Raw genomic sequence first — 40,851 nt, 5'->3', positions numbered from 1 at the left:
CCGCACCGACAACCCCGACACCGCCTTCGTACCCGACGAGATCGTCGACCGCTTCTGCCTGCTCGGCCCGCCCCAGGCCCACATCGAGAAGCTGAAGGCACTGCGCGACCTCGGCGTCGACCAGTTCGCCCTGTACGCCATGCACGACGCCCGCGAGGAAGTCATCGACGCCTACGGACAGCAGGTCATCCCCGCCCTGCACTGACGTACCGTCAATTCCCTTACCTGCACGGCCCGTTCGCCCCTCACCGCCTTCCCCGAACGAATGGCCTGCCCATGACCGACACCACCGCCATATCCACCACGGCCGGCCCCCGGGACGGCCGGTTCGTCAACGAGGACCTGCGGCCGGTGCCGCCCGAGGGGCGCACCTGGACGACGTACAACTTCGCCGCCCTGTGGGTCGGCATGGCTCACAACATCCCCTCCTGGACGCTTGCTTCCGGTCTGGTCGCGCTCGGCATGGACTGGAAGCAGGCGGTGTTCACCATCGCCCTCGCCAACCTGATCGTGCTGGTCCCGATGCTCCTGACCGGGCACGCGGGCCCCAAATACGGCATACCGTTCCCGGTCCTGGCCCGCGCCTCCTTCGGGCTGCGTGGCGCCAACCTCCCGGCGATGATCCGCGCGGCCGTCGCCTGCTGCTGGTTCGGCATCCAGACCTGGATCGGCGGCCAGGGCATCTTCGTCCTGCTCGGCAAGATCTTCGGCGGCTGGGCGGATGTGGCGTCGATCGGCGGCCAGCCCTGGACCCTCTGGCTCTGCTTCGTGTTCTTCTGGGCACTCGAACTCGCCATCATCCACCGGGGGATGGACACCCTGCGCCGCTTCGAGAACTGGGCGGCGCCCTTCGTCATCGTCGGCGCCCTGGTCCTGCTGGCCTGGATCGCCCACAAGGCGGGCGGCTTCGGCCCGCTCCTCGACCAGCCCTCGAAACACGGCTGGGGCCCCGACTTCTGGCCCGTCTTCTTCCCGTCCCTCATGGGCATGATCGGCTTCTGGGCGACGCTGTCGCTGAACATCCCGGACTTCACCCGCTTCGGCAAGGGCCAGCGAGCCCAGGTCTGGGGGCAGACACTCGGGCTGCCCACGACCATGACCGCGTTCGCGCTCCTGTCGGTCCTGGTGACCTCCGGCTCCCAGGCGGTGTACGGGGTGCCGATCTGGAGCCCGGTCGACCTGGTCGCCAAGACGGACAACGTCTTCGGCCTGCTGTTCGCGCTGCTGACCGTCCTGGTCGCGACGATTTCCGTGAACATCGCGGCAAACGTGGTGTCCCCGGCCTACGACCTGGCGAATCTCGCCCCCAAACTCATCAACTTCCGTCGGGGAGCGCTCATTACGGGCATCGTCGGCGTCCTGATGTTCCCGTGGAAGCTGACCTCGACGCCCGAGCTGTACATCTTCACCTGGCTCGGCGTCGTGGGCGGGCTGCTCGGCACGGTCGCCGGGATCCTCATCGCCGACTACTGGGTGGTGCGCCGCACGGTCCTGGACGTGGCCGACCTGTACCGGCCGGGCGGCCGCTACTGGTACACGGGCGGCTGGAACTGGCGGGCGGTGGCGGCCTTCCTGGTCGGCGGGGTGCTCGCGATCGGCGGCTCGTACTCCACCCTCGACGACAAGGGCGCCAAGGCGGGCCCGTTCCCCACGGACGGCCTCATCCCGTTCCTGAAACCGCTCGCGGACTACGGCTGGGCGGTGGGCCTCGGCTCGGCGCTGCTGTTGTACGTCGTGCTGTCGGCCGGAACCCGTCAGTCCGCGGGGCCCGGCTCCCAGCCCGGCGCGTAGCCGTCGACCTCCCGCTGCCAGGCCTCGGGGCCGCCCGGCAGGGGCCAGGCGCGGGTCAGGCCGGCGGCGTCGTCCAGGGCGGTGAGATCGGCCGCGAACCCGCGGGACGCATGGGAGATCCGCGTGGAGGCGAGCGGCCCGCCCCTCGCCTCCTGCGCCCGCACGTGCTCCTCGTACGCCTCGATCCGTCGGCGCATCGCCTGCTCGGCCCAGCCGTCGGGCATCGCCCTGGTCAGGACGAGGGGCTCGGGGCGCCCGCCTTCCGCGAGCGCGGCCGTCAGACGGTCGTGACCGTCGAGTACGACGGGGGAGTTGAGGCCGCTGACCCACCACAGGAGCACCGGGGGCAGCAAGCCCTCGCGGTACTGGCGCCGGTAGGCCTTCACGCGCGGGGCGTCGCCCGCTGGACCGCGAAGAGGACAGGGTCCGCGCCCTGGCGAAGGAGCAGCCGCCGGCCGGACGCGGTCTCGACCCGCAGCGCGGGAACGGCGGGCCCGTCGATGTACAGCGACTGCTCCGCCATGCCCCGCTCCCTCTCCCCACCCCGGCTACGGCACGCGAGCCGTCCACTGCGCGGTGCTGAACTTGGTCGCCGCGAGCTCGCGGGCCCGGGCCATCTCCTCGTCGGTGACCTTGCCCTCGGACAGACCGTACCGGGAACGGAAGGAAGCGATCATCCGCTTGATCACGGCCTCGCGCGGCAGGCCGGTCTGCCGCCGCAGCGGGTCGACGCGCTTCTTGGCACTCTTGGTGCCCTTGTCGGACAGCTTCTCCTTGCCGATGCGCAGCACGTCCAGCATCTTGTCCGCGTCGATGTCGTACGCCATCGTCACGTGGTGCAGCACCGCGCCGTCGTCCGCGACGATCCGCTTCTGCGCGGCGCCCGCGATCTTGCCGGCCTCGGTCGCGATGTCGTTGAGCGGCTGGTACCAGGCCTTGACGCCCATGTCGCCGAGCGCGCCGAGCACCCAGTCGTCGAGATAGGCGTAGCTGTCCGCGAAGGACAGGCCCTGCACCAGGGCGTCCGGCACGGACAGCGAGTACGTGATCGTGTTGCCGGGCTCGATGAACATGGCGCCGCCGCCGCTGATCCGCCGCACGACGGTGATGCCGTGGCGTTCGGCGCCCTCGGGGTCGACCTCGTTGCGCAGCGACTGGAAGCTGCCGATGACCACGGCGGGCGCGCCCCACTCCCACACCCGCAGAGTCGGCGGGCGGCGCCCGGCGGCGACCTCGGCGGTGATCACCTCGTCGAGTGCCATGTGCAGCGCGGGCGACTGCGGGGCCTCGTGGATCAGCTGCCAGTCGTAGTCGTTCCAGTCGGTGGCGTGGGCGAGTGCCCGGCGCACTGCGACCGCCACGCCCTCCGAGGTCAGCCCGTACATGGTGGTGCCGGGTGGCAGCGCCGCGTCGATCCGGGCCGAGAGCCCGGCCGCGTCGGTGTCGGCGGGGGCGCCGTCCAGGGCCCCGTTGATCGCCAGGATCGCCTCGTCGGGTTCGAGGAAGAAGTCGCCCGCGACCGCCACGTCCCGCAGGACCCCGTCGCGGGTGTCGAGGTCGACCACGACGAGCTTGCCGCCGGGGACCTTGTATTCGCCGTGCACCGATTTGCCTCCATGTGTTCCTCGCGGTCCAACCGTAAATGGCTGGGGCCCATTCCCGCGCCGGGCTAGCCTGCCCGGATGACGGATCAAGAGACTCCCGGCGGCTCCGCCGCGCCCGCCTTCGTACCCGTCGGCTTCCTGGTTCCGGGCGGACTCGACGCCGGGGACTTCCGGCTCCTGCCACTGGGTCCGGAGCACAACGAGCGCGATCACGCGGCATGGACGGGGAGCATCGCGCACATCCGGGCGACCCCGGGCTTCGTCGGACGGAACTGGCCGCCGGAGGCGGGCATGACCCTGGAGGCGAATCTGCGGGACCTCGAAAAGCACGCCGCGGACTTCGCTCAGCGACGCGGATTCACCTACACGGTGCTGGAAGGACGGCCGTCCTCCGAGGTGATCGGGTGCGTCTACATCTACCCCGACCGGGACGACGCCGCCGTCACCGCGGTGTCCTCGTGGGTGCGGGCCGACCGGGCCGCGCTCGACGTGCCCGTGTACGTGGCGGTGCGGGACTGGCTCGCCAAGGACTGGCCGTTCGCGCGGGTCGACTACGCCGCGCGCTGAGGCGGGCGGTCCGCAGGCGGCTCGCTGATTGTCAGTGCCGCGTGCTTTGCTGGGACGCATGATCGACGAAGGTTTTCTCGCAGGTGACCTGGCAGCAGTGGAAGAGGCGGTCCGCAAGGCGGCCGCCGCCGAGATCATGCCGCGCTTCCGGCAGCTCGCCGCGCACGAGGTCGTCGAGAAGAACGGCCCGCACGACCTGGTGACGGTCGCCGACCGGCTCGCGGAGGAGCACCTGACCGCGTCCCTCACCGCGATACTTCCCGGCTCGGTGGTGGTCGGCGAGGAGGCCGTGCACGCGGACCCGGAGGTGTACGAGGCGCTGCGCGGCGAGGCGCCGGTGTGGATCGTCGACCCGGTGGACGGCACCCGCCAGTTCGTCCGCGGCGAAGCCGGATTCTGCACCCTGGTCGCCCTCGCCCACCGGGGCGAACTCCTCGCGTCCTGGACGTACGCGCCGGCGCTCGACGAGATGGCCGTGGCGATCCGGGGCCGCGGCGCCACCCTCAACGGCGAGCCACTGCACGCCGGTTCACCCGCACCCGGCGCGATCCTTGAGGTGGCCACGTCCCACCCGGACTACACGACACCCGAGCAGAAGCGCGCCCTCCTCACCCTGCGCACCGAGGGAGTCCAGCCACGGCCGTGCGGCTCGGCCGGTCTCGAATACCTGGCGATAGCCCGCGGAGAACTCGACGCGCTGGCCTTCTCCTGGGAGTACGCATGGGACCACGCGGCGGGCCTGCTCCTGGTCGCCGAGGCGGGCGGCGCCCAGACCACGGTCGCGGGCGAACCGTTCCGGATCACCGGGGGGAATGCGCTCCCCTTCACCGCGGCGCGGGACGCGGCGACGGCGGAGCGGATACGGGGGCTGCTGGCGGGGGAGTGAGGCGCCCGAGCCTCCGAAGGGGCTCGCCCCTGCCGCTGGCGTTTTTCTGCGGCGGGCCGTACGTGGCTGGTCGCGCAGTTCCCCGCGCCCCTAGCGGATTGATCCCTGGCAGGGTGTCCATGTGGCACCGGGCGGAGCCCCGGGGGTGGTCAGGACAATGCCGCTCGTACTTCGCTCACCAGCTCCGCCGCCAGCTCCACCGCCTCCGCGTCGAGGCCGGTCAGGGTCGCCGTCGCGCGCTCGGCGAAGTTCGGCGGGGTCGCGGGAAGGGCCGCCGCCGAGGCCAACGCTCCCTTCTCGTTGAGGAGCCAGCGCCGGTGGTGGGCGTGCAGCGACTGGGCGAGGATGCCCAACGCCCGGGACAGGCAGAGCGAGACGTGCAGCGCATCGCCGACCCCGGCCGACTTCCGGGCGACCGCCACCGAGAACTCCGCCTCCCAGGACGCCGCGACCAGCGCCGCCCGCAACGGCTCGGGATAGTCCCGTACCGCCTTCTGAAGGTCCGTCAACTCGCCCTGCGGGTCCGTCAGTACGCGCCCCAGGGCCACTTCGCCGGGGTACGTCGGCGACCAGAAGCCGAGGGGATGGCCGGGCTGTACGCCGATCTCGTACCGGCCCTCCGCGCAGTCCGCCCACACGCGCTCGACCCGGTCGAGGTCGCGCAGGATCCAGTCGACCGCGACGCCGTCGAGGGTCAGCCAGGCCCCGCCGTTCACCCAGGGGCCCCAGCCGCCGGGCCCGGCCACCTCCACCTGAGCGCCCGTGATCTCTTCGGCCAGCCGGGCCAGGGCGGAAACATCCAGGTCGCCCCGGTAATAGAGGCCCAGGTCCCAGTCGGAGTCCGGGCGGTGCGTACCGCGGGCGCGGCTGCCGCCGAGGGCGACGGCCCGCACCCCGGGCACCTCGGTGAGCCGCTCGGCGACTGCGGAAATACGGTGGCTGAAGGCGGCGTCCGCGTTCGAGTTCACCGGCCGGACGCTACCCCGGGCCGGATTGTCGGTGCACCGGAATATCCTGGGGGTCCTGGTCGTGGCGTGAGGAGTCCGAGGTGCCGTCGATGCTCGATGCAGTCGTCGTGGGGGCGGGCCCCAACGGGCTGACCGCTGCGGTCGAACTGGCCAGGAGAGGCTTGCGCGTTGAGGTCTTCGAGGCCAAGGACACCGTGGGCGGCGGTGCCAGGACCGAGGAGCTCACCCTCCCCGGCTTCCGCCACGACCCGTGTTCCGCGGTCCACCCCCTGGGCATCGGCTCGCCCGCCTTCCGGAACATGCCGCTTGACCGGTACGGCCTTGAATGGCTGCACCCCGAGCTGCCGATGGCGCACCCCTTCGACGACGGCACGGCCGCCGTCCTGTCCCGCTCGGTCGCCGAGACCGCCGCGTCCTTCGGCCCGCGCGACGCCGGAACGTACCGCCGCCTGCTCGCCCCGTTCCTCGGCAAGTGGGACGTGCTCGCACGGGACTTCATGTCGCTGCCGCTGACCGCGCTGCCGCGCGACCCGATCGGCCTCGCCCGGTTCGGGACCGTGGGCCTGCCGCCGTACAGCTGGCTGATGCGGCGCTTCCGGGACGACCGGGCGCGGGCCCTGATGGCCGGGCTCGTCGCCCATGTCATCGCCCCGCTCAATGGTCTGGCCACGGGCGGCGTCGGCATGCTCTTCGCGCTGGCCGCGCACGAGAACGGCTGGCCGCTGCCGCGCGGCGGCTCCCAGTCGATCTCCGACGCCCTCACCGCGTACCTGCGCGACCTGGGCGGCGCCGTCCATACCGGATTCGAGGTCAAGCGGCTCGACGACCTGCCGCCGGCCCGCACCTACCTCTTCGACACCTCGCCCACCGCGCTGGCCCGGATCGCGGGCCTGGGCCGCGCGTACGACGGCTACAAGTACGGCGCCGCCGTATTCAAGATCGATTACGCCCTGGACGGGCCCGTGCCCTGGACGGCGAAGGAGCCCCGGCTCGCCGGGACCGTCCAGATCGGCCCCTCCAGCCGCGACATCGGCACCGCCCTGAGCCAGGCCTCCGGCGGCACGGCCCCCGACACCCCGTTCCTGATCACCGCCCAGCCCAGCCTCGTCGACCCGTCCCGCGCGCCCGAGGGAAAGCACGTGTTCTGGGCGTACGGGCACGTCCCCAACGGGTGGGAGGGCGACTTCACGGACGCCATCGAGCGGCAGATCGAGCGCTTCGCCCCCGGCTTCCGCGACCGGATCCTCGCCCGTGCGACCGCGGGCCCGCCCCAACTCGCCGAGCGCAACGCCAACTACGTGGGCGGCGACATCGCCTGCGGCGCGGCCCGCGGCATCCAGTTGCTGCTCCGCCCGAAGATCTCCCTGTTCCCGTACGCGACGCGCCACCCGTCGGTGTTCCTGTGCTCGTCGGCCGCGTGGCCGGGCCCGGGGGTGCACGGGATGTCGGGCCACAACGCGGCGAAGGCGGCATGGCGAGCCCTGCGAAAGGCCGACCAGCGATGACATCGACCCGGGCGGAGATCGTCCTCGTACGCGGCGACATCACGGAGCAGACCGTGGACATCATCGTCAACGCCGCGAATTCCTCGCTGCTCGGAGGCGGCGGGGTCGACGGCGCGATCCACCGGCGCGGGGGCCCCGCCATCCTGGAGGACTGCCGCAAGCTGCGGGCTTCGAAGTACGGCAGGGGCCTGGCAACGGGACAGGCGGTAGCCACGACGGCCGGGCGGCTGCACGCCGGCCATGTGATCCACACGGTGGGCCCGGTCTGGTCGAAGGACGAGGACCGCACGGCGTTGCTCGCTTCCTGCTACGAGCAGTCCCTCAAGCTCGCGAGGGAGCTGGGCGCCGCGACCATCGCCTTCCCGGCGATCTCGACCGGCATCTTCGGCTGGCCGATCGACAGCGGGGCGGGGATCGCGATCCGAGTGGCTCGCGAGCACGGCGGCGCTCCGCTGCGGGAGATCCGTTTCGTGCTGTTCGACGAGCCCGCGTACCAGGCGTTCGCCCAGGTCCTGGGCGACTGAGGGCGCAGCCGTCGAACCCGCCTCCGGGCGGCCGGACCGCTGCCCGCTTCCGTGGTGCGGTGCCACCCCGAGACATGATCTTGACCGCGTGTTATCAGCCACCTCGCTGACCGCATTTGTGGCGCCTGCTGCCGTGGTGTCGCCATGAATCGGCTTGATCAAAGCACCGTATGTCGAGCTATCCCGGTCGAGTTGATCGCCGCTGACCGGTCGCGGGATGCCGAGACGGGCCGAAGCGACCGCGTCGCACCCGTGGCGTAAATACGTCGACATGTCGGCAGTCGTGTCGACCAACATCATTACCCGCTGGTTCACTTGCCCGGCAGGAGCCTCTCGCCACCCGATCGGGTGATTCTGATGGCTCCTTCTTGGCGCATGCGCCCCGACCGAAGGGACCAGGATGTCGACCGCTGCGTACCGGCAACAGCCCGAGCAGCCGACGGGCCGGGCACAGCTCAGCCTGGGGATCGCCGCCGCGCGGAACCTGGCGACCACCACCAAGAGCGTCCCGCAGATGCAGGGCGTCAGCTCCCGGTGGCTGCTGCGCATGCTGCCCTGGGTGGAGGTGAAGGGTGGCGCGTACCGGGTCAACCGGCGCCTGGTGTACGAGGTCGGCGACGGCCGGGTCACTTTCGTCCAGGAGGGGACCACGGTCAGGGTCGTCCCCGCGGAACTGGGCGAACTGCCGCTGCTGCGTGGGTTCGAGGACGAGGAGGCGCTGCGCGCGCTCGCCGAGCGCTGCCGACAGGAGCAGTACGGCCCCGGTCAGGTGATCGCCCACCAGGGCGGGCCCGTCGACCACGTCTACCTGATCGCGCACGGCAAGGTGGAGAAGGCCGGCACCGGACGGTACGGCGAGGAGACCCGGCGCGGCGTGCTGTCCGACGGCGGGTTCTTCGGCGGGCAGGCGGTGGCCGAGGAGCCGGGGGAGTGGGAGTTCACGGCACGCGCCATGACGGCGTGCACCGTGCTGGCGCTGCCCCGCGCCGCGTACGAGGAAGTGGCAGTTCGCAACGAGCGGTTGCGGGCCCACGTCCGCCGGCGACAGGACGAAAAGGCGAGGCCGCAGAACAAGAAGGGCGAGGCGAACATAGCCCTCGCCTCCGGCCACACCGGTGAGCCGGTGCTTCCGGGAACCTTCGTCGACTACGAACTGGCGCCCCGCGAATACGAGTTGAGCGTGGCCCAGACGATCCTGCGGGTGCACAGCCGGGTCGCCGACCTCTACAACGACCCGATGGACCAGGTCGAGCAGCAACTGCGGCTGACCATCGAGGCGCTGCGCGAGCGCCAGGAATCGGAGCTGGTCAACAACCCCGAGTTCGGGCTGCTGCACAACGCCGACCACAGTCAGCGCATCTCCACCCACTCCGGCCCGCCCACCCCGGACGACATGGACGAGCTGCTGAGCATGCGGCGCGGCACCAAGGCCTTCTTCGCGCACCCCCGCGCCATCTCCGCCTTCGCCCGCGAATGCAACAAGCGGGGCCTCTCGTTCGACAGCGCCGAGGTGGGCGGTCATCCGGTGCCCGCCTGGCGGGGCGTGCCGATCCTGCCCTGCGGCAAGATCCCCGTCTCGGACGAGGGGACCTCCGCCATCCTCGCGATGCGCCTGGGCGAGGCCGAGGAAGGCGTGGTCGGCCTGCGGCAGACCGGGATCCCCGACGAGTACGAGCCGGGCCTCAACGTGCGGTTCATGGGCATCAACGACCAGGCCCTGATCTCCTATCTGGTCAGCACCTACTACTCGGCCGCGGTTCTCGTGCCCGACGCACTCGGCGTCCTCGAAAACGTCGAGGTCTTCCACAGCCCGTCCTGACGCGGACGTCAGCCATGACGCAGGCGTCGGCCGTCCCGACGCGGACGTCAGCCACGACACGGGCCTCAGCCGTCCTGACGAAGACGTCGACCAGCGCGAACGGAGAGCAGAACCCGTGTCACAGCTGTCCCGGATGACCGCACCCACGGCCCGCCACCACACGGCGCGGCTCGTGGCCACGCTCCTCACCCACCGCCGGGGAACCCTCCCCGCCGCTCCGAAGGCGCTGCCGGGAACCGCCCCGCGCCCGGCGGGCACCGCGATACCCACCGGGCCGACGGGACTCGGCACCTCCGCCGCCCGCATCGCGCCGGCAAAGCCGGCCGCGAGCAGGGCGCAAGGGCAGGGCGCCGGTGTCCCGGAGCTGTACTGCCCGCCCGCGATCCGGGACGACCCGGCGCTCGGCCAGGAGGTGAACGACCGCCTGGTGGCCTGGGCCGAAGAAGTCGGGCTCTATGCCGGACGGCTCGACCGCGTACGCGCGGCGGACTTCGGGCGCCTCATGATGCTGGCCCACCCCGACACCGACGACCCGGACCGGCTCCTCGCCGCGGCCCGGTGCGCACTGGCGGAGTGGGCCACGGACGACTACTACTGCGACGACGAGACCATGGGGTCCCGGCCCGAACTCCTCGGCTCGCAGCTCGGTCTCGCCCATGCGGCCCTCGACCCCGCCCACCTCCCGGCCCGTTACGCGTCCGCGTGGGAAGCGGACATGGGCGCCGACCCCGTACGGGTCGCCCTGCGCTCGGCGCTCCAGGGCCTCGCCAGGTACGCGGACCCCGCTCAACTGGCCCGGCTCCGCCACGAGGTCGCCGTCCTCTTCGTCGGCTACGGACAGGAGGGCTCCTGGCGGTCCCGGGGCCACATGCCCACCGTCCGCGAATATCTGGCACACCGTCAGATCAACAGCTTCCTGCCCTGCATCGCCCTGGTCGACGTGCTGAGCGGCCATCCGCTGGCGGCCCGCGAGTACGCCGATCCCCGGGTCCGCCGCGTCGTGACGATGGCCGGCACGGCCGGCACGCTCGTCAACGACCTGTATTCGATGACCAAGGAACACCACTCCTCGGGCGTGGAGTTCAATCTGCCCACCGTGATCACCGAGGAGGAGCGGTGCTCGCCGGGTGAGGCGGTGGAGCGGAGCGTGGAGATCCACGACGAGCTGGTGCGCACCTACGAGAGTGAGGCCGCGGCCCTCGCCGTCACCGGATCGCCCCAGCTGCGCCACTTCCTCGCGGGGGTGTGGGCCTGGCTCGGCGGCAACCGCGCATGGCACAGCGGCAGCCTCCGCTACAACGACGCCTGAGCCCGCCCTCCCGCCTCGTCACCACCCCTGCGGTATGCCCGCACCCAAGTAAGGAGCCCCCATGACCACCACCCCTGCCCCCGCAGGCGTACTGCGCACCGCCTACCAGAAGGCCGTCGCGGAGTACTGGAACAACGAGCAGGACCCGGTCAACCTGCGCCTGGGCGATGTCGACGGCCTCTACCACCACCACTACGGGCTCGGCGACTACGACCCCTCCGTCCTGGAGGGCCCGCAGGAGACCCGGGACGCGCGCATCGTCGAGGAACTGCACCGGCTGGAGTCGGCCCAGGCCGACGTCCTCCTCGACCACCTCGGCCCGATAGCCCCCGACCAGCGCCTCCTGGACGCCGGATGCGGCCGGGGCGGCACCAGCATCATGGCCAACGCACGCTTCGGCTGCCAGGTCGACGGCGTGTCCATCTCCCAGTCCCAGGTCGACTTCGCCAACGGCCAGGCCCGCAAGCGCGGCGTGGACGACAAGGTGCGCTACCACTTCGGCAACATGCTCGACACGGGCTTCCCGACCGGTGCCTTCCAGGGGATCTGGAACAACGAGTCCACCATGTACGTGGACCTCTTCGAGCTGTTCTCCGAGCACGCCCGCCAGCTGGCCTTCGGCGGCCGCTACGTCGTCATTACGGGCTGCTACAACGACGTCACCGGCGGCCGTTCCAAGGCGGTCAGCCGCATCGACGAGCACTACACCTGCAACATCCACCCCCGCAGCGCGTACTTCAAGGCGATGGCCGCCAACGGTCTCGTCCCGATCAACGTCGTCGACCTCACCGCCGACGCGATCCCGTACTGGGAGCTGCGGGCCCAGTCCTCCCTGGCCACCGGCGTCGAGGACCCGTTCCTGACCGCGTACCGCGAAGGCAGCTTCCACTATCTGCTGATCGCCGCCGACCGCATCTGACCGCCCCTGGCCCCGCAAGGTCGATGTCGGATTTTCGCCAGCCGGGGCGGGGGGTCGTGCCCGATGCTTGACGCATGCCCCCCGTCGCCCCCGCCCCGATGCACACCGACACCGAGCGCTGCGTACGCGCCGTCCAGTCCAAGGACGCGCGCTTCGACGGCTGGTTCTTCACGGCCGTCCTGACCACCCGCATCTACTGCCGGCCCAGCTGCCCGGTCGTGCCGCCGAAGGTCGAGAACATGACCTTCTACCCGAGCGCGGCCGCCTGCCAGCAGGCCGGGTTCCGGGCCTGCAAGCGGTGCCGCCCCGACACCACGCCCGGCTCGCCCCAGTGGAACGCCCGCGCCGACACCGTGGCCCGCGCCATGCGCCTCATCAGGGACGGAGTCGTCGACCGCGAGGGCGTCCCCGGCCTCGCGGCCCGGCTCGGCTACAGCGCCCGGCAGATCGAGCGCCAGCTGCTCGCCGAGCTGGGCGCGGGCCCTCTCGCCCTGGCCCGCGCCCAGCGCGCCCAGACCGCGCGGCTGCTCATCGAGACGACCCCGCTGCCCATGGCGGAGGTCGCCTTCGCCGCCGGGTTCTCCTCGATCCGCACCTTCAACGACACCGTCCGCGAGGTGTTCGCGCTGGCCCCGACCGAGCTGCGGGCCCGCGCCGCACGCGGCATCGCCCGCCAGACGCCGGGCGCGATCACCCTGCGGCTGCCCTTCCGCGCGCCGCTCACCCCGGACAACCTCTTCGGCCACCTCGCCGCGACGGGCGTGCCCGGCGTGGAGGAGTGGCGCGACGGTTCGTTCCGCCGCACGCTGTCCCTCCCGTACGGGCACGGCATCGCGGAGCTCACCCCGCAGCCCGAGCACATCGGATGCGTGCTGCACCTCACCGATCTGCGCGACCTCACCATCGCGATCAGCCGCTGCCGCTGGATGCTCGACCTGGACGCCGATCCGGTCGCCGTGGACGACCGCCTGCGCGCCGATCCGCTGCTCGCGCCGCTGGTCGACAAGGCGCCGGGGCGCCGGGTGCCGCGTACGGTCGACGCGCCGGAATTCGCGGTCCGGGCGGTGCTCGGCCAGCAGGTCTCGACGGCCGCCGCCCGCACCCATGCCGCCCGGCTCGTCGTCGCACACGGCCGGGCCATCGACGACCCGACGGGCGACTTGACCCACCTCTTCCCGACCCCCGCCCAGCTCGCGGGGCTCGACCCGGAGACGCTGGCCCTGCCGCGCAGCCGCCGCGCAACCCTCACCACGCTGGTCGCCGCGCTCGCCGACGGCACCCTCGAACTCGGCATCGACAGCGACTGGGACCGGGCCAGGGCCCAGCTCATGGAGCTGCCCGGCTTCGGCCCCTGGACCGTCGAGGCGATCGCGATGCGGGCGCTTGGCGACCCGGACGCCTTCCTGCCCACCGACCTCGGCATGCGCCGCGCCGCCCAGAACCTCGGCCTGCCCTCCACCCCCGCCGCGCTCACCGCGCGCGCCGCGGCCTGGCGACCCTGGCGGGCCTACGCCGTCCAGTACCTCTGGGCGACGGAAGACCACGCCATCAACCACCTTCCCGAATAAGGGAGTTCAGTCGTGCACATCACCCACACGGTCATCGACAGCCCCTACGGCCCGCTCACCCTGGTGGCCACCGACGGAGTCCTGAGCCACCTCTACATGGAGGGCCAGCGCCACAGGCCCCCGCAGGAAACCTTCGGCGAGCGGGACGAAGACGGCCCGTTCCCGGAAGCCATCCGCCAACTCGACGCGTACTTCACGGCCGAACTGACCGAATTCAAACTGGACTTGAACCTTCAGGGCACACCGTTCCAGCAGCGCGTGTGGCACCAGCTCCAGCAGATCCCGTACGGCGAGACCCGCTCCTACGGCGAGCTGGCCGAAGCCCTCGGCAACCCGAACGCGTCCCGCGCGGTGGGCCTCGCCAACGGCAAGAACCCGGTCGGCATCATCGTGCCCTGCCACCGAGTGATCGGCGCGAACGGCAGCCTGACCGGCTACGGCGGCGGCCTCGACCGCAAGCAGCGGCTGCTGGCGTTCGAGCGGGGGGAGGCGGAGGACGCGCTGTTCTAGGACGGTGTCGTCAACTCTCCCAGCCCGACCAGGAGTTGGGGCAGCGCCGTGCCGATCGGCTCGCGTACGACCTCGTCGGCGAGCGCGTCGTACGGGGTCGGATCGGCGTTCACGATGATCAGCCGGGCGCCCCCGTCCGCCGCGATCCCCGCGAGCGAGGCCGCGGGCTGGACCTGGAGGGTCGTGCCGACCGCGATGAAGATCTGGCAGGCCTTGGCGATCGCCATCGCCTGGGCGAGCACCTCGGGGTCGAGCCGTTCGCCGAACATGACCGTCGCCGACTTCAGGATGCCCCCGCAGACCGTGCACGGCGGATCAGCCTCGCCCGCCGTCACCCGCGCCAGCGCCTCGTCCATCGAGGACCGTGCGTGGCAGCGGGTACAGGTCACCGCCCGTGCGGTGCCGTGGAGTTCGAGGATCTTGCCCTCTGGGAAGCCCGCGCGCTGCTGCAGTCCGTCGACGTTCTGGGTGATCATTCGCACCGGCATACCGGACTTCTCGAACTCGGCGACCGCCCGGTGCGCGGCGTTCGGCTCGGCCCTCAGGGCGGGGCTGTCGCGGCGCATCAGCCAGGACCGGCGCCGGATCTCGGGATCGGCCATGTAGAAGTCGTACGTCACCAGCTTCTCGGCCTCGGGATCGCGCCGCCACAGGCCGTTCGGCCCGCGGTAGTCGGGGATCCCCGAATCGGTGGAGATGCCGGCCCCGGAAAGAATCGCGACGAGTGGCTTGCTCATGCGGGGAGCGTAGGGGGCGTGGGGGAAGGGGGCGAACGGATTTCGGTCCGCCCCTTCCAGGCGCGGCGGGGAGCCGGGCTCCGCACCCGGGGTACGCCCACCGCTCACCCCACCCGAAGTCCATTCTCCAGCTCCACCGTCCCCCGCCCTTCCAACAGGACGTCCAGCGCGGCCAGTACGCGGTGGCCCAGGGGGCCCGGCAGGTGGGTGGGGAGGTCTTCGCGGGGGACCAGGCGCCAGGAGAGGAGCTCCTCCTCCTGGAGCCGGATCGACTTGAGGCGGTCCTCGTCGAGGACCCCGCCGTCGTAGACGTACGCGACGATCGGCGGGCGCGCCTTGCCGTGGACCCAGTCCACCGCGAGCAGGCGGCCGGGCCGCACGTCGAGGCCGATCTCTTCGAGGGTCTCGCGGCGGGCCGCCCCGCGCGGGGTCTCGTCGGTGTCGGACTCCACGGTCCCGCCGGGCAGCGCCCAGCCCTCGCGGTAGTTGGGCTCGACGAGCAGCACCCGGCCCGTGGCGTCGAGGAACAGCGTGGCGGCGCCGGCGAGCACGCGGGGGAGGCCGGCGATGTAGGCGGCGTAGTCGTTGTCGGGCGCTGTGGCGTTGTCGGTCGTCATGGTGAGAAGGGTAGGGGGCCTGGTCAGGGGGTTCCTCGCCGTATCGGGCCCCATCCCTGCTAGGCCTGCGGCGGGCCCGAACCGTCTTCACCCGTACGGGACTTGGCGGCCCGGCGCAGTCGGTGGTGGCGGGCGGCGCCCTGCTCGGTGATCGCGTCGCCGACCATCGCCCGGACCGCGTCACCCAGACCGTGCAGGGCGCCGTGGCGGGAGGGTCCCGCGCCCGGGTCCTCGCGCAGCTCCTTCACCAGGGACCAGCACAGGCCCAGCATCACCAGGACGAAGGGGAGCGCGACGAGGATCGTCGCGGTCTGGAGGGACTTGAGGCCGCCCGCGACGAGCAGGACCGCCGCGACCGCCGCCATCAGGACGCCCCACATCACCACGAGCCACGTCGGCGGATGCAGCGAGCCCCGGCTGGTGAGCGAGCCCATCACGAGCGAGGCCGAGTCGGCGCTGGTGATGAAGTAGGTCATCACCAGGGCCATCGCGATGTACGAGGTGACCGTGCCGATCGGCAGCGCGTCCAGCATCGCGAAGAGCGAGGCCTCGGCGCCGTCCTTCACCGCCGCGGCGAGGTCGGCCGTGCCGGTGGACGCGAGCCGGATCGCCGTGCCGCCCATGACGCAGAACCAGATGACCGTCGCCCCGCTGGGCACGAGCAGCACCCCGATGAGGAATTCGCGGATCGTCCGGCCGTGCGAGATCCGGGCGATGAAGGTGCCGACGAACGGCGCCCACGACAGCCACCAGGCCCAGTAGAAGACCGTCCACGCACCCAGCCACGCCCGGTCCGTGAAGGCGCCGGTGCGGCTGGCCATCGGGAGCAGGTCGTGCAGATAGCCGCCGATCGAGGCCGGGATGGTGTCCAGGATGTAGACGGTCGGGCCGAGCAGGAAGACGAAGACCATCAGCACCGCGGCGAGCACGATGTTGATGGTGGACAGCCACTTCACGCCCTTGTGCAGGCCCGAGAAGGCGGACAGCACGAAGGCCGCGGACAGGGAGGCGATGATGACGAGTTGGGTGGTTCGGGAGTTGTTCACCGCCGAGGTGATGTCCAGGCCTTCGGCGACCTGGAGCGCGCCCAGGCCGAGGCTCGTCGCGGTGCCGAAGACGGTCGCGAAGACGGCCAGCAGATCGATGCACCTGCCGGGCCCGCCGGCCGCCCGGCGCTCGCCGATGAGCGGCACGAACGCGGAGGACAGCCGGTTGCCCCGCTCCTTGCGGAACCCCGCGTAGGCCAGCGCGAGCCCCGCGATGCCGTAGATCGCCCAGGGGGTGAGCGTCCAGTGGAAGAAGGAGTACTCCAGGGCGGTGCGCGCGGCATCGCCCGTGCCGGGCTGGGCGCCGGTCGCCGGGGGCGGGCTCAGGAAATGGGTGAGCGGTTCGCCGACCCCGTAGAACATGAGGCCGATGCCCATCCCGGCACTGAACATCATCGCGATCCACGCGAGGTTGGTGAACTCCGGCTCGGAGTCGTCGGCGCCCAGTCTGATCCGCCCGTACCGGCTGATCGCGAGGACCACGCACAGCACCAGGAAGACGTCGGCGGCGACCACGAAGAGCCACGCGAAGTTGTTCAGGACCCACGCGAGCGCCGTCGAGGAGGCGCTGTCGAACGAGCTCTTGCCGAGCGCCGCCCAGCCGACCACGGCCACCACCGCGAGCACGCCGATGGTGATCAAGGATTGGTCGGGCGAGGGGCCGGGGGCTCCGGGAGAGCCGCCCGGCGGGGCGCCGGAGCCGGAATGATCGATCGAATCCATACTCATGTCGGCCCACTATGGTGGGGAATGTACGCATTTTGTGGGGTGGCGCGCCGTCCGTGGACCCTGGCAGCTATGGGCAGGCGCGCGCCGGGCGGATAGGGTCAGAAACGGCGCGACTGCCTGTTCGAAAGCAAGGGATGGCAAGTGACGGACGGCGCAGTTTTGGAGACCGCCCGCGTACTCGTGGCGGCGGACAAGTTCAAGGGCTCGCTCACGGCCGTACAGGTCGCGGAGCGGGTGACGGCCGGGCTGCGGCGGGTCGTCCCGGATCTGCGGGTGGAGACCCTGCCGGTCGCCGACGGCGGGGACGGCACGGTGGCCGCCGCGGTGGCGGCCGGATTCGAGCGCCGCGAGGCGCGGGTCACCGGCCCCGTCGGCACCCCGGTGACCGCCGCGTATGCGGTGCGCGACGGGGTGGCCGTGGTCGAGATGGCGGAGGCCTCCGGGCTCCAGCACCTTCCCGAGGGCGTCTTCGCGGCGCTCACCGCCACCACGTACGGCTCCGGCGAGCTGCTGCTCGCGGCCCTCGACGCGGGCGCGCGGACCATCGTGTTCGGTGTCGGCGGCAGCGCGACGACCGACGGCGGCGCGGGCATGCTGGCCGCGCTCGGTGCCCGCTTCCTGGACGCCGCGGGCGAGCCCGTCGGCCCCGGCGGCGGCGCCCTCGCCGGCCTCGCGACGGCCGACTTCTCGGGCCTTGACCCCCGCTTCAAGGACGTGGAACTCGTCCTCGCCAGCGACGTCGACAACCCGCTGACCGGCCCGAAGGGCGCCCCCGCGGTCTACGGCCCGCAGAAGGGCGCCTCGCCCGAGGACGTGGCGACCCTGGACGCGGCCCTGGCCCACTACGCCAAGGTCCTCGAAGGCGTGCTCGGCGCGAGGGCCGCCGAGGCCGCGCTCGCCCCGGGCGCCGGCGCGGCCGGCGGCATCGGCTACGGCGCGCTGGTCGCCCTTGACGCCGCGTTCCGCCCCGGCATCGAGGTCATGCTCGACGTGCTCGGCTTCGCGCCCGCCCTGGCCCGGGCCACCCTGGTGATCACCGGCGAGGGCTCGCTCGACGAGCAGACCCTGCACGGCAAAGCCCCGGCGGGCGTCGCCGCGGCGGCGCGTGCGGCCGGCATCGAGGTCGTCGCGGTGTGCGGCCGCCTCCTGCTCCAGCCGGGACAGCTCGGCGAGGCGGGCATCCGCCGCGCCTACCCGCTGACCGAGCTGGAGCCGGACCCGGCCCAGTGCATCGCCAACGCGGGCCCGCTCCTGGAGCGCGTCGCCCAGAACATCGCGGGCGACTTCCTGCTGTAAGAGCCCGTAACCGGAGCGGCCCCTCTCGCGACTCGCGAGGGGGGCCGCTCTGTCGTTCCCTGAACCCATGCGCCCATGCGCGTGCACGCTTCCATCCCATGTGAGACACTGATGTCTCATTCGATACTGGAGTGTTTCATGACGCCGCCCCTCGACCCTCGGCGCTGGGTCGTCCTCGCGATCCTTTCCGGCAGCCTGCTGCTGATCGCGATGGACACCACCATCCTCAACGTCGCCTTCCCCTCGCTGGTCAGCGACCTGCAGCCCAGCTCCGTACAGCAGCTGTGGATCATCGACGTCTACGCGCTCGCGCTCTCCGGGCTGCTCGTGACGGCCGGAGCGCTCGGCGACCGCTGGGGGCGCAAGCGGCTGCTGCTCGCCGGCTTCGCGATCTTCGCGCTCGCCTCGCTGATGGCGGTCTTCGCGACCGAGGCCTGGCAGGTCATCGCCGCCCGGGCGCTGCTCGGCGTGGGCGGCGCGGCGATCATGCCGTCGACCCTGTCGATCCTGCGCGACGTCTTCACCGACGCCCGCGAACGCGCCCTCGCCTACGCCGTGTGGGCCGCCGTCTTCGGTGGCGGCATGGCGCTCGGCCCGGTGGTCGGCGGGCTGCTCGTGGAGCAGAACGGCTGGCAGTCCGCGTTCCTGATCAACATCCCGGTCGCCCTGGTGATCATCGCCTTCGGCGCCTGGATGCTGCCCGAGTCCCGGCAGCCGCGCGAGGGCCGCTGGGACTGGTGGGGCGTGGGCCAGTCCATCGTCGGCATGCTCGCCCTGGCCGGCGGCATCAAGCAGCTCGGCAAGGGCGGTCCCACCGACCCGGTCGCGTGGACGCTGCTCGTGGTCGCCGCCGTCGCGCTGACGATCTTCGTCCGTCGTCAGCTGCGACTGGCCCACCCGCTGCTCCACGTGAGGCTGTTCACCAACCGCTCGTTCAGCATCGCCGCCGCCGCGATCTTCCTCGGGATGATCGCACTCGGCTCGGCGCTGTTCCTGGTCACCCAGTGGTTCCAGTACGGACAGGGCTACAGCCCGCTGGAGGCCGGCATCCGGCTGCTTCCGGCGCCGCTCGGCCTGGTCGTCACCTCGCTGGTGACCCCGGTCCTGATGCACCGGCTGCCGATCCGGCACGTCATCGGCGGCGGGCTGCTCCTGATGACCGCGGGCCTCGCGCTGCCGTGGCTGTTCCAGCAGTCCGGGCCGCTGGCCTACCCCGGGGTCGCCGTGGCGCTCGGCGTGCTCGGCTGCGGCGTCGGCATCGCCACCACGGCCGCGTCGGTGACGTTGATGGCCTCCACCCCGAAGGAGCACGTCAGCGGGGCGGCCGCCGTCGAGGAGACCTGCTACGAGCTGGGCGCGGCCATGGGCGTCGCCATCCTCGGCAGCGTCGCGGCGGCCCTGTACCGGACGCATCTGCCGGAGCTCGCCCTGGACGGGGCCGCCACCGCGTCCGTACGCGACTCGGTCGGCGAGGCGGCCCATGTGGCTGCGGAGATCGGCGGCCCGGCCGGGGCGCTGCTCCTGGAGAAGGCGTCCGCCGCCTTCACCTCCGGCATGACCCCGACGTTCCTCCTCGCCGCGGCCCTGCCGCTGGCCGCCGCGGTGCTCGCCTGGGCGAAGATCCCGGGCGACCTCCGCCCGACGGAGAACGCGCACTGACCCCACGTCCGCCCCAGCCCCCCTGAGGGGCTGCGCCCCTCCGACCCCCGCAGGGGGGGGCTCCGCCCCCTGCACCCCCCTGTCGCGCCTGAACGGCGCTCGTCCTCAATCGCCGGACAGGCTGAGGATGCCGGTGCGGGCCCGCACCAAGGCCTTTAGGGGCGCGAGAAGCGACCGCGGTCCGCAGCCGAGGGGGTCGGGGGTGCGAGCCACCATCGGGTGCCCGCCTCACGGTCCGGGCGGGACGGCATACGAAAAGGGGCCCCGGGTTCAAGAACCCGGGGCCCCTTTCAGCACCGTGAGGAACTACGGCAGCTGGGCCGCACGCGCCTCGCGGCGGTTGTCGCGGAAGGTGTTCACCCGGCGGGCCGTCGCGAAGAGGGGGATCGTGGCGGCCAGGACGATCTGCAGCGCGCAGCCGGTCTGGAGCAGCAGCTGACCGCCCGGAGCATCGAACGCCCAGGCCGCGAGCAGCCCCATCGCACCGATGATCCAGCTGAGCATCGCCACCGCGAGGATGCCCCGCGGCTTCGGGTACTCGACCCGGCTCACCATCAGCCAGGCGACTCCGATGACGGCGAGCAGCGTCGGGATGAACGGCAGTTCAAGCAGGACGATCGAGACGACCGTGAGGGCGCCGAAGGGGCTCGGCATGCCCTGGAACATGCCGTCCTTCATCGTCACGCACGAGAAGCGCGCGAGTCTCAGCACCACGGCGAGCAGCACCGTGATCGCGGCCACCGCGGCGACCCGCTGGTGGGCGTCGTCCGCGACCATTCCGTACACGAGCACGAAGTAGGCCGGGGCGAGCCCGAAGCTGATCAGGTCCGACAGGTTGTCCAGCTCGGCGCCCATCGGGGAGCTGCGCAGCTTGCGGGCGACCAGACCGTCACAGAGGTCGAAGATCGCCGCGAGCAGCATCAGGATCACGGCGGTCGCGGCGGAGTGCCGCGCCATGCCCGTCTCCTGGCTGCCGGAGAGGTGCGGGATGAGGATGCCCGTGGTGGTGAAGTAAACCGCCATGAATCCGCACGTGGCGTTACCGAGCGTGAGGGTGTCCGCTATCGACAGTCGCAGCGACAGCGGCATTTCCTCGACGTCGTCCTCGGACTCCGCCTCGGGGACCCAGCCGGCCTGCGTCTCGGGATCAATCACGGTCAATTCGAGTCACCCCCGCCGTGGTCGCCTGCCCGACCTCGACCGCGACCTCGACACCCTCGGGGAGGTAGATGTCGACCCGCGAGCCGAAGCGGATCAGGCCGATGCGCTCGCCCTGCTCCACCTTGGTGCCCTGGGGGACGTACGGCACGATGCGCCGCGCGACCGCGCCGGCGATCTGCACCATCTCGATGTCGCCGAGCTCGGTGTCGAAGTGCCAGACGACGCGCTCGTTGTTCTCGCTCTCCTTGTTGAACGCCGGGACGAAGCCACCGGGGATGTGCTCCACCGAAGTCACCGTGCCCGCGAGGGGCGCGCGGTTGACGTGGACGTTCAACGGGCTCATGAAGATCGCGACGCGGGTACGTCCGTCCTTCCACGGCATGATGCTCTGCACCACACCGTCGGCGGGGGAGATGACCCGCCCCTGCGTGATCTCACGCTCGGGGTCGCGGAAGAACCACAGCATGCCCGCCGCGAGGGCGGTGGTGGGCACGGCCACGATCGCTGCGCCCTTGGAGCGGCGCGAGCGGGCCAGGCTGATAGCTGCGGTGGCGACGGTCGGCAGAAGCCACGGCGATGCTCCGCGAGCAAGGCGTCCCTTGAGGAAGCCGTCGCGTGGTGCAGAGGTTTGGCTGTGGGGCATGGATGACCTTCGTAGCGGATGATGCCGCGCTGGCAACGGGGGACGGCGGCAGGTTTACCGGCGATGGTATCGGTTGCGAGCCGCAACTGGGCAAGCCAGAAGCCGAGTCGGAGGCCGGAAGACGATGACAGGGTGTGATGTTCTTCGCGGCCATACCGACTCAAAAGCGACAATCAACCCTGGAACCGGTACTCCTCAAGAAGTCGGCGGCCGATGATCATTTTCTGGATCTCGGCGGTACCTTCACCGATGAGCAGCATCGGCGCCTCGCGGTACAGGCGCTCGATCTCGTACTCCTTGGAGAAGCCGTAGCCGCCGTGGATGCGGAAGGCGTCTTCCACCACCTCCTTGCAGTACTCGGAGGCGAGGTACTTCGCCATCCCTGCTTCGAGGTCGTTTCGTTCCCCGGAGTCCTTTTTGCGTGCTGCGTTCACCATCATCGCATGGGCGGCTTCGACCTTGGTAGCCATCTCGGCGAGCTTGAACTGAATCGCCTGGTGCTGGGCGATCGGCTTGCCGAAAGTGTGCCTTTGCTGGGCATACGAGACACCCAGCTCAAATGCACGCTGCGCGACTCCGCAGCCACGGGCCGCGACATTGACGCGGCCGACCTCGACGCCGTCCATCATTTGGTAAAACCCTCGGCCGGTGACCCCGCCGAGCACGCGATTGGCCGGAATGCGCAGTCCGTCCATGACCAGTTCGGTGGTGTCGACGCCCTTGTAGCCCATCTTGTCGATCTTGCCGGGGATGGTCAGGCCGGGGCGGACCTCGCCGAAGCCCGGCTCCTTCTCCACCAGGAAGGTCGTCATCGACTTGTGGGGGGCCGTGCCCTCGGGGTGTCCTTCGTCACTCCGGCACAGAACGGCCACCAGCGATGACGTTCCGCCATTGGTCAGCCACATCTTCTGACCGTTCAGGACGTACTCGTCGCCGTCCTTGACGCCCTTCGACGTGATCGCCGACACATCCGAACCGAGCGCCGGCTCCGACATCGAGAACGCGCCGCGCACCTCGCCCAGCGCCATCCGCGGCAGGAAGGTGTCCTTCTGCTCCTGGGTGCCGTGCTGCTTGAGCATGTACGCGACGATGAAGTGCGTGTTGATGATGCCGGACACCGACATCCAGCCACGCGCTATCTCCTCCACGCACAGCGCGTAGGTGAGCAGCGACTCCCCGAGGCCGCCGTACTCCTCGGGAATCATCAGGCCGAACAGGCCCAACTCCTTGAGCCCCTCGACGATCTGCGTCGGGTACTCGTCCTTGTGCTCCAGCTGGGTCGCGACCGGAATGATCTCCTTGTCGACGAAGTCCCGCACGGTGGCCAGGATTTCCTGCTGGACGTCGGTCAGACCGGCGGTCTGCGCGAGACGGGCCATGGCTACTTCTCCGTCTTCTTGGCGGGCTCGACGAGCTCCGGGCGGCCGGGCTGCTCCCCGCCGCGCTCCTTGATGTACGTCTCGGTCGGCACCATCACCTTGCGGCGGAAGACGCAGACCAGAGTGCCGTCCTGCTTGTAGCCCTTGGTCTCGACGTAGACGATCCCGCGGTCGTTCTTCGACTTCGACGGGGTCTTGTCGAGGACCGTCGTCTCGCCGTAGATCGTGTCGCCGTGGAAGGTCGGCGCCACGTGCCTCAGCGACTCGATCTCCAGGTTGGCGATCGCCTTGCCCGAGACGTCCGGCACGCTCATGCCGAGCAGCAGCGAGTAGATGTAGTTGCCCACGACGACGTTCTTGCCGAAGTCGGTCGTGTTCTCGGCGTAGTTGGCGTCCATGTGGAGCGGGTGGTGGTTCATGGTGAGCAGACAGAAGAGGTGGTCGTCGTACTCGGTGACCGTCTTTCCGGGCCAGTGCTTGTAGACGGCGCCGATCTCGAACTCTTCGTAGGTGCGGCCGAACTGCATGATGTCTTACGCCTCCGGGGCTTCGAACGTCGTCGTGCGCTTCATGCCGGCGGCCCGGCCCTTGCCGGAGATGACGAGCGCCATCTTGCGGCTGGCCTCGTCGATCATCTCGTCGCCGAGCATCGCCGAGCCCTTCTTGCCGCCCGCCTCCGAGGTGCACCACTCATAGGCGTCGAGGATCATCTCGGCGTGGTCGAAGTCCTCCTGCGACGGCGAGAAGATCTCGTTCGACGCCTCGACCTGGCCCGGGTGCAGCACCCACTTGCCGTCGAAACCGAGGGCGGCGGCACGCTGCGCGACCTCGCGGTAGCCGTCCACGTTGCGGATCTGGAGGTAGGGGCCGTCGATCGCCTGGAGGTTGTTGGCGCGCGCGGCCATCAGGATCTTCATGAGGATGTAGTGGTACGCGTCCGCGCCGTAGCCGGGCGGCTGCTCGCCCACGACCAGCGACTTCATGTTGATGGAGGCCATGAAGTCGGCCGGGCCGAAGATGATCGTCTCGGTACGCGGCGAGGCCTCGGCGATCGCGTTGACGTTGTTCAGGCCGCGCGCGTTCTCGATCTGCGCCTCGATGCCGATCTTGCCGACCTCGAAGCCCATCGTCTTCTCGATCTGGGTGAGCAGCAGGTCCAGGGCCACGACCTGGTCGGCGGTCTGCACCTTCGGCAGCATGATGCAGTCGAGGTTCTGGCCGGCGCCCTCGACGACGGTCACGACGTCGCGGTACGTCCACTCGGTCGTCCAGTCGTTCACGCGCACGACCCGCGTCTTGCCCGTCCAGTCGCCCTCGTTGAGGAACTTGACGATGGTGTGCCGCGCCTCGGGCTTGGCGAGCGGCGCGCAGGCGTCCTCCAGGTCGAGGAAGACCTGGTCGGCCGGGAGGCCCTGGGCCTTCTCCAGGAAGCGGGGGTTCGACCCGGGGACCGCGAGGCAGGAGCGGCGGGGACGGAGCCTGTTGACGGGGGTGGTGCTCATGCGGGGACCTCCAACGGGTCGAGCTTGTTCGCTTTCCGGATCTCGTCGACGATACGGCCGATGATCTCCGTGATACCGAAGTCCTTAGGGGTGAAAACGGCGGCGACGCCCGCCTTGCGCAACTCCTCGGCGTCCGCCGGGGGAATGATCCCGCCGGCGATCACCGGAATGTCGGCCGCGCCGGCCTCCCGCAGACGCACCAGGACGTCCGGGACGAGTTCGGCGTGCGAGCCGGACAGGATGGACAGGCCGACACAGTGCACGTCCTCGGCGAGGGCCGCGCTCACGATCTGCTCGGGGGTCAGCCGGATGCCCTGGTAGACCACCTCGAACCCGGCGTCGCGCGCTCGCACCGCGATCTGCTCGGCGCCGTTGGAGTGCCCGTCCAGGCCCGGCTTGCCGACCAGCAGGCGCAGCCGCCCGGAGCCCAGGTCCGAGGCCGTCCGCGCCACCTTCTCGCGGACCAGGGCGAGCGGCGTGCCCTCCTCGGCGGTGACCGCGACCGGGGCGGAGGAGACGCCCGTCGGCGCCCGGAACTCGCCGAACACCTCGCGCAGCGCCTCGGACCACTCCCCGGTGGTGACCCCGGAGCGCACGCACTCCAGGGTCGCCTCCATGAGGTTCCCGGTGCCCTGGGCGGCCTCCTTCAGCTTCTCCAGGGCCTTGCAGGGCCGCGGGTGGTTGAAGGGCGGCTGGTAGCGGGTGTCGCGCCAGTTCTTGAGGGAGGCGACGACGCGAGCCTCGACGGCCGGGTCGACCGTCATGATCGCGCCGTCCAGGTCCGCGGTGAGCGGACTCGGCTCGGTCGACTGGTAGCAGTTGACGCCGACGATCTTCTCGTCGCCGGCCTCGATACGGGCCCGGCGCTCGGCGTGCGAGGAGACGAGCTGGGACTTGAGGTAGCCCGACTCGACGGCGGCCAGCGCCCCGCCCATCTCCTGGATGCGGTCGATCTCGGCGAGGCACTGCTCGACCAGGGCGTCCACCTTGGCCTCGATGACGTGCGACCCGGCGAAGATGTCCTCGTACTCCAACAGGTCGCTCTCGTGCGCCAGGACCTGCTGGATGCGCAGCGACCACTGCTGGTCCCAGGGGCGCGGCAGCCCCAACGCCTCGTTCCAGGCCGGGAGTTGGACCGCGCGGGCGCGGGCGTCCTTCGACAGCGTCACGGCCAGCATTTCGAGCACGATGCGCTGGACGTTGTTCTCCGGCTGCGCCTCGGTCAGGCCGAGCGAATTGACCTGGACGCCGTAGCGGAAGCGGCGCTGCTTGGCGTCCTCGATCCCGTACCGCTCCCGCGTGATCTTGTCCCAGATGCGGCCGAAGGCGCGCATCTTGCACATCTCCTCGACGAAGCGGACGCCCGCGTTCACGAAGAAGGAGATGCGGGCCACGACATCGCCCTTGCGGTCCTCGGGGATCTGCCCCGACGCGAACACCGAGTCGAGCACGGCGATCGCGGTGGACATCGCGTACGCGATCTCCTGGACCGGGGTGGCTCCTGCCTCCTGCAGGTGGTAGCTGCAGATGTTGATCGGGTTCCACTTGGGGATGTTGTTCACGGTGTAACAGATCATGTCTGTCGTCAGCCGCAGCGAAGGGCCCGGCGGGAAGACGTGCGTCCCGCGCGAGAGGTACTCCTTCACGATGTCGTTCTGGGTGGTGCCCTGGAGCTTGGTGATGTCGGCGCCCTGCTCCTCGGCGACCACCTGGTACATGGAGAGCAGCCACATCGCCGTGGCGTTGATCGTCATCGAGGTGTTCATCTGCTCAAGCGGGATGTCCTGGAACAGCCGCCGCATGTCACCGAGATGGGACACCGGGACCCCGACCCGGCCGACCTCGCCGCGGGCGAGGATGTGGTCGGGGTCGTATCCGGTCTGCGTCGGAAGGTCGAACGCGACCGACAGACCCGTCTGACCCTTGGCCAGGTTGTTGCGGTAGAGCTCGTTGGACGCCTCGGCGGTCGAGTGACCGGCGTACGTCCGCATGAGCCACGGCCGATCCTTCTGACGCTCTGTCATGAAACTTCCCGGCCTCAGATGTTGCGGAAGCGGTTGATGGCGTCGATGTGCTTCTCGCGCAGCTCGGGGTCGCTGACGCCGAGGCCCTCGCGGGGGGCGAGCGCGAGCACGCCGACCTTGCCCTGGTGGAGGTTGCGGTGCACGTCGTAGGCAGCCTGCCCGGTGTCCTCCAGGGAGTACACCTTGGAGAGCGTCGGGTGGATCTTGCCCTTGGCCACCAGGCGGTTGGCCTCCCACGCCTCGCGGTAGTTGGCGAAGTGCGAGCCGATGATGCGCTTCAGGGACATCCACAGGTAGCGGTTGTCGTACTCGTGCATGTAGCCCGAGGTGGAGGCGCAGGTGGTGATGGTGCCGCCCTTGCGGGTGACGTAGACGCTCGCGCCGAAGGTCTCGCGGCCGGGGTGCTCGAAGACGATGTCGATGTCCTCGCCGCCGGTGAACTCGCGGATGCGCTTGCCGAAGCGCTTCCACTCCTTGGGGTCCTGGGTCCGCTCGTCCTTCCAGAACTTGTAGCCCTCGGCGTTGCGGTCGATGATCGCCTCGGCGCCCATGGAGCGGCAGATGTCCGCCTTCTGCGGCGAGGACACCACGCAGATCGGGTTGGCGCCGCCCGCGAGCGCGAACTGCGTGGCGTAGGAGCCGAGTCCGCCGCTGGCGCCCCAGATCAGGACGTTGTCGCCCTGCTTCATGCCGGCGCCGTTGCGGGAGACCAGCTGGCGGTACGCGGTCGAGTTGACCAGACCGGGAGCGGCGGCCTCCTCCCAGCTCAAGTGCCGTGGCTTGGGCATGAGTTGGTTGGACTTGACGAGCGCGATCTCGGCGAGGCCGCCGAAGTTCGTCTCGAAGCCCCAGATGCGCTGCTCGGGGTCGAGCATCGTGTCGTTGTGGCCGTCGGAGCTCTCCAGCTCGACGGAGAGGCAGTGCGCCACGACCTCGTCGCCGGGGTGCCAGGCGTTCACGCCGGGCCCGGTGCGCAGCACGACGCCCGCGAGGTCGGAGCCGATGATGTGGTGCGGCAGGTCATGGCGCTTGGTGAGCTCGCTGAGACGGCCGTAGCGCTCCAGGAACCCGAAGGTGGACACCGGCTCGAAGATCGAGGTCCACACGGAGTTGTAGTTGACCGAGGAGGCCATGACGGCCACCAGGGCCTCGCCCGGGCCGAGTTCGGGGATCGGCACCTCGTCGAGGTGCAGGGACTTGCGGGGGTCCTTGTCGCGGGAGCTGAGCCCGGCGAACATCTCCGTCTCGTCCTTGTGCACGGTGATCGCGCGGTACGACTCGGGGAGCGGCAGAGCGGCGAAGTCGGCGGAGGTGGACTCCGACGACTGGATCGCGTCCAGGATTTCCTTCACGGTGTTGCCTCCGGCGAAGCGCCCGACGGGGGGCGTTGAGGGTCTTCGGGGGTGGTGCTGTGGAGGTGTGCCGTCGGTTCGGCGGGGTGGTTCAAGTGCGGCAGCGCCTGGTGGGCGCGGGAGGGTTGCCTGTGACGCAGGCGTCCGGGCGCACTCGCCAGTGGCGGCTTGTGGGGACAGCCGGCGTACGAGGTTGCTCTGCACGCCGGCCGCCCGGACAACATCAACGTATGGCACCCGGTGCCAAGTGACAAGACACTGCGTGCCAAGAGTTTCTCTCAATTGCGGATTGACCTGCGCAGATGAGCGATGATCGATCGTTGCAGGTCAGCGCATGCGCCGGTGGCCGCATCCCTGAGTGAGGGATGCGGCCACCGGGGCGGTACGGGTGACGACTACTTGTTCTTGAGGGCCTGCTTGATGGTCTGCATGATCTCGTCGAGCGGCGCGTCCGTGCGGGCCACCGCGACCAGGACCTCGTCGCTGGTCGACACGGAGGCCGCGGCAGGCTTCGGCTTGGCCGTGCGGCCCGCTCCTATGCCGGAGCCGAAGGTCTCCCGCACGATCGCGAAGGCGTGGTCGAGCTGGGTCTCCACGTCGCCCTGGCCGCCGGCCCGCAGCCAGCGGCGCAGTACGTGGTTGTGCGCGGTGACGACCGCCGACGCCGCGACCTCGGCGAGCAGCGGGTCGTCGTTCCCCGGCTGGTGGTCGTGCTCGTCGAAGTGGCCGAGCAGATAGCGGGTGAAGAGGCGCTCGTAGCGGGCGACCGAGGCGATCTCGGCCTCGCGCAGGGTCGGCACCTCGCGGGTCAGCTTGTAACGGGCCACGGACACCGTGGGGGAGCCCGCGTACATCTTCATGACCTCTTTGATGCCCCGGCACACCGTGTCGAGCGGGTGCTCGTGCGGGGGTGCGGCGTTGAGGACCGCCTCGGCCCGTACCAGGGTGTCGTCGTGGTCCGGGAAGATCGCCTCTTCCTTGGAGCGGAAGTGGCGGAAGAAGGTGCGCCGGGCCACCCCGGCCCGGGCCGCGATCTCGTCGACGGTGGTGGCCTCGTACCCCTTCGCGGAGAACAGGTCCATCGCCGCGGCCGCCAGCTCCCGGCGCATCTTGAGCCGCTGGGCGGCCGCCCGGCTGCCCGCGGCGCTTTCCGGGGCGTCGGGCACGGCGTTCGTACGGGAGGACCTGGCTGGCTGGGGCATGGAGCGAACGTACTGCATATTTGCAGGAAGTCGCGCCCGCGGCGGCGAGCTGCCCGGAGGTTGCAGCAGCCCGCCCCACCCTGCCCGCGGATCAGCGCCGGGCATACTCGCGGAATCCGCGGCCCGTCTTGCGGCCCAGGCAGCCGGCCGCGACGAGGTGTTCGAGCAGCGGCGCCGGGGCCAGGCCCGGGTCGCGGAACTCGGCGTGCAGCACCTTCTCGATGGCGAGCGAGACGTCCAGGCCCACCACGTCGAGCAGTTCGAACGGGCCCATCGGGTAGCCGCCGCCGAGCTTCATCGCGGCGTCGATGTCGTCCAGGGTCGCGTAGTGCTCCTGGACCATCTTGATCGCGTTGTTGAGGTACGGGAAGAGCAGCGCGTTGACGATGAACCCGGCGCGGTCGCCGCAGTCCACCGGGTGCTTGCGGATCTTCGCGGTGACCTCGCGGACGGTGGCGTGCACCTCGTCGGAGGTGAGCACCGTGCGGACCACCTCGACGAGCTTCATCGCGGGCGCCGGGTTGAAGAAGTGCATGCCGATGACGTCCTGCGGGCGCGAGGTGGCCCGGGCGCAGGCGACGACGGGCAGCGAGGACGTGGTGGTGGCGAGCACCGCGCCCGGCTTGCAGATCTTGTCCAGGGTCGCGAAGAGCTGCTGCTTGACCTCCAGGTCCTCGGCGACCGCCTCGACCGCGAGGTCGACCTCGGCGAAGGCCTCCAGAGCCCCGGCGGCCGTGATGCGGTTCAGGGTCTCCTCGCGGGCCTCGGCGGTGAGCCGGCCCTTGTCGACGGAGCGCGAAAGCGACTTGCCGATACGGGACTTGGCGGTCTCCGCCTTCTCCAGGCTGCGGGCCGCGAGCACGACGTGGTACCCGGCCTTGGCGAAGACCTCCGCGATGCCGGACGCCATGGTGCCCGAGCCGGCCACGCCGACCGAGCGGATCTCGCGGCCGCCGCCGGAGCCCGCGATGGAGTCCGGGGTCTGGGCGTCGGCCACCACGACCGAGCTGCCCTCGCCCTCGTACGTGTAGAAGCCGCGGCCCTTCTTGCGGCCGGTCAGACCGGCCTCGGTGAGCTGGCCGAGGATGGGGGCGGGCGCGTGGAGGCGGTCCTGGGATGAGGCGTACATCGCCTCCAGGACGGTGCGGGCGGTGTCGATGCCGATCAGGTCGAGCAGTTCGAGCGGGCCCATCGGCAGGCCGCAGCCCAGCTTCATCGCGGCGTCGATGTCCTCGCGCGAGGCGTACTTCGACTCGTACATCGCGGCGGCCTGGTTGAGGTAGCCGAAGAGCAGGCCGTCGGCGACGAAGCCGGGCCGGTCGCCGACCGCGACGGGCTCCTTGCCGAGGTCGAGGGCGAGCGCGGTGACCGCGTCGACGGCCGGGGGAGCGGTGAGCACGGACGAGACGATCTCGACGAGCTTCATCGCGGGCGCCGGGTTGAAGAAGTGCAGGCCGAGCACGCGCTCGGGGTGCGCGGAGTCGGCGGCGAGGCGGGTCACCGAGAGCGCGTTGGTGCCGGTCGCCAGGATCGCGGTGGGCGCGACGATGGAGTCGAGCGCGTGGAAGACCTGGCTCTTGAGCTCGTACGACTCGGGCACGACCTCGATGACGAGCTCGGCCTCGGCCGCGGCCTGGAGGTCGGTGAAGGTACGGAACCGGGCGAGGACGTCGCTCCGCTCCTGCGGGGTGATCCGCTCGCGGGACACCGCGCGGGCCGTGGACGCTTCGAGCGAGGCCACGGCCTGGCGGCCGGCGCGCTCGCTGATGTCGATGCCGATGACCTCGCGGCCGGCGCGGGCCAGGACCTCGGCGATGCCGGTGCCCATCGTGCCGAGGCCGACCACGGCGACAGTGTTCAGGGGGATGTCCATCACGGGACTCCAGGGATGAGTGACGACTGAGAGAGGGCGCACGCGACCGGCATCAGGGGGCGCTCGAATACGCCAACGGGCGCACGGCGTGCGGGAGTTGTGTCGTGGTGCCAAGGGCCGACGGCCCTGTCCCGGGGCGCGTCGTACAGATCTGCCGAACCGACAAGCACTCGCGGTGGCTGCGTCACCAGGCCACCGGAGTCGGCGGGGGTTGCCCGCTCACTTGAGGTTAACCGGCGAGTAACGAGCGCGCCAGACCCCCGTCGGGTCGAACCGGTGTGATCTGGCTCGCGCCGGTTCCGCGGGGCGGGGTGTGGACACCGGGTGCCGGTCCGCGCCAAGGGGCTGCTCCGCGCCGGGGGGCAAACTGCCCGCGGCCGCCGGGATCCGATCATCCTTGGGGTGCCAACGGCCCTGCGGCCACTACCCTTTTGGGCATGGACGAGGAGTTCAGGTCGCTCACGGACCGGGTGCGGGCCGAGACCGGTGGTTCGGCGGCGTACGAGCGGCTGATCGCCTGCGTCGACCGCGACGAGCTCGCGGCGGTGCTCACCGAGCCCGAACGCCCGCTCTGGGCACGGGAGATCGCGGCGTTCCGGCTCGGCGTCGCGGGCGACCGCCGGGCCTTCGAAGCGCTGATCCTGCTGCTCAACCACCGCGACCCGGAACGCTGCGTGAGCGCCGCCTACGCGCTCGCCAGGCTCGGCGACCCGCGCACCGCGCGCGCGGCGGCGGCCCTGGCCACCAACGAACTGCGCACCGCCTACGCCCTGCACCCGGTCCGCCTGCTCACCGCCCTGCGCGCCCCCGAATCCGTACCGGCCCTGATCAAGACCCTGCGGCCGCTGCTGTCCCCGCACAGTCCGTACTGGAGGGTGGCCCAGGCCTGTATCGAGGGCCTGGGCGAGCTCGGCGACAAGCAGGCCGTCGACGTCCTGAACGAGGCCCTGGCCCACCCCCGCCTCGCCCGCTCGGCGGCCTGGGCGCTGCGCCGCATCCAGGCGGGCCGGCGCTGAGCGTCGGACCGCGTACGCCGTCGGATCCGGGTCAGAGCAGGGTCAGCTGGGTCGGCTCCGGGGCGGCCGGGATGCGGCGGGCCGCGCCGCGGTGCGCCGGGCCGATGCCGAACTCGGTGGCCAGCTCGTGCACCTGGCCGGTGATCCGGCGCTGGTACCACTTCGGCGCGTACGCACCCTCCGCGTACAGCCGCTCGTACCGCCGCACCAGCTGGGGATGGTGCTGCCCCAGCCACGCCATGAACCACTCGCGCGCACCCGGCCGCAGGTGGAGCACGAGAGGGGTCACCGAGGTGGCGCCCGAGGCGGCGATCGCGCGGACGGTGGCGCGCAGCTGGTCGGGGTGGTCGCCGAGGAACGGGATCACCGGGGCCATCAGGACTCCGCAGCCGATGCCGTGCTCGGTGAGCGTGCGGACGGCGTCGAGGCGGCGGTCCGGCGCGGGCGTGCCCGGCTCGACCGTGCGCCACAGCTCCTGGTCCAGGAAGCCGACCGAGACCGAGATGCCCACCTCGGTCACCTGGGCCGCCTCCTTGAGCAGCTCCAGGTCACGCAGGATGAGCGTGCCCTTGGTGAGGATGGAGAACGGGTTCGCGTGGTCGCGCAGGGCCTCGATGATGCCCGGCATCAGGCGGTAGCGGCCTTCCGCGCGCTGATAGCAGTCGACGTTGGTGCCCATCGCGATGTGCGCGCCCTGCCAGCGGCGCGAGGCGAGGTGGACCCGGAGCAGCTCCGGCGCGTTGACCTTCACCACGATCTGCGAGTCGAAACCCAGTCCGGTGTCCAGATCCAGATAGCTGTGCGTCTTGCGGGCGAAGCAGTACACGCATGCGTGCGAGCAGCCGCGATACGGGTTGACGGTCCACTCGAACGGCATCCGGGAGGCGCCCGGCACCCGGTTGACGATCGAGCGCGCCCGGATCTCGTGGAAGGTGATCCCGCGGAACTCGGGGGTGTCGAACGTCCGGGTCGTCACCGCGTCCGCGGCGAAGAGCGCGGCCGTACGGGCCGGGCCGGACGGGGCGTCGTCATCGGCGAGATTCTCCCAGCGCATGAACGCCTCCTTTGCTCCCGTGGGCCTTGTTCGGTCACTCCCACCCCTGAATAGAACACATGTTCCCTTCTTGATCGCAACCCGGATTGTGACGGCCGACCCCGAGGTGGTTGGCTTGGCCCACCCCCGAAACCCCGGAAACACAAGTGCTGGAGGAAGTGCCATGGCGCAGGTCGAGGCCGCGACGGAGCGGATCGTCGCGGCGGATCCGGAGACCGTGTTCGACACGCTGGCCGACTACAAGGACGGCCGCCCCAAGCTCCTGCCGGAGCACTTCAGCGAGTACCAGGTCCGCGAGGGCGGCGACGGCGAGGGCACCCTCGTCCACTGGAAGCTCCAGGCCACCAGCAAGCGCGTCCGCGACTGCCTCCTGGAGGTCACCGAGCCGACCGACGGACAGCTGGTCGAGAAGGACCGCAACTCCTCCATGGTCACCACCTGGACGGTCACGCCCGCGGGCGAGGGCCGCTCCAAGGTCGTCGTCAGCACCGTGTGGAACGGCGCCGGAGGCATCGGCGGATTCTTCGAAAGGACCTTCGCGCCCAAGGGACTTGGCCGCATCTACGACGCGATGCTCGCCAAGCTGGCCGAAGAAGTGGAGAAGTAGCTCGCGCGGGCCCTCCCCCGCGGTCACCGGTTCGGGTGGATTTCCGTTCCGGCCCGTAGTGCGCCGTAGGGGCTCCCGCCAGCGCTTAAGCCCCCGGCGTGCGCCTCCCGCTCCGCTCGTCTCGGTTGCCCCGGTTGTCGCGTAATGCGAGAAATGGTCGGCGCAAGCGCGACGAGGGGAGCAGTTTCGTGGGCGGGATCACTCTGGTGAAGGACGAGCGGGCCGCCGAGCCCGCTCCGGCCCCGGCGGCCCGGCCGGCCGACCAACTCCCGGTGCGGCAGGCGCCGTTGAGCCCCAGCCGAGTGCGGATGGTCTTCCTCGGGCTGATGCTCACCCTGCTGCTCGCGGCGCTCGACCAGATGATCGTCGCGACCGCGCTGCCGAAGATCGTCGGCGATCTGCACGGCCTCGACAAGGTCTCCTGGGCCGTCACCGCCTACCTCCTCGCCTCCACCATCGGGCTGCCGATCTACGGCAAGCTCGGCGACCAGTTCGGCCGCAAGCCCGTCTTCCAGTTCGCGATCGTCGTGTTCGTCGTCGGCTCGGCGCTCGCCGGCTGGTCGCGCACGATGGACGAGCTCATCGCCTTCCGCGCGGTCCAGGGCATCGGCGGCGGCGGGCTCATGATCGGCGTGCAGGCGATCATCGCGGACATCGTGCCGCCCCGGCAGCGCGGCCGGTTCATGGGCCTGATCGGTGCCGTCTTCGGACTCGCCTCGGTGGCCGGGCCCCTGCTCGGCGGATTCTTCACCGACCACGCCTCGTGGCGCTGGTGCTTCTACGTCAACGTGCCGTTCGGCCTGGTCACCCTGGCCGTCATCACCGTCGTGCTGAAGCTGCCCAGGCCCCGCGTCCGGCCCCGCCTCGACGTCCTCGGCATGCTGCTGCTCGCCACCGCCTCAACCTGCCTGGTTCTGCTGACCAGTTGGGGCGGCACGCGGTACGCGTGGGATTCGCGGCAGATCCTCGGGCTCGCCGCCGGCGCGGCCGGAACGACTCTGCTGTTCCTCGTGGTCGAGAACTTCGCGGCCGAACCGGTCATCCCCCTGCGGCTGTTCCGCGACTCGATCTTCAACGTCTCCGGGCTCGTCGGCGCGGTCATCGGCGTCGCCCTCTTCGGCGCCGCCAGCTATCTGCCGACGTTCCTGCAGATGGTCGACGGGGCCAGCGCCACCGAATCCGGACTCCTCGTCCTGCCCATGATGGGCGGCATCGTCGGCGCCTCGATCATCTCCGGCCAGCTCATCAGCCGCACCGGGCACTACAAGATCTACCCGATCCTCGGCGGCGCGGTCTCCGCCCTCGGCATGTGGCTGCTCTCCAAGCTCGGCACCGACACCGCGCGGCTCGACTACAGCATCTGGATGGCCGTGCTCGGCGCAGGCATCGGCCTGGTCATGCCCGTCCTCGTCCTCGCCGTGCAGAACGCCGTCGACCCCGCCGACCTCGGCACCGCCACCAGCGCCAACAACTACTTCCGGCAGATCGGCGGCAGCGTCGGCGCCGCCGTCTTCGGCACCCTGTTCACCAACCGCCTCGCCCACGCGCTCACCGAGCGGCTCCCGGCCGGAGCCCACCTGCCCGACCCCGAGTCGATCACCCCGCAACTGGTGCACGCCATGCCGCCCGCGCTGCGCGACGGCTACATCCGGGCGTACGCCGACGCCATGCCGCGGATCTTCCTGTACCTCGTGCCGGTGCTCGTGCTCGGCTTCGTCCTCGCCTTCTTCCTCAAGGAGAAACCGCTGGTGTCCCAGAACGCCCCCGCAGCCGAGACCGCGCCCCTGCCCCACGCCCGCACCGCCAACAACCCCGGCTTCCTCAGCGGCGTTCCGGTCACCGGCACCGTCCAGCACCACGACGGATCCACCGTGCCGCGCGCCGCCCTCACCCTCGTCGACGTACGGGGCCAGCAGGTCGGCCGCGGGGCCAGCGGCGCCGACGGGCGGTACGCGCTGAGCGTGCCGGGCGCCGGATCGTACGTCCTGATCGCGGCGGCCGGCGGGCACCAGCCGCAGGCCGTCGCCGTGACCGTGGGAGAGCGCCCCGTCGACCTCGACGTGGTGCTCGGCGGCGCGGGACGCCTCGCGGGCACCGTCGTCACCGCCGACGGCAGCCCCGTGCGGGACGCCGCCGTCACCCTCACCGACGTACGCGGCGAGGTCGTGGCCGCCACCCGGAGCGGGCGCGAAGGCGGCTATGTGATCACGGAGTTGGTGGCGGGGGAGTACACCCTGGCCGCCAGCGCACCCGCGTTCCGGCCCGCCGCGCTGCCGGTCAGCGTGCAGGCCTCGCGCGAGACCCGGCAGGACATCGAGTTGGCCGGCGGGGCCGTGCTGCGCGGCACCGTGCGGGCCGGCGGCGGGCGGCCCGTGGAGGATGCCCGGGTGACCCTCCTCGATGCCGCGGGCAATGTGGTGGACACCCTCACCACAGGCCCCGACGGCACCTTCCGCTTCGTCGACCTGTCCTCCGGCGAATACACGGTCATCGCGGCGGGCTATCCACCGGTGGCCACGGTCCTGCAGGTCGCGGGCGGCGGACGGACCGAAAGGGACCTCCAACTCGGCCACGAGGACTGACCTTTCTTCAATGAGGGGGCCGGTTTCGCGCGGGCGTGCGCCTATTCACGGGTTGCCTCCCGCGCGGCCCCGTGATGGCCGTACGGTGGTGCTACAGCCGCCGATTCTCGCGGCGGGGAAGGAGCCTCCCACCCATGGACAGTGGTACTCCGCCGAAGCTGCCGCAGCAGTTCGCCGTGGCCGGCCGGATCCCGCTTGCCGTGATCGTCGTGGACGGCGATGGCCTCGTGTCGCACTGGTCCTCCGGTGCGCGCAGGCTGTTCGGTCCCGGCAAGGAGGACGCGGTCGGCAGGCCCGCCGCCGATCTGCTCCCGGTTTCCGGCGCGCTGGAGCAGAGGTACGACGACTACGACGTGTTCGACGAGTTCGGCCCCGGGCTCGACGGCCCGCTGACCGGACGCACCTCCTACCCCACGGCGGGCCGGGCCGCGCTCAGCGAGCCCGGCCGGGACCGCACCGACGTGCTGTGGTGGGCCTACCCGCTCGTCGGCCCCGGGCCCGAGCGGCTCCTGGTGCTCGCCGCGGACGCGGCCCAGCTGCACCAGGAGGCCGATGACGACGGCGGCTCCGTCGAGCGGATAGCGCCCGGCTTCGCCCTGCACACCGACTTCCCCGGAGCCGACGAACTGGCCCGTCGGCTGCCCGAGATCCTGCCCAGCATGAGCGTCGGCGAGAGCTCCCGGATCGTCTCGCAGGTCCTCGAACTCGGTTATCCCGTCCTGGAGTTCAGCCAGCACGACCGAGTACCGGTGACGCCCGACTGGGGAGTGCCCCGGCGTGCCGAACACCGGCCCGCCCGGCGCCGCCACCCCATGGAACCCGTGTCGCGCACCCAGCCGCCCTCGCCCGAGTTCGCGGCCGACCTCGAATACGCGGCGGTGCGCGAGCGGCTCGAATTCCTCAACGACGTCAGCGGTCGCATCGGCTCCTCGCTCGACCTGTCCCGCACCATCCAGGAAGTCAGCGCCGCCGTCGTGCCGCGCTTCACCGATGTCGCGGGCACCTATCTGCGCGAGCAGGTCATCGCGGGCGAGGGCTTCCCCGACGGCCCGCCCGACGAGCGGACCCTGTGGCACCGGGTCGCCCTGGAGCACGTGGACGAACCGGGCCGCTGGGACGACGTGGTGCCGGTCGGCGAGTCCATGCCGTTCCCCGCGCACACCCCGTTCTTCCAGTGCATGACGTCCGGCGACCCCGTCCTGGTGCCGAGGATCAGCGAGCAGATGGGCACCGCCATCGCCTCGCAGTTCGAGAAGCGCGACATCCGGCCGCTCATCAACGGCCGTTCGATGCTGGTGGTCCCGCTCAAGGCGCGCAACGTGGTGCTCGGCTTCATGATCCTGCTGCGGCACGCCGAGCGGGCCGAGTTCAACGACATGGACCGCGTCACCGGCGCCGAACTGGCCGCGCGCGCCGGGCTCGTGCTCGACAACGCCCGCATGTACACCTACCAGGAGAGCGTCGCCGACACCCTCCAGGACTCGATGCTGCCGCAGGTCACCCCACGCATGGCGGGCTGCGACACGGCCACCCGCTATCTGCCCGGCACGCTGCTCGGCCGGGTCGGCGGCGACTGGTTCGACTCGATCAAACTGCCCGGCTCACGGACTGCCCTGGTGGTCGGCGACGTCATGGGCCACGGCCTCAACTCGGCCGCGATGATGGGCCAGTTGCGCACCGCGGTGCAGACCATGGCCGCGCTCGACCTGCCGCCCGACCAACTCCTGCGCAGTCTCGACGACCTGGCGCAGCGCCTGGGCGAGCACTACCTCGCGACCTGCCTGTACGCCGTGTACGACCCCATCAGGGGCGAGCTCCTCATGGCCAACGCGGGCCATGTGCCGCCGGTGATCGTACGGTCGGCGGACGGCCGCAGCGAGCTCCTCGAACTGCCCACCGGGGCCCCGATCGGCGTTGGCGGAGTGCCGTTCGAGACGGCCCGCATCCGGGTCGAGCCCGGCGACCGGCTCGTCATGTGCACCGACGGACTCGTCGAGGTGCGCGGCGAGGACATAGGCGTGGGCCTCGCCACGCTCTGCGAGTTCGCGGCGCACCCCGCGGCCTCCATGGACGACGCCTGCGACACGATCATCCGCGCCCTCAACACCCGCGGCGGCCGCAAGGACGACGTGGCCCTGCTCATGGCGCGGCTCAACGGCATCACCCGCGAGCACGTCGCCGAGTGGCGGCTCGACGCCGACCCGCGCGAGGTCGGCCGGGCCCGCCGCCTGGTCCGCGAACAGCTCGCGCTCTGGGACCTGTCGGACGTCGCGGAAACGGTCGAGCTGCTGGTCAGCGAGGTCGTCACCAACGGAATCCGGCACGCGCACGGCCGCCAGGTCGAGCTGCGCCTGGTGCGGGCCGAGGCCCTCCTGTGCGAGGTGGTCGACGACGACCACACCCTGCCGACACTCCTCAGCGCGGGCCCGCGCGACGAGGCGGGCCGTGGCCTGCGCGTGGTCAGCGCGCTCGCCCGCGAGTGGGGCACCAGCCGCACCGGCAACGGCAAGACCGTCTGGTTCGACGTGGCGCTGCCGCGCACGGGACGCCGCGCGCGCTGACCGGGCCGCTCCACCCCGACTCCCGCCCGTCGAACGGCAGGTGAAGGTATGTGCCGGGTTCTTGTCCGGTGCGTACCCCGCGCGGTAGACCGATCTTGACACTGTGCGTGCAGCCTGGGGAGTCGGTCATGAGCGTGACGAGTCGGTACAAGGACGCCTGGGAGGGGTTCTGGCGCGAGGCGCCGGACGAGCAGGGCGCGGTCTTCTGGGACGCGGAACCGGCCCTCACCGCCGCCCGCCACCTGGCCCACTTCGCCGCCCGCATCGACCGGCCCGACCTGCCCCTGGTGGACCTCGGCTGCGGCAACGGCACCCAGACCCGCTACCTCGCGGCCCGCTACCCGAAGGTGACCGGCGTCGACCTCTCGCTCGCCGCCGTCGAGCACGCCCGCAGTCAAGACACGGACGGCGAGGCCGAGTTCGAGCAGCTCGACGCCGCCGACACCAAGGCCGTCGACGAGCTCCACAGCCGCCTCGGCGACGCCAACGTGTACGTACGCGGCGTCCTGCACCAGTGCGAACCGGCCGACCGCCGGCCCGTCGCCGACGCCATCGCCACCCTGCTCGGCGCACAGGGCAGGGCCTTCGTGGTCGAGCTCGCCGAGGCCGCGAAACCGGTCCTGATGGGGCTCGCCCAGAGCCCGGCGGGACCGCCGCCCAAGCTCCGTCCGGTCTTCGCCCACGGCATCGCACCCGGCGAGCTCTCCGACGCCGCGCTCGTGGACCTGCTCACCGCGGCGGGCCTGACCGTGCTCGCCGAGGGCGAACTGCCGCTCACCACCACCGAGTACACCGCCGACGGCCGGCGCATCGAGCTGCCGTCCAGATGGCTGGTGGTCGGCCAGGCGGGGAGCGAGGGCCCGAAGGCGCCCTGATCTCCCGCGAATTCACCGGGACGCGGAGCAACGCAACACGCCCGGCCTCCCTCTTCTCGGACGAGCAACCCCCGAGAACACCCGGGAGCCCGGCCGGCTCCCGCCAGAAGGAGCACCGTGTTCCGCACCGCAGCCCGCGCCGTGGCAGTCGCCGGCCTGGCCCTCGCGCTCCTGGGGGCCGGGCCCGGAGTGGCCGGCGCGGACCCGGGCCCGCCCATGCCCGGCGCGGGCCCGGCCGGGCCGCACCTGACCCGCGACGGCCACACCCTGGCGAGCGCCCGGCCGACGGCCACACCGCGGGCCCCCGCGGCCATCGCCCGGTTCGTGGCCGGGCCCAGGAGCGGCAACCTGGGCAGGGCCGACTCCACACCCCGCGTGACCGTGCGTCCCGGCAGCCAGATCGTGGTGCTGCTCGCCGACCGCAGCCCGGACCCCGACGAGGACACCCTCACCGTCAGGTCCAGGGCGTTCGAGGCGCCGATGACCATCACCACCGAGGACGAAGAGGACGACCCCGGCTGCAAGTGCGACGACGGCGCCACGGTCTACTCGGGCCACACCGCCGTGCGCGGCGACCTCCCGGCGGGGACGTACCCGCTCACCGTCGTCAGCCACGGGGGCCACCACACGAGCACCGCGCGCCTCAGGGTGGGCGACAAATCCCTTGGACGGCACGGCAGTTGGCTGATCTCGGGAGGCGTCGCGCTGGCGCTGACCGGGCTCCTCGCACTCGTTCTGCGCCACCGCCTGCGGCACCGGCGCGGCTAGTCCCGTACGCCCCGAATGTCTCAGCGTGCGGTGTCGCTGAGGGTGAAGGTGGCGCCGTCGGGGTCTTTGAGGCGGACCCAGGTGCCGGTGGCGGAGATTCCGTCGGCGAGGAGGGTGGCGCCGTTGGCGCGGGCCTTCTCCGCGTGGCCGTGGGGGTCCTCGACGGCGAAGTGGGTGTGCCAGTGCGGGCGCAGGCTG

The 40,851-nt window shown here is 71.1% G+C and carries 37 protein-coding genes; 19 read left to right on the top strand and 18 right to left on the bottom strand.

Annotated features, from left to right (window positions below; translation table 11 throughout):
• Together ADK54_RS36730 and ADK54_RS36725 are read left to right on the top strand one after the other, a co-directional pair.
• Window positions 1–205, top strand: a 205-nt coding sequence (locus ADK54_RS36730) for an LLM class flavin-dependent oxidoreductase (protein WP_159048008.1), incomplete at its 5' end; no start/stop codon positions are given.
• Between the two features lie 71 nt (window positions 206–276).
• The gene (locus ADK54_RS36725) at window positions 277–1,791 is read left to right on the top strand and encodes an NCS1 family nucleobase:cation symporter-1 (RefSeq protein WP_078966909.1); all 1,515 of its coding nucleotides are present in this window, start codon (window positions 277–279) and stop codon (window positions 1,789–1,791) included.
• On the opposite strand, the gene ADK54_RS36720 is transcribed toward ADK54_RS36725, so the two are convergent.
• Genes ADK54_RS36720 through ADK54_RS36715 form a run of 3 tightly spaced genes read right to left on the bottom strand, consistent with a single transcriptional unit; the run spans window position 1,755 to window position 3,395 of the window.
• Entirely contained in the window at window positions 1,755–2,177 is a 423-nt protein-coding gene (locus ADK54_RS36720) for a hypothetical protein (RefSeq protein ID WP_053730156.1), read from the bottom strand. The genes ADK54_RS36725 and ADK54_RS36720 overlap by 37 nt on opposite strands.
• Entirely contained in the window at window positions 2,174–2,314 is a 141-nt protein-coding gene (locus ADK54_RS46450) for a hypothetical protein (protein ID WP_159048007.1), read from the bottom strand. Before ADK54_RS46450 ends, ADK54_RS36720 begins: the two co-directional genes overlap by 4 nt.
• A gap of 25 nt (window positions 2,315–2,339) precedes the next feature.
• Entirely contained in the window at window positions 2,340–3,395 is a 1,056-nt protein-coding gene (locus tag ADK54_RS36715) for a lipoate--protein ligase family protein (RefSeq protein ID WP_053730155.1), read from the bottom strand.
• Between the two features lie 78 nt (window positions 3,396–3,473).
• On the opposite strand from ADK54_RS36715, the gene ADK54_RS36710 reads away from it, so the two are divergent.
• Together ADK54_RS36710 and ADK54_RS36705 are read left to right on the top strand one after the other, a co-directional pair.
• Complete coding sequence (locus ADK54_RS36710) at window positions 3,474–3,962, top strand: hypothetical protein (RefSeq protein ID WP_053730154.1); 489 nt, start codon at window positions 3,474–3,476, stop codon at window positions 3,960–3,962.
• 58 nt (window positions 3,963–4,020) lie between these two features.
• Window positions 4,021–4,848, top strand: a complete 828-nt coding sequence (locus ADK54_RS36705) for an inositol monophosphatase family protein (RefSeq protein ID WP_053730153.1) — start codon at window positions 4,021–4,023, stop codon at window positions 4,846–4,848.
• 149 nt (window positions 4,849–4,997) lie between these two features.
• On the opposite strand, the gene ADK54_RS36700 is transcribed toward ADK54_RS36705, so the two are convergent.
• Window positions 4,998–5,816 carry a nucleotidyltransferase domain-containing protein gene (locus ADK54_RS36700; RefSeq protein WP_053730152.1) on the bottom strand — a complete coding sequence of 273 codons (819 nt, stop codon included), beginning with the start codon at window positions 5,814–5,816 and terminating at the stop codon, window positions 4,998–5,000.
• An 80-nt stretch (window positions 5,817–5,896) separates the two neighbouring features.
• Here ADK54_RS36700 and ADK54_RS36695 point away from each other — a divergent pair, with 80 nt between their 5' ends.
• The 7 genes from ADK54_RS36695 (at window position 5,897) to ADK54_RS36665 (ending at window position 13,970) form a co-directional block, all read left to right on the top strand.
• Window positions 5,897–7,321, top strand: a complete 1,425-nt coding sequence (locus tag ADK54_RS36695; protein ID WP_199827114.1) for a phytoene desaturase family protein — start codon at window positions 5,897–5,899, stop codon at window positions 7,319–7,321.
• Window positions 7,318–7,845, top strand: coding sequence for an O-acetyl-ADP-ribose deacetylase (locus ADK54_RS36690; RefSeq protein WP_053730151.1), 528 nt, complete (start codon window positions 7,318–7,320; stop codon window positions 7,843–7,845). Before ADK54_RS36695 ends, ADK54_RS36690 begins: the two co-directional genes overlap by 4 nt.
• Window positions 7,846–8,245: 400 nt before the next feature.
• The gene (locus ADK54_RS36685) at window positions 8,246–9,664 is read left to right on the top strand and encodes a family 2B encapsulin nanocompartment shell protein (protein WP_053730150.1); all 1,419 of its coding nucleotides are present in this window, start codon (window positions 8,246–8,248) and stop codon (window positions 9,662–9,664) included.
• A 115-nt stretch (window positions 9,665–9,779) separates the two neighbouring features.
• Window positions 9,780–10,973: a family 2 encapsulin nanocompartment cargo protein terpene cyclase gene (locus ADK54_RS36680; protein ID WP_053730149.1), complete on the top strand. Its 1,194-nt coding sequence runs from the start codon at window positions 9,780–9,782 to the stop codon at window positions 10,971–10,973.
• 61 nt (window positions 10,974–11,034) lie between these two features.
• On the top strand, window positions 11,035–11,892 hold the full coding sequence (locus ADK54_RS36675) for a geranyl diphosphate 2-C-methyltransferase (RefSeq protein ID WP_053730148.1): 858 nt from the start codon (window positions 11,035–11,037) through the stop codon (window positions 11,890–11,892).
• A 98-nt stretch (window positions 11,893–11,990) separates the two neighbouring features.
• Window positions 11,991–13,460 (top strand): AlkA N-terminal domain-containing protein, encoded by a 1,470-nt coding sequence (locus tag ADK54_RS36670; protein WP_053730159.1) that lies wholly within the window; start codon window positions 11,991–11,993, stop codon window positions 13,458–13,460.
• 12 nt (window positions 13,461–13,472) lie between these two features.
• Window positions 13,473–13,970 carry a methylated-DNA--[protein]-cysteine S-methyltransferase gene (locus tag ADK54_RS36665; RefSeq protein WP_053730147.1) on the top strand — a complete coding sequence of 166 codons (498 nt, stop codon included), beginning with the start codon at window positions 13,473–13,475 and terminating at the stop codon, window positions 13,968–13,970.
• On the opposite strand, the gene ADK54_RS36660 is transcribed toward ADK54_RS36665, so the two are convergent.
• The 3 genes from ADK54_RS36660 to ADK54_RS36650 form a co-directional block, all read right to left on the bottom strand.
• Window positions 13,967–14,707 (bottom strand): SIR2 family NAD-dependent protein deacylase, encoded by a 741-nt coding sequence (locus ADK54_RS36660; RefSeq protein ID WP_053730158.1) that lies wholly within the window; start codon window positions 14,705–14,707, stop codon window positions 13,967–13,969. The genes ADK54_RS36665 and ADK54_RS36660 overlap by 4 nt on opposite strands.
• A gap of 104 nt (window positions 14,708–14,811) precedes the next feature.
• A complete protein-coding gene (locus tag ADK54_RS36655) occupies window positions 14,812–15,324 on the bottom strand; it encodes an NUDIX domain-containing protein (protein ID WP_053730146.1) in 513 nt (170 codons plus the stop codon).
• A gap of 59 nt (window positions 15,325–15,383) precedes the next feature.
• Entirely contained in the window at window positions 15,384–17,099 is a 1,716-nt protein-coding gene (locus ADK54_RS36650) for a BCCT family transporter (protein WP_053730145.1), read from the bottom strand.
• A 141-nt stretch (window positions 17,100–17,240) separates the two neighbouring features.
• Here ADK54_RS36650 and ADK54_RS36645 point away from each other — a divergent pair, with 141 nt between their 5' ends.
• Together ADK54_RS36645 and ADK54_RS36640 are read left to right on the top strand one after the other, a co-directional pair.
• Entirely contained in the window at window positions 17,241–18,395 is a 1,155-nt protein-coding gene (locus tag ADK54_RS36645) for a glycerate kinase (RefSeq protein ID WP_078966907.1), read from the top strand.
• Between the two features lie 138 nt (window positions 18,396–18,533).
• Complete coding sequence (locus ADK54_RS36640) at window positions 18,534–20,054, top strand: MFS transporter (RefSeq protein WP_053730143.1); 1,521 nt, start codon at window positions 18,534–18,536, stop codon at window positions 20,052–20,054.
• 306 nt (window positions 20,055–20,360) lie between these two features.
• On the opposite strand, the gene pssA is transcribed toward ADK54_RS36640, so the two are convergent.
• The 9 genes from pssA to ADK54_RS36595 form a co-directional block, all read right to left on the bottom strand.
• A complete protein-coding gene (pssA, locus tag ADK54_RS36635; protein ID WP_199827113.1) occupies window positions 20,361–21,215 on the bottom strand; it encodes a CDP-diacylglycerol--serine O-phosphatidyltransferase in 855 nt (284 codons plus the stop codon).
• Entirely contained in the window at window positions 21,202–21,858 is a 657-nt protein-coding gene (locus ADK54_RS36630) for a phosphatidylserine decarboxylase (protein ID WP_053730141.1), read from the bottom strand. Before ADK54_RS36630 ends, pssA begins: the two co-directional genes overlap by 14 nt.
• A 173-nt stretch (window positions 21,859–22,031) precedes the next feature.
• Window positions 22,032–23,237: an acyl-CoA dehydrogenase family protein gene (locus ADK54_RS36625; protein ID WP_053730140.1), complete on the bottom strand. Its 1,206-nt coding sequence runs from the start codon at window positions 23,235–23,237 to the stop codon at window positions 22,032–22,034.
• Window positions 23,238–23,239: 2 nt separating this feature from the next.
• Entirely contained in the window at window positions 23,240–23,764 is a 525-nt protein-coding gene (locus ADK54_RS36620; protein ID WP_053730139.1) for a MaoC family dehydratase, read from the bottom strand.
• Between the two features lie 6 nt (window positions 23,765–23,770).
• Complete coding sequence (locus ADK54_RS36615; protein ID WP_053730138.1) at window positions 23,771–24,739, bottom strand: HpcH/HpaI aldolase/citrate lyase family protein; 969 nt, start codon at window positions 24,737–24,739, stop codon at window positions 23,771–23,773.
• The gene (locus tag ADK54_RS36610; RefSeq protein ID WP_053730137.1) at window positions 24,736–26,763 is read right to left on the bottom strand and encodes a protein meaA; all 2,028 of its coding nucleotides are present in this window, start codon (window positions 26,761–26,763) and stop codon (window positions 24,736–24,738) included. Before ADK54_RS36610 ends, ADK54_RS36615 begins: the two co-directional genes overlap by 4 nt.
• A 14-nt stretch (window positions 26,764–26,777) precedes the next feature.
• Window positions 26,778–28,115, bottom strand: coding sequence for a crotonyl-CoA carboxylase/reductase (gene ccrA, locus ADK54_RS36605; protein WP_053730136.1), 1,338 nt, complete (start codon window positions 28,113–28,115; stop codon window positions 26,778–26,780).
• A gap of 395 nt (window positions 28,116–28,510) precedes the next feature.
• Window positions 28,511–29,317, bottom strand: a complete 807-nt coding sequence (locus ADK54_RS36600) for a TetR family transcriptional regulator (RefSeq protein ID WP_053730135.1) — start codon at window positions 29,315–29,317, stop codon at window positions 28,511–28,513.
• Window positions 29,318–29,408: 91 nt separating this feature from the next.
• Window positions 29,409–31,190 carry a 3-hydroxyacyl-CoA dehydrogenase family protein gene (locus ADK54_RS36595; protein ID WP_053730134.1) on the bottom strand — a complete coding sequence of 594 codons (1,782 nt, stop codon included), beginning with the start codon at window positions 31,188–31,190 and terminating at the stop codon, window positions 29,409–29,411.
• A 437-nt stretch (window positions 31,191–31,627) separates the two neighbouring features.
• On the opposite strand from ADK54_RS36595, the gene ADK54_RS36590 reads away from it, so the two are divergent.
• Window positions 31,628–32,206, top strand: coding sequence for an adenylosuccinate lyase (locus tag ADK54_RS36590; protein WP_053730133.1), 579 nt, complete (start codon window positions 31,628–31,630; stop codon window positions 32,204–32,206).
• 31 nt (window positions 32,207–32,237) lie between these two features.
• Here ADK54_RS36590 and ADK54_RS36585 read toward each other — a convergent pair whose 3' ends face one another.
• On the bottom strand, window positions 32,238–33,260 hold the full coding sequence (locus tag ADK54_RS36585; protein ID WP_053730132.1) for an Rv2578c family radical SAM protein: 1,023 nt from the start codon (window positions 33,258–33,260) through the stop codon (window positions 32,238–32,240).
• A 163-nt stretch (window positions 33,261–33,423) separates the two neighbouring features.
• Between ADK54_RS36585 and ADK54_RS36580 the strand changes: the two genes are divergently transcribed.
• The 5 genes from ADK54_RS36580 (at window position 33,424) to ADK54_RS36560 (ending at window position 40,653) form a co-directional block, all read left to right on the top strand.
• Window positions 33,424–33,867: an SRPBCC family protein gene (locus ADK54_RS36580; RefSeq protein ID WP_053730131.1), complete on the top strand. Its 444-nt coding sequence runs from the start codon at window positions 33,424–33,426 to the stop codon at window positions 33,865–33,867.
• Window positions 33,868–34,055: 188 nt separating this feature from the next.
• Window positions 34,056–36,449, top strand: coding sequence for an MFS transporter (locus tag ADK54_RS36575; protein ID WP_053730130.1), 2,394 nt, complete (start codon window positions 34,056–34,058; stop codon window positions 36,447–36,449).
• A 134-nt stretch (window positions 36,450–36,583) separates the two neighbouring features.
• Window positions 36,584–39,010 carry a SpoIIE family protein phosphatase gene (locus tag ADK54_RS36570; RefSeq protein ID WP_053730129.1) on the top strand — a complete coding sequence of 809 codons (2,427 nt, stop codon included), beginning with the start codon at window positions 36,584–36,586 and terminating at the stop codon, window positions 39,008–39,010.
• A gap of 128 nt (window positions 39,011–39,138) precedes the next feature.
• On the top strand, window positions 39,139–39,885 hold the full coding sequence (locus tag ADK54_RS36565) for a class I SAM-dependent methyltransferase (protein WP_053730128.1): 747 nt from the start codon (window positions 39,139–39,141) through the stop codon (window positions 39,883–39,885).
• Between the two features lie 117 nt (window positions 39,886–40,002).
• A complete protein-coding gene (locus tag ADK54_RS36560) occupies window positions 40,003–40,653 on the top strand; it encodes a hypothetical protein (protein WP_053730127.1) in 651 nt (216 codons plus the stop codon).
• A 20-nt stretch (window positions 40,654–40,673) separates the two neighbouring features.
• On the opposite strand, the gene ADK54_RS48990 is transcribed toward ADK54_RS36560, so the two are convergent.
• Window positions 40,674–40,847 (bottom strand): VOC family protein, encoded by a 174-nt coding sequence (locus tag ADK54_RS48990; protein ID WP_420717465.1) that lies wholly within the window; start codon window positions 40,845–40,847, stop codon window positions 40,674–40,676.
• Window positions 40,848–40,851 lie beyond the last annotated feature (4 nt).

Origin of the sequence: Streptomyces sp. WM6378, from assembly GCF_001279695.1 — a bacterium.
Lineage (GTDB): Bacteria > Actinomycetota > Actinomycetes > Streptomycetales > Streptomycetaceae > Streptomyces.
The sequence above is the reverse complement of the archived record's forward strand: the minus strand, read 5'-3'. Positions and strand labels throughout refer to the sequence as shown.

What these genes read in the sequence shown, in the direction of transcription:
- ADK54_RS36725 (WP_078966909.1), top strand. Translation starts at nt 277, where the DNA reads ATGACCGACACCACCGCCATATCCACCACGGCCGGCCCCCGGGACGGC.
- ADK54_RS46450 (WP_159048007.1), bottom strand. Translation starts at nt 2,314, where the DNA reads ATGGCGGAGCAGTCGCTGTACATCGACGGGCCCGCCGTTCCCGCGCTG.
- ADK54_RS36710 (WP_053730154.1), top strand. Translation starts at nt 3,474, where the DNA reads ATGACGGATCAAGAGACTCCCGGCGGCTCCGCCGCGCCCGCCTTCGTA.
- ADK54_RS36705 (WP_053730153.1), top strand. Translation starts at nt 4,021, where the DNA reads ATGATCGACGAAGGTTTTCTCGCAGGTGACCTGGCAGCAGTGGAAGAG.
- ADK54_RS36690 (WP_053730151.1), top strand. Translation starts at nt 7,318, where the DNA reads ATGACATCGACCCGGGCGGAGATCGTCCTCGTACGCGGCGACATCACG.
- ADK54_RS36685 (WP_053730150.1), top strand. Translation starts at nt 8,246, where the DNA reads ATGTCGACCGCTGCGTACCGGCAACAGCCCGAGCAGCCGACGGGCCGG.
- ADK54_RS36675 (WP_053730148.1), top strand. Translation starts at nt 11,035, where the DNA reads ATGACCACCACCCCTGCCCCCGCAGGCGTACTGCGCACCGCCTACCAG.
- ADK54_RS36670 (WP_053730159.1), top strand. Translation starts at nt 11,991, where the DNA reads ATGCACACCGACACCGAGCGCTGCGTACGCGCCGTCCAGTCCAAGGAC.
- ADK54_RS36660 (WP_053730158.1), bottom strand. Translation starts at nt 14,707, where the DNA reads ATGAGCAAGCCACTCGTCGCGATTCTTTCCGGGGCCGGCATCTCCACC.
- ADK54_RS36655 (WP_053730146.1), bottom strand. Translation starts at nt 15,324, where the DNA reads ATGACGACCGACAACGCCACAGCGCCCGACAACGACTACGCCGCCTAC.
- ADK54_RS36650 (WP_053730145.1), bottom strand. Translation starts at nt 17,099, where the DNA reads ATGAGTATGGATTCGATCGATCATTCCGGCTCCGGCGCCCCGCCGGGC.
- ADK54_RS36640 (WP_053730143.1), top strand. Translation starts at nt 18,534, where the DNA reads ATGACGCCGCCCCTCGACCCTCGGCGCTGGGTCGTCCTCGCGATCCTT.
- ADK54_RS36630 (WP_053730141.1), bottom strand. Translation starts at nt 21,858, where the DNA reads ATGCCCCACAGCCAAACCTCTGCACCACGCGACGGCTTCCTCAAGGGA.
- ADK54_RS36625 (WP_053730140.1), bottom strand. Translation starts at nt 23,237, where the DNA reads ATGGCCCGTCTCGCGCAGACCGCCGGTCTGACCGACGTCCAGCAGGAA.
- ADK54_RS36620 (WP_053730139.1), bottom strand. Translation starts at nt 23,764, where the DNA reads ATGCAGTTCGGCCGCACCTACGAAGAGTTCGAGATCGGCGCCGTCTAC.
- ADK54_RS36615 (WP_053730138.1), bottom strand. Translation starts at nt 24,739, where the DNA reads ATGAGCACCACCCCCGTCAACAGGCTCCGTCCCCGCCGCTCCTGCCTC.
- ADK54_RS36610 (WP_053730137.1), bottom strand. Translation starts at nt 26,763, where the DNA reads ATGACAGAGCGTCAGAAGGATCGGCCGTGGCTCATGCGGACGTACGCC.
- ADK54_RS36600 (WP_053730135.1), bottom strand. Translation starts at nt 29,317, where the DNA reads ATGCCCCAGCCAGCCAGGTCCTCCCGTACGAACGCCGTGCCCGACGCC.
- ADK54_RS36595 (WP_053730134.1), bottom strand. Translation starts at nt 31,190, where the DNA reads ATGGACATCCCCCTGAACACTGTCGCCGTGGTCGGCCTCGGCACGATG.
- ADK54_RS36590 (WP_053730133.1), top strand. Translation starts at nt 31,628, where the DNA reads ATGGACGAGGAGTTCAGGTCGCTCACGGACCGGGTGCGGGCCGAGACC.
- ADK54_RS36585 (WP_053730132.1), bottom strand. Translation starts at nt 33,260, where the DNA reads ATGCGCTGGGAGAATCTCGCCGATGACGACGCCCCGTCCGGCCCGGCC.
- ADK54_RS36580 (WP_053730131.1), top strand. Translation starts at nt 33,424, where the DNA reads ATGGCGCAGGTCGAGGCCGCGACGGAGCGGATCGTCGCGGCGGATCCG.
- ADK54_RS36570 (WP_053730129.1), top strand. Translation starts at nt 36,584, where the DNA reads ATGGACAGTGGTACTCCGCCGAAGCTGCCGCAGCAGTTCGCCGTGGCC.
- ADK54_RS36565 (WP_053730128.1), top strand. Translation starts at nt 39,139, where the DNA reads ATGAGCGTGACGAGTCGGTACAAGGACGCCTGGGAGGGGTTCTGGCGC.